This is a genomic window from Phytopseudomonas seleniipraecipitans (genome assembly GCF_900102335.1).
GTDB classification, from domain to species: Bacteria; Pseudomonadota; Gammaproteobacteria; order Pseudomonadales; family Pseudomonadaceae; genus Aquipseudomonas; species Aquipseudomonas seleniipraecipitans.
The window spans coordinates 1-56154 of sequence record NZ_FNBM01000009.1 but is presented as its reverse complement, the minus strand read 5'-3'; the positions used below and the strand labels follow the sequence as shown (position 1 = coordinate 56154).

The 56154-nt window shown below is 62.0% G+C and carries 51 protein-coding genes, 5 tRNA genes and 1 pseudogene (1 of these 57 only partly in view); 38 read left to right on the top strand and 19 right to left on the bottom strand.

Translation table 11 applies throughout. The features are described 5' to 3' along the window. Positions 1–243 carry the start of a hybrid sensor histidine kinase/response regulator gene (locus BLS60_RS17425; RefSeq protein ID WP_092370556.1) on the bottom strand. The gene continues 2067 nt to the left of window position 1, outside the view, so 243 of the gene's 2310 nt are visible here — the first part of the coding sequence; the start codon lies at positions 241–243; the stop codon falls past the left edge of the window. Positions 244–341: 98 nt separating this feature from the next. Between BLS60_RS17425 and BLS60_RS17420 the strand changes: the two genes are divergently transcribed. Both BLS60_RS17420 and BLS60_RS17415 read left to right on the top strand, forming a co-directional pair. Then, complete coding sequence (locus BLS60_RS17420) at positions 342–1232, top strand: ATP-binding protein (protein ID WP_070883649.1); 891 nt, start codon at positions 342–344, stop codon at positions 1230–1232. After that, positions 1229–1726, top strand: a complete 498-nt coding sequence (locus BLS60_RS17415; RefSeq protein WP_092370553.1) for a GAF domain-containing protein — start codon at positions 1229–1231, stop codon at positions 1724–1726. The genes BLS60_RS17420 and BLS60_RS17415 overlap by 4 nt, the downstream gene beginning before the upstream one ends. On the opposite strand, the gene BLS60_RS17410 is transcribed toward BLS60_RS17415, so the two are convergent. Further along, complete coding sequence (locus tag BLS60_RS17410; RefSeq protein ID WP_092370550.1) at positions 1715–2485, bottom strand: hypothetical protein; 771 nt, start codon at positions 2483–2485, stop codon at positions 1715–1717. The two genes, BLS60_RS17415 and BLS60_RS17410, sit on opposite strands and share 12 nt — an antisense overlap. A gap of 309 nt (positions 2486–2794) precedes the next feature. Between BLS60_RS17410 and BLS60_RS17405 the strand changes: the two genes are divergently transcribed. The 4 genes from BLS60_RS17405 to BLS60_RS17390 all read left to right on the top strand — a co-directional run bounded on the left by BLS60_RS17405 (position 2795) and on the right by BLS60_RS17390 (position 3171). Further along, a tRNA-Glu gene (locus tag BLS60_RS17405) sits at positions 2795–2870 on the top strand. A 13-nt stretch (positions 2871–2883) separates the two neighbouring features. Next, positions 2884–2959 (top strand) — tRNA-Gly (locus tag BLS60_RS17400). Positions 2960–3006: 47 nt separating this feature from the next. After that, positions 3007–3082: transfer RNA gene (locus BLS60_RS17395), tRNA-Glu, on the top strand. A gap of 13 nt (positions 3083–3095) precedes the next feature. Further along, positions 3096–3171: transfer RNA gene (locus BLS60_RS17390), tRNA-Gly, on the top strand. Positions 3172–3277: 106 nt separating this feature from the next. Here BLS60_RS17390 and BLS60_RS17385 read toward each other — a convergent pair. Both BLS60_RS17385 and BLS60_RS17380 read right to left on the bottom strand, forming a co-directional pair. Beyond that, positions 3278–3688, bottom strand: coding sequence for a PA2817 family protein (locus tag BLS60_RS17385; RefSeq protein WP_070883652.1), 411 nt, complete (start codon positions 3686–3688; stop codon positions 3278–3280). Positions 3689–3762: 74 nt separating this feature from the next. Further along, positions 3763–6210 carry an acyl-CoA dehydrogenase gene (locus BLS60_RS17380; RefSeq protein ID WP_092370547.1) on the bottom strand — a complete coding sequence of 816 codons (2448 nt, stop codon included), beginning with the start codon at positions 6208–6210 and terminating at the stop codon, positions 3763–3765. A gap of 329 nt (positions 6211–6539) precedes the next feature. On the opposite strand from BLS60_RS17380, the gene BLS60_RS17375 reads away from it, so the two are divergent. From BLS60_RS17375 to BLS60_RS17365, 3 genes are all read left to right on the top strand, one after another. After that, positions 6540–7160: a glutathione S-transferase gene (locus BLS60_RS17375; RefSeq protein ID WP_070883654.1), complete on the top strand. Its 621-nt coding sequence runs from the start codon at positions 6540–6542 to the stop codon at positions 7158–7160. A gap of 72 nt (positions 7161–7232) precedes the next feature. Then, entirely contained in the window at positions 7233–8165 is a 933-nt protein-coding gene (locus BLS60_RS17370) for an ABC transporter ATP-binding protein (protein WP_070883655.1), read from the top strand. After that, positions 8162–8950 carry an ABC transporter permease gene (locus BLS60_RS17365; protein WP_092370544.1) on the top strand — a complete coding sequence of 263 codons (789 nt, stop codon included), beginning with the start codon at positions 8162–8164 and terminating at the stop codon, positions 8948–8950. Before BLS60_RS17370 ends, BLS60_RS17365 begins: the two co-directional genes overlap by 4 nt. Before the next feature lie 155 nt (positions 8951–9105). Here the strand turns inward: BLS60_RS17365 and BLS60_RS17360 are convergent, their stop codons facing one another. The 3 genes from BLS60_RS17360 to BLS60_RS17350 form a co-directional block, all read right to left on the bottom strand. Next, positions 9106–10077, bottom strand: a complete 972-nt coding sequence (locus tag BLS60_RS17360) for a magnesium and cobalt transport protein CorA (protein WP_070883657.1) — start codon at positions 10075–10077, stop codon at positions 9106–9108. A gap of 67 nt (positions 10078–10144) precedes the next feature. Continuing rightward, on the bottom strand, positions 10145–10867 hold the full coding sequence (locus BLS60_RS17355; RefSeq protein WP_092370541.1) for a lysophospholipid acyltransferase family protein: 723 nt from the start codon (positions 10865–10867) through the stop codon (positions 10145–10147). A 107-nt stretch (positions 10868–10974) separates the two neighbouring features. Further along, complete coding sequence (locus tag BLS60_RS17350; RefSeq protein WP_092370538.1) at positions 10975–11664, bottom strand: crotonase/enoyl-CoA hydratase family protein; 690 nt, start codon at positions 11662–11664, stop codon at positions 10975–10977. A 338-nt stretch (positions 11665–12002) separates the two neighbouring features. Here BLS60_RS17350 and BLS60_RS17345 point away from each other — a divergent pair. The 5 genes from BLS60_RS17345 (at position 12003) to efp (ending at position 16721) form a co-directional block, all read left to right on the top strand. After that, positions 12003–12092 (top strand) — tRNA-Ser (locus BLS60_RS17345). Between the two features lie 271 nt (positions 12093–12363). Further along, positions 12364–13059 (top strand): lipopolysaccharide core heptose(II)-phosphate phosphatase PmrG, encoded by a 696-nt coding sequence (gene pmrG / locus BLS60_RS21505; RefSeq protein ID WP_092370535.1) that lies wholly within the window; start codon positions 12364–12366, stop codon positions 13057–13059. A 410-nt stretch (positions 13060–13469) separates the two neighbouring features. Continuing rightward, positions 13470–14819, top strand: a complete 1350-nt coding sequence (locus BLS60_RS17335) for an MFS transporter (RefSeq protein ID WP_092370532.1) — start codon at positions 13470–13472, stop codon at positions 14817–14819. A 158-nt stretch (positions 14820–14977) separates the two neighbouring features. After that, positions 14978–16102 carry an elongation factor P maturation arginine rhamnosyltransferase EarP gene (gene earP / locus BLS60_RS17330; protein WP_092370529.1) on the top strand — a complete coding sequence of 375 codons (1125 nt, stop codon included), beginning with the start codon at positions 14978–14980 and terminating at the stop codon, positions 16100–16102. Between the two features lie 46 nt (positions 16103–16148). Then, complete coding sequence (efp, locus tag BLS60_RS17325) at positions 16149–16721, top strand: elongation factor P (RefSeq protein ID WP_042556123.1); 573 nt, start codon at positions 16149–16151, stop codon at positions 16719–16721. A gap of 112 nt (positions 16722–16833) precedes the next feature. Here efp and BLS60_RS17320 read toward each other — a convergent pair whose 3' ends face one another. The 3 genes from BLS60_RS17320 to BLS60_RS17310 form a co-directional block, all read right to left on the bottom strand. Further along, entirely contained in the window at positions 16834–17391 is a 558-nt protein-coding gene (locus BLS60_RS17320) for a Smr/MutS family protein (protein ID WP_092370526.1), read from the bottom strand. Positions 17392–17438: 47 nt separating this feature from the next. Beyond that, positions 17439–17768 (bottom strand): hypothetical protein, encoded by a 330-nt coding sequence (locus BLS60_RS17315; protein ID WP_070883663.1) that lies wholly within the window; start codon positions 17766–17768, stop codon positions 17439–17441. A 94-nt stretch (positions 17769–17862) separates the two neighbouring features. Then, positions 17863–18462: a cysteine hydrolase family protein gene (locus BLS60_RS17310; RefSeq protein WP_070883664.1), complete on the bottom strand. Its 600-nt coding sequence runs from the start codon at positions 18460–18462 to the stop codon at positions 17863–17865. Positions 18463–18687: 225 nt separating this feature from the next. On the opposite strand from BLS60_RS17310, the gene prmB reads away from it, so the two are divergent. Further along, complete coding sequence (gene prmB, locus BLS60_RS17305) at positions 18688–19614, top strand: 50S ribosomal protein L3 N(5)-glutamine methyltransferase (protein WP_476704147.1); 927 nt, start codon at positions 18688–18690, stop codon at positions 19612–19614. A gap of 185 nt (positions 19615–19799) precedes the next feature. Here prmB and cobF read toward each other — a convergent pair whose 3' ends face one another. The 6 genes from cobF to phhA all read right to left on the bottom strand — a co-directional run bounded on the left by cobF (position 19800) and on the right by phhA (position 27423). After that, complete coding sequence (gene cobF, locus BLS60_RS17300) at positions 19800–20564, bottom strand: precorrin-6A synthase (deacetylating) (RefSeq protein WP_092370523.1); 765 nt, start codon at positions 20562–20564, stop codon at positions 19800–19802. Positions 20565–20721: 157 nt separating this feature from the next. Further along, entirely contained in the window at positions 20722–22983 is a 2262-nt protein-coding gene (gene ggpS / locus BLS60_RS17295) for a glucosylglycerol-phosphate synthase (protein ID WP_092370520.1), read from the bottom strand. A gap of 99 nt (positions 22984–23082) precedes the next feature. Further along, the gene (locus BLS60_RS17290) at positions 23083–24372 is read right to left on the bottom strand and encodes an MFS transporter (RefSeq protein ID WP_092370517.1); all 1290 of its coding nucleotides are present in this window, start codon (positions 24370–24372) and stop codon (positions 23083–23085) included. Between the two features lie 136 nt (positions 24373–24508). Beyond that, positions 24509–25861 carry a DUF2254 domain-containing protein gene (locus BLS60_RS17285; protein WP_092370515.1) on the bottom strand — a complete coding sequence of 451 codons (1353 nt, stop codon included), beginning with the start codon at positions 25859–25861 and terminating at the stop codon, positions 24509–24511. A gap of 213 nt (positions 25862–26074) precedes the next feature. Beyond that, positions 26075–26431 carry a 4a-hydroxytetrahydrobiopterin dehydratase gene (locus BLS60_RS17280; protein WP_070883669.1) on the bottom strand — a complete coding sequence of 119 codons (357 nt, stop codon included), beginning with the start codon at positions 26429–26431 and terminating at the stop codon, positions 26075–26077. Between the two features lie 206 nt (positions 26432–26637). Then, positions 26638–27423: a phenylalanine 4-monooxygenase gene (gene phhA / locus BLS60_RS17275; RefSeq protein WP_092370512.1), complete on the bottom strand. Its 786-nt coding sequence runs from the start codon at positions 27421–27423 to the stop codon at positions 26638–26640. A gap of 206 nt (positions 27424–27629) precedes the next feature. Here phhA and BLS60_RS17270 point away from each other — a divergent pair, with 206 nt between their 5' ends. After that, positions 27630–29183, top strand: coding sequence for a sigma-54-dependent transcriptional regulator (locus BLS60_RS17270; protein WP_092370509.1), 1554 nt, complete (start codon positions 27630–27632; stop codon positions 29181–29183). Positions 29184–29230: 47 nt separating this feature from the next. Here BLS60_RS17270 and BLS60_RS17265 read toward each other — a convergent pair whose 3' ends face one another. Further along, positions 29231–30118: a LysR substrate-binding domain-containing protein gene (locus BLS60_RS17265; protein WP_070883672.1), complete on the bottom strand. Its 888-nt coding sequence runs from the start codon at positions 30116–30118 to the stop codon at positions 29231–29233. Between the two features lie 211 nt (positions 30119–30329). Here BLS60_RS17265 and BLS60_RS17260 point away from each other — a divergent pair, with 211 nt between their 5' ends. From BLS60_RS17260 to BLS60_RS17175, 18 genes are all read left to right on the top strand, one after another. Beyond that, a complete protein-coding gene (locus BLS60_RS17260) occupies positions 30330–31157 on the top strand; it encodes an HTD2 family dehydratase (RefSeq protein ID WP_092370506.1) in 828 nt (275 codons plus the stop codon). A gap of 79 nt (positions 31158–31236) precedes the next feature. Beyond that, positions 31237–32400 carry an acyl-CoA dehydrogenase family protein gene (locus tag BLS60_RS17255; protein ID WP_092370503.1) on the top strand — a complete coding sequence of 388 codons (1164 nt, stop codon included), beginning with the start codon at positions 31237–31239 and terminating at the stop codon, positions 32398–32400. Positions 32401–32410: 10 nt separating this feature from the next. Further along, entirely contained in the window at positions 32411–33760 is a 1350-nt protein-coding gene (locus BLS60_RS17250) for an MmgE/PrpD family protein (protein WP_092370500.1), read from the top strand. A 25-nt stretch (positions 33761–33785) separates the two neighbouring features. After that, positions 33786–34991, top strand: coding sequence for a CaiB/BaiF CoA transferase family protein (locus BLS60_RS17245; protein ID WP_092370497.1), 1206 nt, complete (start codon positions 33786–33788; stop codon positions 34989–34991). 68 nt (positions 34992–35059) lie between these two features. Then, positions 35060–35875, top strand: coding sequence for an HpcH/HpaI aldolase/citrate lyase family protein (locus tag BLS60_RS17240; RefSeq protein ID WP_092370494.1), 816 nt, complete (start codon positions 35060–35062; stop codon positions 35873–35875). A 155-nt stretch (positions 35876–36030) separates the two neighbouring features. After that, entirely contained in the window at positions 36031–37335 is a 1305-nt protein-coding gene (locus BLS60_RS17235) for an ABC transporter substrate-binding protein (RefSeq protein WP_092370491.1), read from the top strand. A gap of 2 nt (positions 37336–37337) precedes the next feature. Beyond that, positions 37338–38234 carry a branched-chain amino acid ABC transporter permease gene (locus BLS60_RS17230; RefSeq protein ID WP_092370488.1) on the top strand — a complete coding sequence of 299 codons (897 nt, stop codon included), beginning with the start codon at positions 37338–37340 and terminating at the stop codon, positions 38232–38234. Beyond that, positions 38234–39178, top strand: a complete 945-nt coding sequence (locus BLS60_RS17225; RefSeq protein WP_092370485.1) for a branched-chain amino acid ABC transporter permease — start codon at positions 38234–38236, stop codon at positions 39176–39178. The genes BLS60_RS17230 and BLS60_RS17225 overlap by 1 nt, the downstream gene beginning before the upstream one ends. Then, positions 39175–39915: an ABC transporter ATP-binding protein gene (locus BLS60_RS17220; protein ID WP_092370482.1), complete on the top strand. Its 741-nt coding sequence runs from the start codon at positions 39175–39177 to the stop codon at positions 39913–39915. The genes BLS60_RS17225 and BLS60_RS17220 overlap by 4 nt, the downstream gene beginning before the upstream one ends. 11 nt (positions 39916–39926) lie before the next feature. After that, the gene (locus BLS60_RS17215) at positions 39927–40646 is read left to right on the top strand and encodes an ABC transporter ATP-binding protein (protein WP_092370479.1); all 720 of its coding nucleotides are present in this window, start codon (positions 39927–39929) and stop codon (positions 40644–40646) included. Next, the gene (locus tag BLS60_RS17210) at positions 40643–42076 is read left to right on the top strand and encodes an aldehyde dehydrogenase family protein (RefSeq protein ID WP_092370476.1); all 1434 of its coding nucleotides are present in this window, start codon (positions 40643–40645) and stop codon (positions 42074–42076) included. Before BLS60_RS17215 ends, BLS60_RS17210 begins: the two co-directional genes overlap by 4 nt. Positions 42077–42112: 36 nt before the next feature. Beyond that, a complete protein-coding gene (locus tag BLS60_RS17205; RefSeq protein ID WP_092370473.1) occupies positions 42113–43237 on the top strand; it encodes a zinc-dependent alcohol dehydrogenase family protein in 1125 nt (374 codons plus the stop codon). A gap of 87 nt (positions 43238–43324) precedes the next feature. Further along, positions 43325–44077, top strand: a complete 753-nt coding sequence (locus BLS60_RS17200) for an SDR family oxidoreductase (protein ID WP_092370470.1) — start codon at positions 43325–43327, stop codon at positions 44075–44077. 163 nt (positions 44078–44240) lie between these two features. Beyond that, positions 44241–45251 carry a TRAP transporter substrate-binding protein gene (locus tag BLS60_RS17195; protein ID WP_092370467.1) on the top strand — a complete coding sequence of 337 codons (1011 nt, stop codon included), beginning with the start codon at positions 44241–44243 and terminating at the stop codon, positions 45249–45251. 510 nt (positions 45252–45761) lie between these two features. Then, positions 45762–46229 (top strand): MarR family winged helix-turn-helix transcriptional regulator, encoded by a 468-nt coding sequence (locus BLS60_RS17190; RefSeq protein WP_092370464.1) that lies wholly within the window; start codon positions 45762–45764, stop codon positions 46227–46229. Beyond that, positions 46229–47674 (top strand): efflux transporter outer membrane subunit, encoded by a 1446-nt coding sequence (locus BLS60_RS17185; protein WP_208597316.1) that lies wholly within the window; start codon positions 46229–46231, stop codon positions 47672–47674. Before BLS60_RS17190 ends, BLS60_RS17185 begins: the two co-directional genes overlap by 1 nt. A gap of 9 nt (positions 47675–47683) precedes the next feature. Next, on the top strand, positions 47684–48880 hold the full coding sequence (locus BLS60_RS17180; RefSeq protein WP_092370461.1) for an HlyD/EmrA/EmrK family protein: 1197 nt from the start codon (positions 47684–47686) through the stop codon (positions 48878–48880). A 1-nt stretch (position 48881) separates the two neighbouring features. Next, positions 48882–50411, top strand: a complete 1530-nt coding sequence (locus BLS60_RS17175) for a DHA2 family efflux MFS transporter permease subunit (protein ID WP_092370458.1) — start codon at positions 48882–48884, stop codon at positions 50409–50411. Between the two features lie 215 nt (positions 50412–50626). Here the strand turns inward: BLS60_RS17175 and BLS60_RS17170 are convergent, their stop codons facing one another. After that, positions 50627–51562 (bottom strand): hydroxymethylglutaryl-CoA lyase, encoded by a 936-nt coding sequence (locus BLS60_RS17170; RefSeq protein WP_092370455.1) that lies wholly within the window; start codon positions 51560–51562, stop codon positions 50627–50629. Between the two features lie 234 nt (positions 51563–51796). Continuing rightward, positions 51797–53002, bottom strand: a complete 1206-nt coding sequence (locus BLS60_RS17165) for a CaiB/BaiF CoA transferase family protein (RefSeq protein WP_244153434.1) — start codon at positions 53000–53002, stop codon at positions 51797–51799. Positions 53003–53180: 178 nt separating this feature from the next. Here BLS60_RS17165 and BLS60_RS17160 point away from each other — a divergent pair, with 178 nt between their 5' ends. From BLS60_RS17160 to BLS60_RS17145, 4 genes and pseudogenes are all read left to right on the top strand, one after another. Next, entirely contained in the window at positions 53181–54098 is a 918-nt protein-coding gene (locus BLS60_RS17160; protein WP_092370913.1) for a LysR family transcriptional regulator, read from the top strand. 90 nt (positions 54099–54188) lie between these two features. Further along, positions 54189–55193: a DctP family TRAP transporter solute-binding subunit gene (locus tag BLS60_RS17155; RefSeq protein WP_092370449.1), complete on the top strand. Its 1005-nt coding sequence runs from the start codon at positions 54189–54191 to the stop codon at positions 55191–55193. A gap of 25 nt (positions 55194–55218) precedes the next feature. Next, complete coding sequence (locus BLS60_RS17150) at positions 55219–55596, top strand: VOC family protein (protein ID WP_092370445.1); 378 nt, start codon at positions 55219–55221, stop codon at positions 55594–55596. A gap of 415 nt (positions 55597–56011) precedes the next feature. Then, positions 56012–56154, top strand: a pseudogene (locus BLS60_RS17145) (C4-dicarboxylate ABC transporter); the annotation flags it as partial.

The window sequence follows — 56154 nt, the reverse complement described above, 5'->3', positions numbered from 1 at the left end:
CGCGCGTCGCAGCCCGGCGACCAGTTCCTGGGCCAGTTCGGCGTCGATGTTGTAGGCAATGCGAGCGGCGGGGTTGTGGCTGATGTCCATCAGCGCGCGAATCTCACGGTTGATGGCGGCGTCTTCGCTGGCATAATCGACGCCTATCTGCACCAGGCTGAGCAGTGCGCCGATGATGAACGCCACCAGAACGGTGAGGCCAGCCTGTTTGAATGACAGCCGCTGTGTCAGTGGAATTTCCATAAGGCGCTGTCTCGTTCCATTCGCTGCCCAAGCATAGTCGATATGGCCTGCTTTTCGGCACTCCCGACTCACTTACTGATCGATTCGAGGACCTGACCGTGGATTCCCGTTTGCTTGATTTTCTGCAGCGCGCCGACAGCGTGCTGACGCGCCTGGAGCCCCTGCTGCCAGCAATGCGCGAGCCGCTCGACTGGGAGCACAGCCTGGCCGCGCGCTGGCAGCGCGAGGGGCGCGGCGGTTATTTGCAGCCATTGAAGGTCAGCCTGGACATGAGCTTGAGCGACCTGATCGGTGTCGACACCCAGTGCGAGCAACTGGCGCGCAACACCCGCCAGTTCGTGCAGGGCATGCCGGCCAACCACGCGCTGCTGTGGGGCGCGCGGGGCACTGGTAAGTCGTCGCTGGTACGCGCCTTGTTGGCTGAGCATGCCGGTGCTGGTTTGCGCCTGATCGAGATCGAACGCGATCACCTGGCGGATTTGCCGCGTGTGGTCGAGCAACTGCTGAATCTGCCGCAACGCTTCATCCTGTTCTGCGATGACTTGTCGTTTGAAGCCGGCGAGGGCGATTACCGGGTGCTCAAGAGTGTGCTCGACGGTTCGCTGGAACGTTCCCCGGAAAACGTGCTGTTGTACGCCACATCGAACCGTCGCCACCTGGTGCCGGAGCGCGAGAGTGACAATGCCAATACCAAGATGGTTGACGGCGAGCTGCACCCCAACGAGGCCGTTGAGGACAAGATTGCGCTCTCGGATCGCTTTGGTTTGTGGTTGTCCTTCTACCCCTTCACCCAGCAGCACTATCTGGATGTAGTGCGCCACTGGATTGAAGTGCAAGCCGCAGAGACTGGCCTGCAATGGCAGTGGAGCGAAGAACTCGAGAAGCTTGCGGTGCGCTGGGCGACCGGCCGTGGCAACCGTAATGGACGTTGTGCCTATCAGTTCGCCCGTCAGTGGGTGGGCCTGCAATTGTTGGAGGTGTCGCGATGATCGACCTGAGTGAAAGCGGTGCCGGCCTGGACGGTTACCCATTGATGGCTGCGCAGCTGGAGGCCCTGTTGTCTGGCGAGCGAGATTTCATCGCCAACGCCGCGCAGTTCAGCGCGTTCGTTTTTCATGAGCTGGAAGGCCTCAACTGGGCCGGGTTCTATCTGGTCAAGGACGGTGAACTGGTGCTGGGGCCGTTCCAGGGCAAGGTCGCCTGTGTGCGCATTCCGTTTGAGCGCGGTGTGTGCGGCGCGGCGGCGGCATCCCGACAGACCCAGCGCGTTGAAGATGTGCACGCGTTTGCCGGGCATATCGCCTGCGACAGTGCGTCCAACAGCGAGCTCGTCATCCCGCTTATCAAGGATGACTGCCTGATCGGTGTGCTGGATTTGGACAGCCCGCACATAGGCCGCTTCACCGAAGCCGATCAGCAAGGCATCGAACGCCTGGCGGCGATTCTGCTGCAGGCCAGTGACTGCCAAGCGTCAGTCGTATAGCGCTTTTTTCTTCCAGTCCCCGTCGTCACTCAGCGACTTCAGTCCCTCATTGAGCTCGCTGGGTTCTTCACCGCTTGGCTTATCCGGATTGACCAGCATGGCGTTGACCTGCGCCAGTTGCTGCTCGAACTGGGCCAGTTGAGCCTGGTAACGCGCGGTGTCGCTCTGTTTCTGCAGAAATTGCACGGCGCGCTCCAGGGCAAGCCGTGCATGGCCGGTTTGCTGTTGCTGCAACGCCTGTCGGGCCTGGTTGCCATACAGCTCTATATAAAGCTGAGCGAGCATGTGACGTATGCTCTGTACCCACTGCTTGGCCTCATCGACCGGCAGCACGCCTGTCTGCGCAGCTTTGGTAATCTGGCCGTGTAGCGCTTCCAGCTGTGCGCGCACCTGCTGAGCCCGTGCGTCATCGGTGACCGGGAAGGGTGCATTGCGAACCGGAATGGCATCACCCAGGGCAATGTTCTTGCGCAATTCTTGGACCATGGCTCCACAGGCAGCGTCGTGCTTATCGGCTTCCAGCATGCGTTCGGCGGCTTGCAGCTGCAGGCTGCTGAGTAGCAGCTTGAGCTGCGGCGTCATCATCTGTCCGGCAAGTTGCTCATTGATGTCGGCTACACGCCGATAGCGTTCGGCGAGATCAGCCTTGAGCCGAGATTTCTTGCGCTTGTTGCGTTCGGCCAGCTGATTCAGATACGCAATGAGCACCAGCAGGGTGATGCCGCCGATTATCGCCATGGTGATCACGAGCGAGGACATCGTTATAAACCTCTATAGCGCTGTTTTCTTACGAGTGTAGTGTTTAGTTGAGTCGGCTCCTAGCGGCGTTTCCATATCATTGTGCCGGCACTGCCTTGGCTGGCCGCTGTTTTGCTCGGGTTGTGACCGCGTGCACTGTTTAGGTGGGTTTTCAGCACTGCTGGCGAGGCGCAGAAATCCTGGTGAAGTCGTTGATTTTAAAAAATTTAATTTGAGAGGTTGACGACTGTTGAAAGGCTCCATAGAATGCGCGCCACTTCCAAGGGAATGCCGAAAGGCACAGCGAGGAAGCCGGAAATTCCGGGCAACGTCCCCTTCGTCTAGTGGCCTAGGACACCGCCCTTTCACGGCGGTAACAGGGGTTCGAGTCCCCTAGGGGACGCCAATTTGTTGTAAATGCGGGAATAGCTCAGTTGGTAGAGCACGACCTTGCCAAGGTCGGGGTCGCGAGTTCGAGTCTCGTTTCCCGCTCCAGATTCTAGATTCAGCTTGGCGGCTGAATCGTTGAAAAAAAGTTCCAGGTCCCCTTCGTCTAGTGGCCTAGGACACCGCCCTTTCACGGCGGTAACAGGGGTTCGAGTCCCCTAGGGGACGCCAATTTGTTGTAAATGCGGGAATAGCTCAGTTGGTAGAGCACGACCTTGCCAAGGTCGGGGTCGCGAGTTCGAGTCTCGTTTCCCGCTCCAAATAAACGAAAACGCCGCTCAATGAGCGGCGTTTTCGTTTCTGCGTTTTGGTGTATCGAGGCCCGCCAGCATCTAACAGTGCTGGTGGGCTTTTTTTGCGCCGGTGTCAGTGGCGGCTACTTGGCGCGGGCATGGCCAGCAGTTGTTTTTCCTGATTCCAGTCGAACGGCTCGTCGTTTTCTTCGGCATAGAAACGGCGTTCGTCGAGTTGCTGGTACAACTCGATTTCTTCATCCGGCATGAAGTGCAGGCAATCGCCGCCGAAGAACCACAGCAGGTCGCGTGGCACCAGATGGGCAATCTGTGGGTAGCGCTGGAAGATCTGGCTGATCAGATCCTGGCCCAGGTACTGGCTGCTCTCAAAGTCGACTGGTAGCTCGGCGAGCAACTCGTCGTAACGCTCGAGAAAGTTGGCATGGCTGTCATCGAGAATCTGCTCGGCTTCGCCCAGGGCGACCAGGATGGTGCGCAGGTGGTTGAGCAGCGCGATGTGGTGATCGAGATGGGTGGTGGCCATGACGGTGATCCTGAAAGTAAAACGGGCGCCGGAGTATAAAGTCCACGGCGCCCGCTGTCGTGCCTGGGGCGCGACTACCTTACTTTGCCCTCGCTGGGCAGCAGCTCTTCCTTGCTGAAGTCGTCGACATCGATCACCACGCGGCGAGCGGTTTCAGCGCGCTGCAATTGCTCGCCTTCGTCGACGGTCAGCACGCCTGCAGCGACAGCCGTTTCGATTTCGCTCTGCCCAGGGGTTTCGCGAACCTGTCCGGCCTTCACTGCTTTATGCAGTTTCTTCTGCAGTGGCTGAACCTCTTGCAGCAAATTGAGGGCATGCTGCAAGGCACCTACCGGATCATCGGTCGAAGTCGGGCGGAAGCAGCCTTCCAGCAGTTCTTCCAGTGCTGGATCGCCGGCATTGCGGCCGATAATCGCAGCCACCTGCGCGTCGAGGTGGTCATCCGTTCCCTGGTGGCGACGGCCGAACGGGAATACTAGGACGCGCAACGCGCTGCCCAAGAAGCGGTTGGGAAAGTTGCTGAGCAGGTTGTCGATGGCCGTCTCGGCTTTGCCCAGGCTTTCTTCCATTGCCCAATGCAGCAGCGGGCGCACGTGCTCGGGATAATCCTGATCGTGGTAACGCTTGAGCGCTGCCGAGGCCAGGTACAAGTGGCTGAGGACATCACCCAGGCGCGCCGACAGGCGCTCGCGACGCTTCAACTCGCCGCCCAGCAGCATCATGCTGAGGTCGGCAAGCATGGCGAACGCCGCACTGAGGCGATTCAGGGCACGGAAGTAGGGGCGGCTGATCCGGTCACCTGGCACCTTGCCGAGCATGCCCAGGCTCAGGCTGAGAATCAGCGTGCTGGCCGCGTTGCTGACGGCGAAGCCTATGTGCTGCATCAGCAGGTCATCGAACTCCAGCAGCGCCTGGTCACGATCCTCACGATTCGCCAGGGCCATTTCCTTGAGTACATAGGGATGGCAGCGGATCGCCCCCTGACCGAAGATCATCAGGTTGCGAGAGAGGATATTGGCGCCTTCGACCGTAATGAAGATCGGCGCGCCTTGCCACGAGCGGCCCAGGTAGTTGCTCGGGCCCATGATGATGCCCTTGCCGCCGTGCACGTCCATGGCGTGAGTGATGCACTCGCGGCCACGCTCGGTGAGGTGGTACTTGAGGATCGCCGAGAGGACAGAAGGCTTCTCGCCCAGATCCACCGCATTCGCGGTGAGAATGCGTGCGCTGTCCATCAGCCAGGCGTTGCCGCCGATGCGTGCCAGTGCTTCCTGAATACCTTCGAAGGCTGACAGTGGCACATTGAACTGCTCGCGTACCTGACTGTACTGGCCGGTGACCAGGCTGGTGTATTTAGCCGCGCCGGTGCCGACGGCAGGCAGGGAGATGGAGCGACCTACCGACAGGCAGTTCATCAGCATCATCCAGCCCTTGCCGAGGTACTCCGGCCCGCCGATCAGGTACTCCAGCGGCACGAAGACATCCTTGCCGGAGTTGGGGCCGTTCATGAACGCGGCGCCCAGCGGAAGGTGGCGACGGCCGATTTCCACCCCTTGGGTGTCGGTGGGGATCAGCGCAAGGCTGATGCCCAATTCTTCCTTGTCACCCAGCAAGTGATCCGGGTCGTAGGCCTTGAAGGCCACGCCCAGCAAGGTCGCCACCGGGCCAAGGGTGATGTAGCGTTTTTCCCAGTTAAGGCGCAGGCCGATGACTTCTTCGCCATTCCACTGGCCCTTGCAGATCACGCCGCTGTCCGGCATGGCACCGGCGTCGGAGCCAGCGAGTGGGCCGGTCAACGCAAAGCAGGGAATGTCATCGCCACGCGCGAGGCGCGGCAGATAGTGGTTGCGCTGCTCTTCGGTGCCGTAATGCAGCAGCAGTTCGGCCGGTCCGAGCGAGTTGGGCACCATCACGGTGGAGGCGAGGTCACCGCTGCGGGTGGCCAGCTTCATCGCCACCTGGGAGTGGGCGTAGGCAGAAAAGCCCTTGCCGCCGTATTCCTTGGGAATGATCAGGGCGAAGAAACCATGTTGCTTGATGTGCGCCCAGGCTTCGGGCGGCAGATCCATACGCTGACCGATCTCCCACTCGCTGACCATTGCGCACAGCTCTTCGGTAGGACCGTCGATGAACGCCTGTTCTTCGGCTGTCAGCTTGGCCTTGGGATAGGCTAGGAGCTTGTCCCAGTCGGGGCGGCCACTGAATAGTTCGCCGTCCCACCATACGGTGCCTGCTTCGATAGCATCCTTCTCAGTGGCCGACATCGGCGGCAGCACTTTCTGGAACCAGGCGAACAGCGGTGCGGTGAAGTGCTTGCGGCGCAATTCTGGCAGCGCAAGTGGCACGGCAACAGCCAGCCAGAGCAGCCAGAAGACCACCATCAGCCAGCCCGGTGCGTGGCTGTAGGCGCCCATGACGAGCAGGTAGACGGCAACGATTGCCAAGGCGGGTAGAGGCGCCGTGCGGCGGTGGGCCAAGTAGGCCGTACCGAGAACCAGAACGAGCAACCAGACAGCGAGCATGCAAAATCCTCCGTGATGGCGATGGCGGAACACCTACCGCCGCCATAATCGTAGTCGGCAACAGCGGAAGCTGCCGACAGGTGCGTAACAGGTCATCTGCAAGGTCACGACCTGCCGCGTTCACGATAGTGACCCTGTGCGAGGCCGCCTAGTTCGGCTAACAAATTGCGTCTGTAGATGACCCGTCAGTCAGTCGGCGAGCGCTATCCGCGGCCCGCCATGAATGGGGTCGATACCGAACATTAACCGCCCCGGCTTCCTTCTTGCCAGCAGAGTGGTAGGGTTGTGCAGCATTTAGGCTGACGGATTTCTGATAAGGACGATTGGCAATGGTGAAAATATGGGGCCGCAAAAACTCCTCGAACGTGCGCAAGGCGTTGTGGTGCGCCGAAGAAGCCGGTGTCGCTTACCATCGGCTTGATGCCGGCGGAGCCTTCGGTCTCGTCGACCAACCGGAGTTTCTGGCGCGCAACCCCAATGGTCTCGTGCCCGTTCTGGAAGATGGCGACCTGTTGCTCTGGGAGTCCAACGCTATTGTCCGTTACCTGGCAGCTGCCTACGCGCCGGGCCAGCTATATCTCGACGATGTTGCGCAGCGAGCAGCAGGGGACAAATGGATGGACTGGACGACGTCCAGCTTTGCTGGCGCTATTCGTGATGTGTTCTGGGGAACCGTGCGTACGCCGGCCGAGCGGCGTGATCCGGCCGTTATCGAAGCATCGCGCCTGCGCTGCATCGAGCTGCTGAAGCTGCCCGAGCGGGCACTGGGCGAGCATGATTATCTGTCCGGCGATGCATTCGCCATGGGCGATATTCCCTTGGGTTGCTTTATCTACGCGTGGTTTGAGATGCCCATCGAGCGCCCGCCGCAGCCTAACCTTGAGGCCTGGTATGCGCGGCTGTGCGAGCGGCCCGCTTACCAGCGTGCAGTGATGACCGAGCTGACCTGACGCGCAATTGCGTTGCAATGTTTGCGCGGCATCCCCCTCTAAACCCTGTCTTTTTATGCGTGTGTATCCTTTATGAGTACTGCTCTGTCGATCCGGCAGCTGACCAAAACCTACGGTAATGGCTTTCAGGCCCTGCACGGCCTCGATCTCGATGTTGCCGAGGGCGATTTCTTCGCCTTGCTCGGCCCTAATGGCGCCGGTAAATCCACCACCATCGGCATCCTCTCTACCCTGGTGAACAAATCCAGCGGCACGGTCAACGTCTTCGGTCATGACCTGGACGCCCAGCCCGCTGCGCTCAAGCGCTGCATTGGCGTGGTGCCGCAGGAATTCAATTTCAACCAGTTCGAGAAGGTCTTCGACATTGTCGTGACCCAGGCTGGCTATTACGGCATCCCGGCGCGCCTGGCCAAAGAGCGTGCCGAGCAATACCTCAACCAGTTGGGCCTGTGGGAGAAGCGCGACGTGGCGTCGCGTGAGCTGTCCGGCGGCATGAAGCGTCGGCTGATGATTGCCCGTGCGCTGGTGCACGAGCCGCGCCTGCTGATTCTCGACGAGCCTACCGCAGGTGTCGATATCGAGCTGCGCCGTTCGATGTGGAGTTTTCTCACCGGCCTCAATGAGCAAGGCATCACCATCATCCTGACCACTCACTACCTTGAGGAGGCCGAGCAGCTGTGCCGCAACATCGGCATCATCGATCACGGGCGGATCGTCGAGAACACCAGCATGAAGTCGCTGCTCGGTAAGTTGCACGTGGAGACGTTCCTGCTCGACCTTAAAGAAAACCTGACGGCGGTGCCTGAACTACCCGGTTATCCAGCCACGCTAGTCGATGCGCACACCCTGGAAGTGCAGGTGGACAAGAGCCTGGGCGTCACCGAGCTGTTCCGGCAGCTGGCGGTGCGCAATATCGAGGTGCTCAGCCTGCGTAACAAGAGCAACCGCCTGGAGGAGCTGTTCGTGTCACTGGTCGAGAAGAATCTGTCGAAGGTAGCCGTATGAGTCACGAGCAATCTGAATTCGGTGCCAATCTGGTGGCACTACGCACCATCGTCTACCGCGAAGTCCGACGCTTCATGCGCATCTGGCCGCAGACATTACTGCCCCCGGCGATCACCATGGTCCTGTACTTCGTGATCTTCGGGAATCTGATCGGCAGGCAGATCGGCGACATGGACGGCTTTACCTACATGGAGTACATCGTGCCGGGGCTGATCATGATGTCGGTGATCACCAACGCCTACGGCAATGTGGTGTCGAGCTTCTTCGGCAGCAAATTCCAACGTTCAGTGGAAGAGCTGATGGTCTCGCCAGTGTCACCGCACACCATCCTCATCGGCTACGTGACGGGCGGCGTGCTACGCGGCTTGGCAGTTGGGGTGATCGTGACGATACTCTCGCTGTTCTTCACCCACCTGCAGGTGCATCACCTGGGGCTGACCGTGCTGGTGGTGTTGCTCACGGCGACGATCTTTTCCCTGGGCGGTTTCGTCAACGCGGTGTTCGCGCGCAATTTTGACGACATCTCGATCATCCCGACCTTCGTGCTGACACCGCTGACCTACCTGGGCGGCGTGTTCTATTCGATCACCCTGCTGCCGCCGTTCTGGCAGGCCGTGTCAATGGCCAATCCGGTGCTGCACATGGTCAATGCCTTCCGTTACGGCATTCTTGGCGTGTCGGACATCCGCATCGGCACGGCCATCGGCTTCATGCTGGTCGCCACGGCGGTGCTGTACGTGCTGTGTGTGCGCTTGTTGGTCAGCGGGCGCGGCATGCGTCAGTGAGTGAGGCGAGGTAGGGGCCTTATGCCCGGCCCCAGACCTGCATGAGCGCGCAATTCTAGGAGCGTCGCTCTCGGCGCGAACTGCTGATGAACGCTCATCGCCGGCAAGCCAGCCCCTACGCTCAGCGGCGGTCTTCGGCAGCAACGGATTGCGGACTACAGCCAACCGTAATGCCGGAAGCTGGCATACAGCCCCACGCAGCCTGCGCCGATGAAGCCCAGTACGGCGAAATACCCGTACTGCCAGGTCAGCTCCGGCATGTTATGGAAGTTCATGCCGTAGATGCCCGCTACTGCGGTGGGAAAGGCCAGGATCGCCGCCCAGGCGGCGAACTTGCGCTGCACCACGCTTTGCCGGGACGACTCCAGCAGCAAGCCGATTTCAATGGCGTGGTCAGCCATTTCGCGCAGGTTGGTGAGGTCTTCAAGCAGGCGGTTGACGTGGATGGCGACGTCGCGAAAGTACGGCCGCATGTGCTTGTCGATGAAGGGAAAATCCAGACGCTGCAGTTCTTGGCAGATCTCGGCCAGCGGGCCGATATTGCGACGTAAGCGCAGCAGGTTGCGCCGCAGCAGCTGAATGCGCACCACCTCGGCGTGGCTCAGCGCGCACTCCAGCACGGTCTGTTCCAATTCCTCGAGCTCGGCGTAATAGGTGTCCATCAGCGGGCGGTAGTTTTCGATGATGAAGCTGAGCAGGGCATAGAGCACAAAATCTTCGCCGTGCTCGAGCAGCAGCGGCCGAGCCTCGCAGCGCTGACGAACCTTGGAATAAGAAGCGGATTCACCGTAACGGGCGCTGATGACATAGCCCGTGCCGGCGAATATCTGGGTTTCCACGAAGGTCAGTTCGTCACCCACCTGTACCGGCGAGTAGAGCACCAGAAACAAGGCATCGCCGAATGTCTCCAGCTTGGGCCGGGTGTGGCGTTGCAGCGCGTCTTCCAGCGCCAATTCATGCAGGCTGAACTGCTGCTGCAGGTTGCCGAGTTCCTCGCTGCCCGGATCATGCAGGCCGATCCACACGAAATGATTCGGCTTGCTGGCCCAGTCACGCCCCTCGTCGAGGTGGATATCACTGACCTTGCGGCCCTTGCTATAGACGGCTGCTGCGACGACTTCGCCCATGATTGGCCTCGTGCTCAAGATGGTGCGGGCAGCTTACCCGCTTCCAGCGTTGGCTGCCCTCGGCCCTTCATGCGCCTGCCAGCTCGGCGTCCATCGAATCGATGCACGCCTGCATGCGCGAACGGCAGTTTTCGATCAATTGCGGCACGTCATCGATGCCGAGGCCCGCGGTGGGAATCGCCGGCAGCGAGCGAATCATGACCTTGCCGCTGCTCCAGCTATTGAGGCGCAGGCTGCGTACATAGCTGCTGACGCACACCGGGATGATCGGCACGCCTGCGGCGATGGCCATCTGGAAGGCGCCTTTCTTGAACGGCAGCATGTCGCCGCCGCCGTTGCGCGTACCTTCGGGAAATACCCAGATCGACGTGTTCTCATGCTGCAGGGTGTGGGTGGTTGCCAGCATCGACTGCTTGGCTTTGCGCGCGTTGCCACGATCAATCAGCACATTGCCGGCCAGCCAGTACAGCTGACCAAACAGCGGTACCCACTTCAGACTTTTCTTGCCGATGCTCACCGTGCGGCGCGGCACCACGCAGCCGATGACATACAGGTCATAGTTGGACTGGTGGTTGGCGATGATCACGCAGGGACGGTCGTGCTCGGCGAGGTTGCGGGTGTCCGTATCGACGTTGAGGCGCAGCATGCGCAGTGCCGGCAATGAATAGAAGCGCGCGCACAGGCGGCTGTTATCGGAGTGAAACGGCCGGCACAGGCCCAACAGCAATCCCAGAATGCCTGCGATGACGAAATGCACGCTCATCATCAGCATGCGCAGTACGAAGAGCATGGTTGCGACCTACTCGAAAAGGTCGCGCAGTGTAGGTGTGGGTCAGGATTTGGGCAATTGCCAGGCCATTACCAGTGATTGCCGAGGCCTGGCAGAGCGGCTGGTGCTTACAGGGCGTGCTGCTTGTCCAGTTCAATGGAGCGGTCGAGGGTTTCCAGCAGCGCGGCGCGCACCTTGAGCTTGGTCTTGCGGTGCGCGTTCATGTTGATCTTCTTGAACTGCGCGGCCACCGCGAGCGCCGTCGTCATCAACTGGTCGACAGGGACCACCTTGTCGAGGAAGCCCGCATCCAAAGCGCCTTGCGGATCGAACATCTCGCCGTTGATCACCGAACGATGGAAGGCGGATTTGCGCAGGCGATCACGGGCCAGTTCGATACCCACGTGGTGCATGGTCATGCCGATCTGCACTTCGTTGAGGCCGATGCTGAACGCCCCCTCGACACCGATTCGGTAGTCGCTCGACAGCAGCAGGAATGCGCCCTTGGCGACTGCATGCCCTGGGCAGGCAGCGATGATCGGATACGGGTGAGCGAGCATGCGCCGCGCCAGCGTCGAACCAGCGGCAACCAGGTCGATAGCGTTCTGTGGGCTGGAGGTCATTACCTTGAGGTCATAACCGCCGGAGAGAATGCCCGGCTGTCCAGTCAGCACGACGATGGCCTTGTCTTGCGTGGCACGATCCAGCGCCGCGTTGAAGGCCTCGATCATGGCCGGCGAGATGGCATTCACCTTGCCATTGTTAAGGGTCAGGGTGGCGATGCCATCGTCGAGTTGGTAGCTGATCAGGTCGCTCATGGTCGACTCCTTGTTCTGGAAATGCGGCTGACGTTACGCATCGCGCAGGGTCAGGTAAAGCACGAAGGGTGACCGACAAGTCATGCCTGCCCGTGCCGCACGTGCAAGCTGGTGGAAACCGGCCATTGTCGTACTGTGATGGATCAGGCTGCCTGCCACTGCCGACATTTGCTTGAATGAATTGGCCGCTCAAGGTGCCTCCAGCTCTTCCATCGACGCTGAGGGGGCGATCCTGGCCGGAACTTAACCGCATGAATCTTCTGAAAAAAGTTTTGCCTTTGGCGATACGTTCGATTACATTAGCGCGCCTCGACAGACAGCAATGCCTGGCGAGATCCGGTGAAGTGTCCGAGCGGTTGAAGGAGCACGCCTGGAAAGTGTGTATACGAGAAATCGTATCAAGGGTTCGAATCCCTTCTTCACCGCCACTTTCGAATCAACGCGAACCCCCGTGAATCCTAGCGATTGCGGGGGTTTTGTGTTTCTGGCTGTCGGAACTTAGGGCTTTATTGGGAGTGCGACGATTTCCGACCAGCATTCGATTAACGCTGGGAGCGAGACGCTCTGGGGCTCAAGTAGGCGCTGACGAGTACTTCAGCTTACAAAACGCTCCGACCCGTTCGCGAACTATGCGTGACAGAGTGGGTCAGTTCAGGTCACGCCTATAAACCGTACCCAGGCGATCTAGCTGGAGTTCTGATGCTGCAATCCCTTGTTCTACGCCCTACTCGGCGTTTGTATAGCAAGCTGAGCGCTCGCCTGCGCCGTGGTGCACTCGCCGCATGCATGGCAGCTTCTTTCGCGACGGCCTTGGGTGCTTTCGTGATGCATCCCCCAGAGATCGAAGATCTTTCTGAGGAGCGCAGTAATGAGCTGCCCAGTCTTCTCGACCAATGGGAGGAGGGCGATGTAATCGTCCTGCTGCGTCATCTGGAGCGCTGCGACAAAGAGGACTATCCGTGCCTGGAGGGAACCGAGGGAATCACCTCCAGATCGGTGCCCGTGGGAAGCTTGTTGGCCGAGGGGTTTGGGCAGTTGGGGCTCTCGAAAACAGATGTCTATAACAGCCCGCTCACGCGCACTGCGCAGACCGAAGAGCTGGTATTCAATGATCTAGGTATCGACGAAGACTGGTTGTACAAGTGCCGAGAAACAATGCTCGAGGATGCGCTTGAGCGTAAGGTGCCAGGCAAGAATATGGTTCTGGTAACGCATAGCAGCTGCATTTCCGCGTTCGAGCAGTCGCTTGGCTATGACACCGAAACGCCCGAATATGGGACCGCATTGTTTTTCACCAAGCCTGCCGATTCTAAATTCCTGAAAGTGGTCGGTTTTCTTGATGCCGATGATTGGAAGCGTGCACTTGAGGATGGCGCTCGGCGCCAGAGAGGCTAAAGCAGGAGAGGCTGCAACTAGCTTCAGGCTGCAGCCTCGCTTCGCTCAGTTCTGTGTAAGCGGCATTCAATTTAAGCGTGCTATCACGGCGATATGAACGAGCGGATTGTCCGTGCTAGCTTGCTGGTGTATCGTCCGCGGCCTTTGATGGGGCGGCCTGCGCCCTTCAGCTTTTATCGTTACAGCTCCCGCTGATTCCGCCACTTTCAACAAAATCAAAAACCAAAAGCCACCGGGCTTTTGGGCTTCGGCGTCCGCTTTTCTACGGCGTCTTTCCCTAAAGCATTCACCACTCGGCCAAGCATCGCTTGTCGTGGGGCGTTCTTGTGTGTGCAGTGTGGGCTGCGCGTAACAACCATTGCATTCTTTTTCCGATGCGTCTCCTGGGCGTCATCGTTCCGAGGTTTTTTATGTCGCAATTGCTTGGCATGGCGCTGGGGCCATTGCTCGGTTTGTTTATTATCAGCATCGGTAATGGCTTCATTTCTTCGCTGACCACGCTGCGTCTCGACGCTGCCGGCGTTTCGGCGACGGTGATTGGCATCGTCTCCGCTTCCTATTTCATCGGCCTGACCCTTGGCGCGTTGTTCAACGACCGACTGATCGTGCGCATCGGCCACATCCGTGCTTACAGCAGCTTCGCGTCGCTGACCGCGGTCTGCGTGCTCTTGCAGGGATTGTTTTTCGATCCCTGGGCCTGGTTCGTTTTCCGCTTGATCAGTGGTTGGGCGATTCTCGGGGTGTTTCTGGTGGTAGAGAGCTGGATGCTCCTGGCGGGCGATGAGAAGGTGCGGGGTCGCTTGCTGGCCCTCTATATGATGGCGCTTTACGGCTCGGGCATGCTGGGGCAATTACAGTTGGGAGCTATCGATGCGTGGGGCGAAACCGCGCCCTTCATGGTCGCCGGGTTGCTGGCGTCATTGTCGGTGCTGCCGATGGGCATCATTCCGCGGGTGACGCCTTTGGTCGAGCGTGTCGAGCCGTTGCTGCCGCATCAGCTGATTCGTATGACGCCCACCGGGGTGATCGGCTGCTTCGGTTCGGGTATCGCCATCGCCGCTGTTTATTCGCTGTTGCCGTTGTACCTGCAGCGCGTGGGGATGAGCGTCAACGAAGTCGGGCAGATGATGGCCAGTGTGATCCTCGGCGCCATGCTGCTGCAGTATCCGGTCGGGCGCTGGTCGGATCAGCATGACCGTCAGGTGGTGTTGATCGCGCTAAGCATCTTCTGCCTGCTGATCTCCGTGGCTATCGTGGTACTGCCATCATCGCCGCTGTTGTTGATGGTGCTGCTGTTCCTGCTTGGCGGCGGGGTGTTCGCGGTGTATCCGGTGGCGGTCAGTCACGCAGCGGATCGGGCGCCGGCTGGCGCGCTGGTGCGCATGGTTCAGGGGCTGCTGCTGATCAACTCGCTGGGCTCGGCAATCAGCCCGCTGATGATTTCGCCGCTGATGGAACGCGATGGCGACGCCGGGCTGTTTCTGGCCTTCAGTCTGCTCAATGGCTGCCTGGTGTTGCTGTTCTGCTGGCGCCGCAAGGTGCGTCCTGCTCCGCAGCCTGTGGCACCCTTCGAACCAGCGACGCCGGCCTCGATGGTCGGTGCGCAGATGCGCGTGACCGAGGACCTGATGCAGGGCGCGCTCGAGCATGAGCGCATGGAGGATCTCTCCGATGTAGTCCCCGGTGTCGAAGTCGCCGAACCCACGCACGATGCGTTGTCGAGCGTGCAGGAACGGCAGGCTCCTGGGTTGCAGGCGTGACGGCTGAATAGTGGATGGATGGGCGAATCTATTTTCCGTAGCTTCTGCTACCGGCTCGCCTGTCTATTCGCGCACTGGCGAGGGTGGCTGGGCTCGCAGTTATCAGCGCGTTGATGGCTGTTCTGGCCAATTAGGCTTGGCATAAGCGGAGTGCCGCGATGAGATGGGACATTTTTTGCCGGGTCGTTGATAACTACGGCGACATCGGCGTGACCTGGCGGCTCGCGCGGCAACTGGTGGCCGAGCAGGGCGCGGCGGTACGGCTGTGGGTCGACGACATGACGGCACTCGCGCGTATCTGTCCGCAGGCTGATCGCGAATTAGCCAGCCAGTGTCTGCATGGGGTCGAAGTGCGCAGCTGGGCGCAGCCGTGGCAAGCGGTCGAGCCGGCGAATGCGGTGATCGAGGCTTTCGCTTGTGAGTTGCCCGCAGACTATGTGTCGGCGATGTTGGCGAGCCCTGCGCGGATTCTCTGGCTGAACCTGGAGTACCTGAGCGCTGAAGATTGGGTAGAAGGCTGTCATGGGCTGCCCTCGCTGCAGGGAAATGGTCTGCAGAAGTTCTTCTTCTTTCCGGGGTTCACCGCCGGTACCGGTGGGCTGCTGCGTGAGCAGGATTTGCTGGTCAGGCGAGATGCCGTGCAGCAGGATCCCGTAGCGCGTGAACGCTTTCTCAAGTCGATGGATGTGCACATTGCGCCTGGCAGCCGTCTGATTTCGCTGTTCGCGTACGAAAATGCTGCGCTGGCCGATTGGCTGGATTGCCTGACGAGTCACGTTACGCCCACGCATCTGTTGGTTCCAGAAGGTCGGATAATGGGTGATCTGCAGCGCTGGCTGGGGCAGCCCAGCGAAATTGGGTCGCCGGTGCATCGCGGATCGTTGACCATTCAGGTTCTGCCCTTTATGCAGCAGGAGCAATACGACGCGCTGCTGTGGTGCTGCGACCTTAATCTGATCCGCGGCGAGGATTCTTTTGTACGGGCGCAGTGGGCAGCACGACCGCTGGTCTGGCATATCTATCCGCAGGAAGAGGGCGCGCACTGGGACAAGTTGGAAGCATTCATGGCGCTTTATTGCCACGGCCTTTCAGCGGCGGCCGCCGCAGCCGTGCAGGGTGTATGGCGCGCCTGGAATGCCGGCGCGCCGCTGGCGCAGCCCTGGAGTGAGTGGCTGCGCTGCGAAGATGAACTGGCTGCGCACGCCAGAGCGTGGGCGAAGCGCCAGGCGGTACCTGCAGATCTTGCCGCGGCGCTGGTGCAGTTTTACCGAAATTGGCTATGATACGCGGCCTCGAATTTTGTAAATCCATTCAGATCCGGATATTCGTATGAAAACCGCACAAGAAATGAAGCCTAACAGCGTGGCCCTGATCGATGGCCAGCCATGGCTGATCCAAAAGGCCGAGTTCACCAAGTCCGGTCGTAACAGCGCCATCGTCAAGATGAAGCTGAAGAACCTGATGAATGGCTCGAAGACTGAAACTGTCTACAAAGCCGACGACAAGATGGAGCCGGTCATCCTTGAGCGCAAGGAAGTGAACCTGTCTTACATCAGCGGTGACGACTACGTATTCATGGATCCGGAATACAACTCCTACGAGCTGCGTGCCGAAGACCTGGAAAGCGTTCTGCCGTTCATTGAAGAAGGCATGAACGACGTCTGCGAAGCCGTGTTCTTTGAAGGCAAAGTAATCTCCGTCGACCTGCCGACCACCATCGTGCGTCAGCTGGCCTACACCGAAGGTTCCGCCCGTGGCGACACCTCCGGCAAGGTGATGAAGCCTGCCAAACTGAACAACGGTACCGAAGTTAAAGTGGCTGATTTCTGCGAAATCGGCGACTGGATCGAGATCGACACCCGCACCGGCGAGTACAAGTCCCGCGCCAAGGCGCCGGTCTGATCGTCAGGCTTGCTGTGTGAAGTAATGAAAAACCCGGCCTTCGCGCCGGGTTTTTTGTGCCTGTAATTCGGTACGTGGCCAAGCGTCTGAGCCATGCGCCAGTGACTGAGGCTTACTCGTCGCGGCCATCCATCATGGTGCGCTTGAGGATCACGTACACCGCGCCGGTGCCACCATGCTTGGCGATGCAGGAGCTGAAGCCGAGGACCTGCGGGTGCTGGCGCAGCCAGGTGTTGACGTGGCTCTTGATCATCGGGCGACGACCGTCGGTGCGAACGGCCTTGCCGTGGGTCACGCGCACGCAGCGAATTTCCAGCTTGGTAGCTTCGGCGAGGAACTCCCAGAGCGTATCGCGGGCTTTTTCGACATTCATCCCGTGCAGATCCAGGCTGCCATCGAAGGGAATCTGGCCCAGTTTGAGTTTACGCATCTGGCCGTCCTGCACACCGTTGCCGGCCCAGTACAACGGGTCTTCGGGGCCCACATCGATCACGAACTGGTCGGAGAGGCCGTCAACCTTAAGGGTATCGGTGCGCAGCGTAGCGGCCTGGCGCAGAGTGGCCAGGCGAGCGCGATCGCTCTTGGGTTTGCCGGTGTCGGCGCGATCATGCTTGATCGGCTTGACGCCATGCAGCTGAGCCTTGAACAGGGAAAAGTCGTCGTCTTGCATCTGAGCCTCCGCAGGAGCACCCAGTTTACCAAGGGCAGGGGGGCGGGTCAGTCGCGTTTCTTCATCAGGTGAGGGGACATGGCCAGATCGGCTTTGCGTTGGCGGATCCGCCGACGGCATTTACGCCAGCCCAGTACGCCGCCCCAGAGCATGATCACGCCGACGACCAGCAGCACGCTGGCATCGGTGGTGGAATCATTGAGCTCGCCCAGCGCAGGCGGGCGGCCCAGAAACGTCGCGGCACCGGCCATCAACAGCAGCACGCCGAATGTCGCGAACAGGGCTGCCAGTGCGGCAGCAACCCGCAAGCGCCAGTTACCTGAGCCGGTTTTTTGCGGACGTAGGCGGCGAGCATCGAAACCGTCTGAAAGCTTCATGGGGCGGCATTTCCTCGCAGGATCATTTCCGCTATGACTGGCCGTAGCGAGTCGGGTTCAAAACAATGCGGCGCCTGGCGCCGCCTGCTGCAGCCTAAACCAGCGCGCTGGCGTTCGGAACCCAGGCCGCAAAGTTGTCGGCGAGCGCGATCATTTCCACACGGTGCATCTCGGCGGCGCTGATCACCTTGCCGTCGGGCGTCGGCAGGTCACGAGTGGCGCAAGCTGCATCCACCACAGTACAGCGGTAGCCGTAATCCTTGGTGGCGCGGATGGTAGTGCTGATGCTGGAGTGCGTCATGAATCCACAGACGATCAGGTCCAGATGGCCCAGCGACTGCAGCTTCTCGTGCAGGTCGGTACCGGAGAAGGCGTTCGGCATGCGTTTCTCGACGACGATCTCGCCCGGCAGCGGCGCGACTTCAGGCAGGTGGTCGCCACGTGGGCCACGCGGGTCGAGCAGGCCACCGGGAATGCCCAGGTGCTTGACGTGGACGATGGCGCCGCCCTGAGCGCGCACGGCATCCAGCAGCTTGGCGATCTCCGCCAGAGCCGCGTCCAGGCCCGGCAGTTGCACCACACCACTGCGGTACTCTTCCTGAGCATCGATGACCAGCAGAGTCGCATTGCTCAGGTGGGCAGGCGCGTGGCCACGACCGGTGAGCTGATAGAACGTTTGCGGGTTGGACGACATGTACGACTCCTTGCTGGCGCGGTTAACGGTGCATATTGTCCGCCTGTATGGCGCCGCTGTGAACCTCTCTGTTGAGGTATTACCGTGCAATGCCACGTGGTTGAGCTGGTGAATCGTTTCAGCTCCTCTATGCACTGGCGGCTTGGCTATTCGTGGCGACAGGTCCCGGCGCTGGAATGCTGGGGCTAGCCTGCTAAACTGTGCACTTTTGCCCGGAGCCATTCTGTGACCGATGCCCACCCAGCCCTGAACACCCGCCTGCGCACCCTGCGCGATTACATTCGCTGGGCCGTGAGCCGTTTTCAGGCAGAGGAGCTGTTCTTCGGTCACGGTACCGACAACGCCTGGGACGAAGCTCGTCAGTTGGTGCTGGGTGCACTGCATCTGCCCTGGGAAATTGCCGACAGCTACCTGGACTGCCGTCTCGAAGAAGACGAACAGCGCCACTTGCATGATCTGTTGCAACGCCGCATCGAAGGCCGCGTGCCGACGGCGTACCTGCTCGGCGAAGCCTGGTTCTGCGGGTTGCCCTTTATCGTTGACGAGCGCGTGCTGGTACCTCGCTCACCCATTGGTGAGCTGATCGAGCAACGGTTCAGCCCCTGGCTGGGCGGCGAGCCGGCGCGGATTCTGGATCTGTGCACCGGTTCGGGTTGTATCGGTATTGCCTGCGCCTACGAGTTCCTCGACGCCGAGGTGGTCTTGGGTGACCTGTCCTTCGAGGCACTGGAAGTGGCCAATCGCAACATTGAGCGCCATGGCCTCGAGGAGCGCGTCTACACCGTGCAGGGCGACGGTTTCGCCGGACTGCCGGGGCAGCGCTTCGACCTGATCGTGTCCAATCCTCCGTATGTAGATGCCGAAGACTTCGCCGACATGCCCGCCGAATACCAGCATGAGCCGGAAATGGGCTTGGCCTGTGGCGATGATGGCCTGGATCTGGTTCGTCGGATGCTCGCAGAGGCCGCCGATCACTTGACCGAGAAAGGTCTGCTGATCGTCGAGGTCGGCAATAGCCAGGTGCATGTCGAGGCGCTATATCCCGAGGTAGATTTCGCCTGGCTGGAGTTCGCTCGAGGCGGCCACGGCGTGTTCATGCTCTCGGCCGAACAGTGCCGCGAGCATCAGGCGCTGTTTCGCGAGCGCCTCTGAGTCGATGTTTACGATCGGTTAGCTTGAGGCATGGGGCACCTCGCAGGCCGCTATGTGGCGCAAGCGGCCTTTCGTAGGGTAGACGACGCCTCACCTACGCGGCCCGACCCGTCCACCGCTCTGCGATTGCAATGGTAGATGGAAAGAGCGTCATCCACCCTACGTCTGCTTGCGCCTTGCTGCGATCAGGCTTCGCGGCCGCCGCGGCGCAGCAGGTAGCTGTCCATGATCCAGCCGTTGGCCTCGCGCGCGGCGGCGCGGGTTTGGGCGATGTGTTCGGCGACATCGGCGAGTTTGCCGGCGATAAGAATCTCGTCCGGCGTGCCGACATAGGCGCCCCAGTAGATATGCAGATCTTCGCTAATCACATGGTGGTAGCTGTCCTGTGCGTCGAGCATCACCACCACGCTGTCCACGCCCTCTGGCCAGCCTTCGCGCAGGCGTCGGCCGGTGGTGATCTGCACGGCACGGCCGATCTGGTTCAGAGGAATGCGGTGGCGCGCGGTCAGCGCCTGAACACTGGTGATGCCGGGGATCACCTCGTAATCGAGGCGCATGCCGCCCGTGATCACGCCATCTAGAATACGGATGGTACTGTCGTAGAGCGACGGGTCGCCCCAGACCAGGAAGGCGCCGGTTTCGCCGTCCTTCAACTGGCCAAGCAACTGTTCGAACACCGCCTGCTTGTCGCGGTTGAGGCTATCGATGCTCGCGTCATAGTTGGCCACATCGCGTTCGCGTTCAGGGTTCGTCGCTTCAAGGATTCGATAGGTGCGACCAGGCTCGATATAGCGATCAAGGATCAGGTGACGCAGGGCGATCAGCTTGTCCTTGGCTTCACCCTTGTCGAGGATGAAGAACACGTCGGCGCGATTGAGCGCCTTGATCGCTTGCGTGGTGAGGTAGTCAGGGTCACCGGCGCCGATGCCGATGATCAGGATGTCTTTCATGCTGCGTGTCTCGTACTTGCAATGGCGCGCAGCATAGCAGTTCGTCACGACAGCTGACCGTAGCCTGCTGCTGAGCGAAGCGATGCGCAGGAGCGAGTTGTCGGCAGGCCGAATGCTCCCCTGAGTATCGCTTCGCTCAACGCCAGGCTACTGGTATTTAACCAGCCGCTAGGCGCAGGACATTTTCCTCTTCTGCCGATGGCTCGGCGACGCCGGCGAGGAACTCGTCACCCCAGCGACGGATATCGTTGAAGTTGACGATATCGAACAACTCGCGCATCCGCGCCCGTGCTTCGGTTTTCGGCATGTTCAGCGCCAGGTAGCAGGTTTGCGCCAGGTCCGCGGTGTCGTGGGGGTTGGTCAGCAATGCGCCCTTGAGCTCCGCTGCGGCACCGGCGAATTCGGACAGTGCGAGCACACCCTGGCCTTCGAGCAGGCCCTGGGTGGCGACGAATTCCTTGGCCACCAGGTTAAGGCCGTCACGCAGCGGGGTAATCCACATGACATCGGCCATGGCGTACCAGGCCACCACTTCGTCGAACGGGAAGGCGCGGAAGAAGAACTGCACAGGCGTCCAGCCGATCCGCGCGAAGCGGCCGTTGATGCGGCCCACGGCCTGTTCGATCTGCGATTGCAGTTCGTCGTAAATGGTCATCTCGCGAGCGGCCGGCACGCAGATGCTGACCAGGGTGATCTTTTTGTGCAGTTCCGGGTTGTCGGCCAGCAGCCGCTCATAGGCTTGCAGTTTTTCGAGGATGCCCTTGGTGTAATCCAGTCGCTCGACCGACAGCACCAGCTTGATGCCGCGCAACTCATCGCGCAGGTTGGCCATCTGTTCGCGGGTCTTGTCCGACGCCAGGGCGTTGCGCACCCGGTCGATGTCCAGGCCAACCGGATGGGCACCCAGCTTGACCACGCGGCTGCCGGTGTCGACGGCGGTGGTCATGCGCTCCAGGCCTACGGCGCAGCCGTAGGTGATGAAGCGCGGTGCGCAATTTTGCCGGCTGACGGTCTGCAACGGCGTAACGCCGCGCGCCACGTCCACGAAGTTCTCCACCTGACGCGGAATGTGGAAACCGATGTAGTCGCACTGCAGCAGGCTGCCGATGATCTGCCGGCGCCATGGCAGCACGTTGAACACGTCGGCCGATGGGAAGTAGGTGTGGTGGAAGAAGGCGATGCGCAGATCCGGGCGCAGCTCGCGCAGGTAGCCCGGCACCATCCACAAGTTGTAGTCATGCAGCCAGACCACGGCACCTTCTGCAGCTTCCTTGGCGGTGCGTTCGGCGAAGGCGCGGTTGACCTTGAGAAATACCTGCCAGTCATCCTCGTCGAAGCGTGCCCGTTCCCAGAAGGTGTGCAGCGTCGGCCAGAAGGCTTCTTTGGAGAAGCGCTTGTAGAAGATGTCGACTTCTTCCTTGCTCAGCGCCACCCGTGCGGCGGTGAGTTTGGGATAGCGCTCGGCGTCTACCGTGGTGTGCGTTTCAAACGGCTCGTCGTCCTCTTTCACCGCCCAGGCGACCCAGGAGCCGGGGCGTGAATCGCCGAAGAAACTCATCAGCGTGGGGATGATGCCGTTGGGCGAAGTGGGGCGGCGGCGCTGCACCTTGCCGTCGACGCGATGCTCTTCGTAGGGCAACCGGTGATAGACCATCACCAGCTCGGCTTGCCCCGGTTTGGTGGCGTTGCGTTTCTCCGCGGCGATGCCATGCTCACCAAGAAAACCGAAGTGCACGAAAGCCTGCAGAATGCCGCCGCAGCCGCTGCGGTCGGCTTGTAGAATCCATGATTGATGCTCGGTGGCCTTGATCAGATCAGGCTCCGACTCGCCGACGCAGACACCTTTGTAGGTGCCGTCGAGCATCTGCAGGTCATTGAGGGTATCGCCGCAGGCCAGCACTTCACCGGCATCGATGCCGAGCCAGTCGACCAGCGCCTGCAGGCTGGTGCCCTTGTTGACGCCCTTGGGCAAAAAGTCGAGGTAGCGATCCGCGGAGTACAGCAGGTCGCAACCTAGGGTTTCTGCCACAGCGGCCAACGCCGGGTCTGCCGCTTGTTCGGGTGTACAGAAATACGAGCAGCGGCGCGCCTGTGGCACATCCTGGCGCTCCAGCCCGAAGCCTTCCAGCGCTTGAGCCACCAGGCTTTCACCTGGCCAGCGGGCATCCACTTGGCCCTGCAGCGGCTGGATCGGTTGCAGGCTGTCGCCATGCACGAACGTGGCGCCGACATCGGCGATGATGAAGTCCGGTTGTGGCAGGGTCGGGTCGGCCAATAGCGGCAGCACTGCCTCAAGGCTGCGACCGGTGACATAGGCCAGCTGAATTTCCGGGTGAGCGGCGATGGTCTGGTAAAGGCTTAGGCGATCTTCGGGATCACCAGCGAGGAAGGTTCCGTCAAGATCGGTTGCAAGTAGCATGCGCTGTCTCCCTGTCCATGAGTGGTGCAGTGACGCGCCGACATCAGCCGACGAGCAAAGCGGGCGCCTTGTTGGCGCCTCTGTTACGTAGGCAATCGCCTACGGTGAAACGGTGACGGGCTCCTGCTCGTCACCTTGGTTATCGTTATCGGGGTCGTTGTCATCTTCAGACGACGGGGCGTCTGGCATCAGCTCCAGCACGGTATGGCTGGTGCGCATCATCGGCACGAAGTGCGCCTGCTCGCCGGCAACCAGGTCGCTGACATGACGCAGACGATAGAAGGTGTAGGCTGCCAGCACGCCCAGCGTGGCGGCGAAATACAGCGGTAGAGCGGCGGCGCCGGTGTATTGCATCAGCAACCCGGCGAGCAGCGGCCCGCATACCGAGCCAACTCCATTGATCATCAGCAGGCTGCTGGAGCCGGACAGAATCTCGTCGCTGTGCAGCTGGTCGATCAACTGCGCGACGGCAATCGGATAGATGGCGAACGACAGCCCGCCAAACACGAACATCAACGCCAGCAACAGGCGACCAGCCGGCAATAGGCTCATCAGCAGGGCGACGATCACGGCCGCGCTGACTACCCAAAACAGCACCCAGCGTCGGTCATGGGTATCGGAGAAGCGGCCGATCGGCCATTGCAGCAGGGCGCCGCCGAGAATGGTCGCGCTCATCATCAGGCCCACGCCTGCAGCATCGAAACCATTGAGGCTGGCATACACCGGCGCCATGCCCCAGAACGCCCCGAGGGCCAGGCCGGAAAGCCCAGCAGCGGCAATCGACAGCGGCGCGATTCCGGCAATTGCGCGCAGGTTGGTATGCAGGGTGTCGGGCACGCTGGGCTGCGGCTGGCGCGTCAGTGTAATGGGCATCAGCGCCGCGCTGATCAGCATCGCGGCCAGGGCGAAGAGCAGGAAGTCAGCCGGGTCGGCCAGGTTCAGCAGTTGCTGCGCCGCCGCCAGGGCGCCGAGGTTGACGGCCATGTACACGGCGAACATCTGCCCGCGCTTGTCATTAGGTACCTGAGCGTTGAGCCAGCTTTCGATCACCATGTACAGGCTGACCAGCGCCAGGCCGTAGAGCACCCGCAAACCGAGCCAGACCCAGGGGTCGACGATCAGCACATGGAGTAGGGCGGTGATCGCCGCTAGGGCGGCACAAAAGGAGAACGCACGGATATGCCCAACGCGACGAACCAGCGGAATAGCCAGCCAGGTGCCGAGGAGAAAACCGACGAAGTACCCGGACATGATCAGTCCGAGCATCCCGGTGGAGTAGCCTTCGGCGACGCCACGCAGAGTCAGTAGAGTGTTGAGCAGACCGTTGCCAAGGAGGAGTAACGCGACCCCACCCAGCAACGAGCTGATAGGGGAAATCAAGGACCACATGGCGAACAACCCTAGGGGACTATGCCGGTGATGGCAAGCACGAAGCGCGCCAGTGATCGTTGCTAGGCTCTCTATTCCATTGATTTAAAAGGAATATTTTAGTTGATAAACGTTTCGCCAATTTTTTCGGGGTTTATCATGCCCCGTCATGGGGCAGCGCTGGTTCCGGCAGGGGCATCAGCGGGCGTTGCTCGGCGCCGAGGGTGCGGTTGAGGCGAGCGATGAAGTCATTGATTTCTTGCCGTTCGCGGCCCTCGTGCAGGCAGCGGTCTGCGGTGTCACGCACGCTGCGTGCATGGCGCAGCAGTTCGCCGCGTTGCGCAGTGCTGCACGGACGATGCAGCAAGTTTTTGAAGGCTTGCAGGAGGCTCACCAGGACGCTGACGTCTGTCGCGCCATAGGCTCGTATAGGGCCTAGCAGTTGCAACAGCAGTTGGTCCAGCGAGAGCTCCTGGTACGACAGGCGAGGGGGTTCGTCGGGCAGGCGGGCGAAGTCTCTGTCGCCCAGCTCAAGACGTTTGCCCAGCAGCACGCTGAGCAGGTCGACGGTCTTGATTGCCGTGCCCGGGTCATTGATGCCGGGGCTGAGCGCCTTCACCGCAATCTCCGACATCTGCCGACAGCCGAAGAAATAATGGTTGCTGGCGTACTCCTCGATGAAGAAGTCAAAGCAGTCGAGCAGTTGTTGGCAGGTGTCCTCGTCCAGTTGCCGCTCCAGGCGGAACAGTGGATGGCCTTCGCTGACGAAGAAGCCACGATGGGCCATCACCGTCATGCGCACCTGATGGCGGCGTAGCAGGGTATTGGCTTCGCTGACGTTGAGCGCCTTGAAGTAACCGTTGCGTTGCGCATTGACCGTTATCCAGTCGCTGTCATCCGGCCAGGACACCTGCTGCTCTCTTGCTGCGAGTTTGCTGCTGCAGGTGTGAAGCTTTGCCAGGCTGGCGAGGTAGAGATTGTTGAGAATGTGTTCGACCTGGATCGACTGCGAAATCGAGCGGATGAAATGCACGAACAGGCCCAGGCAGGTGATGCCCATGGCCAGGGTGATCAGCACGCCGAGGCTCGGCACCCGATCGGTGTCGCCCTGTTCGATGGTGGTAATCAGCAGGAGCGCATAGAGGATGCTGCCAAGGTAGATGCCCAGTGTCTTCTGGTGCCCCTTGCTGCTGATCAACCCCGGGATCACTCGCGGGGAGAGCGAGGCCGCGGCATTGTTGAGCACCACCATGACCATCGAGAAACTGAACACCATCAGCGAGAGGATGCCGGTCACCAAGGTGGCAAGGATAAGCCTGGCGTTCTCCGCGTTGCGTACCATGCCGATGTCGACGTTCTGCTTGAGCGCCAGCATCCAGGGACGGTATTCGAGTGCCATGGTCAGCACGCACAAGAGAAAGAAGCCGATGGCGATCAGCGTTGGGTAGAACGCCAGGCTGTGGGTAATGCGCTGATAGGCGCGAAACAGAAAATTGCTGGGCACGGCCATTGGCGAATCCGTCTTGGATGGCGTTGACCGCGCTATAGCGTTCGGGCATGCATGCGCGGCAGGTCATAATGACCGCCTGGTGCCCACCCAGTTCACCCTCGAATTGGTTTTGGCGCGGCCAGCTGATCCAGGCATGGCGCGCCATCTGGTAGGTTGCAGGGTCTCGCTGTGATCAAGCCGTGCGTCATCCGCACAGCGGGGCGGGGTGGCTGCTCACTTGCGACCCTCGGCAGCGCTGGCGAGCACATCGGTGCGCGCCGCCATGACGAAATCGTTGCGATGCAAACCCTTGATCGAGTGGCTCCACCAGGTCACGGTGACCTTGCCCCATTCGGTGAGCAGCGACGGGTGATGGTTCTCGGTTTCGGCAATTTCGCCTACGGCATTGGTAAAGGCCAGCGCATGCTTGAAGGTGCGAAAGGTGTAGGCCCGTTCGAGCTGCATCACGCCATCGCGGACCTCGATGTTCCAGTCCGGGATTTCCTTGATCAGTTGCGCCAGTTCGGCCTCGCTGACTTTGGGTGCATCGGCGCTGCAGGCTTCGCAGGTGGCTTGGGACAGTGCGGTCATGGGGTTTCCTCTGAACGTTGATCGTTACGGCAAGCTTAGAGCCTGTTCACGATCTCGCGAGCTAGAGCGATCCAAGGCAAAAACTGGCCAGGAAGCGGAGCTGCAAGTAGTAAATGAGCATTTGACGGGGGCGTCTAGCCTGGGCTGGCAATCCAGCTTGTTTTTAACGCAGGAGCGCCGACGCGCAGCAGATCGTGAACAGGTTCTTAGGCCGCCTTGGGTGGAAATTTCGGTGCGTGCAGGCCGAGCGTCATGGCCTGCTGTACCAGGCTCATGATGTCCTGTTGTGCCAGGGCGAACAGCCGTTGTAAATCCGGCAGTACGAAATACAGCGGCTGCAGGATGTCGATGCGATACGGCGTGCGCATGGCCTCCACAGGGTCGAACGGCTGGTGCTCGGGTTCGCCTGACAGACAATACACCGCCTCCTTGGGCGAGGAGAGAATGCCGCCGCCGTAGATGCGCAGGCCGGCAGGCGTGTCTACCAGGCCGAACTCGATGGTCATCCAGTATAAGCGTGCCAGGAACACCCGCTCCTGCGCGCTGGCAGCCAGGCCCAGGCGGCCGTAGGTATGAGTGAATTCGGCGAACCAAGGGTCTGTCAGCAATGGGCAGTGGCCGAAGATCTCGTGGAAGATATCCGGCTCCTGCAGGTAGTCCAGATCCGCTTCGCTGCGGATGAAGGTGGCCACCGGAAACTGCCGGTTGGCGAGCAGCTCGAAGAAGCGCTGGAATGGAATCAGCGCCGGTACCTGGGCGACTTGCCAGCCCGTGGTTGCTCGCAACACGCGGTTGATGTCCGGCAGTTGGGGAATCCGCTCACGGGGCAGGGCGAGCTTGTCGAGGCCGTCCAGATATTCCTGGCAAGCGCGGGCCTCGATCACCTTGAGCTGGCGCTCGATCAGCGTCTGCCAGGTGCGATGCTCGACCTCGCTGTAGTCAATGAAGCCGGTCGCGTCAGGGTGCCGGGCAACGTACTGGCTGACTTTCATCTGGCGATCTCCCTGCACATCCGTTCTGTGGCCTGAGCATGCCGCAGGCAAGCGTGCTTGGCGCGGGCGCGAGCGGCGTGGGGGAGCGGGCAAATGGCGGTTTTCGTAAAGAAAGCATTACGTCTTGCGCGAAGGCCTGTTTCTGGCTTGGCCGCTTCCTCTAGACTGGCAAGAAACCTTGACGAAAATAACAAGAGCGGCCTGTCATGCGTATCAAGATCCACTGCCAGAATCGCGTGGGCATCCTGCGCGACATCCTCGAACTGCTTGTCGGTTACGGTACCAACGTAGCGCGTGGTGAAGTGGGCGGCGAGCAGGGCAACGCCATCTACCTGCACTGCCCCAATCTGATCAATCTGCAATTTCAGGCCCTGCGCCCCAAGCTTGAAGCCATCACCGGGGTATTCGGCGTCAAGCGCGTGGGGTTGATGCCCAGCGAGCGTCGCCATCTGGAACTCAATGCGTTGCTTGGCGCGCTGGAGTTTCCAGTGCTGTCCATCGACATGGCCGGCAGCATCGTCGCGGCCAACCGTGCGGCCGCTCAGTTGCTGGGTGTGCGCGTTGACGAGGTGCCGGGCATTGCGCTGTCGCGCTACACCGAAGATTTCGATTTGCCGGAACTGGTGCGGGCCAACCGCTCGCGGATCAACGGCCTGCGGGTCAAGGTCTGTGGTGACGTGTTTCTTGCCGACATCGCCCCGCTGCAGGCCGAGCAGGAAGACAGCGAAGCCATGGCCGGCGCAGTCCTGACCCTGCACCGCGCCGACCGAGTGGGCGAGCGCATCTACCAGGTGCGCAAGCAGGAGCTGCGCGGTTTCGACAGCATCTTCCAGAGCTCCAAAGTGATGGCTGCGGTAGTGCGTGAAGCACGGCGCATGGCCCCACTGGACGCGCCGCTTCTGATCGAAGGTGAGACCGGCACCGGCAAGGAACTGCTGGCCCGCGCCTGCCATCTGGCCAGCCCCCGAGGTCAGTCGCCGTTCATGGCGCTCAACTGTGCCGGCCTGCCGGAGTCGATGGCCGAGACCGAGCTGTTCGGCTATGGGCCGGGCGCCTTCGAGGGCGCACGCGCTGAAGGCAAGCTGGGCCTGCTGGAACTGACGGCAGGCGGCACGCTCTTTCTCGATGGGGTCGGCGAAATGAGCCCGCGTCTGCAGGCCAAACTGCTGCGCTTTCTGCAGGACGGCTGCTTCCGCCGGGTCGGCAGTGATGAGGAGGTGTACCTGGATGTGCGGGTGACCTGCGCGACTCAGCTGGACCTCTCCGAGCTGTGCGCGCGGGGGGAATTTCGTGAAGACCTTTATCACCGCCTCAATGTGCTCAGCCTGCATATCCCGCCGCTGCGCGAATGCCTCGACGGTCTGCCGCCACTGGTCGAGCACTTTCTCGACCGCGCCAGCCGGCAGATCGGTTGTCCGCTACCAAGCCTTGCGCCCGCTGCGCTGGAAAAAATGAGCCGCTACCATTGGCCAGGCAATGTTCGGCAACTCGAAAACGTACTGTTCCAGGCAGTATCGCTGTGCGAAGGCGGGGTGGTGAAGCCCGACCATATCCGTCTGCCGGGGTACGGCGCGGCGCAGCCCTTGGGCGACTTCTCGCTGGAAGGCGGGCTAGATATGATTGTCGGGCGCTTCGAAAAAGCCGTGCTGGAGCGGCTTGCCGGGGAGTTTCCGAGCAGTCGCCTGCTCGGCAAACGCCTGGGCGTGTCGCATACCACCATCGCCAACAAGTTGCGTGAGCATGGGATTGGCAAGGCGTAGCTGCAGGGCAACGCGAGCAAAGCCCTTTTTACCGATGCCGCCTCAGTTCACGCCTGGGGCAGCAGCGTCGCGATCAACGCCCGCACGCTGCCGGGCAGCGCTTCGAGGTCTCGTACCAGCATGCTGCGTTCGCGCACCGCCCAGGGTTCGTCGAGTTCGATGGTGTGCAGCTTCATGGTGCGGCGATGCCGGCTGGCGGCGGATTCGGGGATGATGCCGATGCCGACGTTGGCTTCCACCATGCGGCAGATGGCCTCGAAGCTGGACATCTGGATACGCAGCGACAGGGTGCCGCCCAGGGTTTCCACGTGTTCACGCAAGAAGGTCAGCAGCGTACTGCCGTCGTGCAGGCCGATGTGCTGGTACTGCAGGGTATCGCGCAGGCTGACCTGCTCGCGGCCCGCCAATGGATGACTGTCCGGCACCACCAGCACCAGGCGGTCGGTGCTGAAATGCAGCACCTGCAGGCCGGCGGCCTCCACCGGGCCGGCGATGATGCCCAGGTCGGCGCCGCCGTCGAGCACGCCGCGCACGATATCGCGGCTCAGGCGTTCCTGCAGATCCACCGTCACGCCGGGGCGTTCGGCAAGGAAGCCAGCCAGTATTTCAGGCAGGAACTCGGTCACTGCCGTGGTGTTGGCGAAAATGCGGATATGCCCGGCCGAATCACTGCCGTATTCGGTGAACTCGCTTTTCAAATAATCGACCTGACGCATGATCAGCCGCGCGTGCTGCAGCAGGCGCTGGCCGGAGGGTGTCAGCTCCACGCCGCGGCTGTCGCGGTACAGCAGGCGGGTGTCGAGTTGACCTTCCAGCGCCTTGATGCGCGCGCTGGCAGCGGCCGGCGACAGCGAGGCGCGGCGCGCTCCTTGAGTCAGGCTCGGTGATTCGGCGATATGGATGAAGAGGCGCAAATCCGGCAGATCGAAGTGCATGGCAAGTATCTCCACTGATGCTAAGTCAACGCATCGCCGGCAAGCCGGCTCCTACACGTTTGCGACCATCCGACAGGTGTGTATCGGATGGCGATGAAGGTTAAAACCGGCGTTCAGCATATCCGAACGCTGGTTTAAATAAATGCGGATTCTCGGAACGTGCAGTGGATTGCATGCTGGCCGCACATAAAAAAGACAGCTGGAACCCACCATGAGCGACTCTGCTTTTTCCGCCTGGATCGGCCGCACCGAAGAATCCCACGATCAACTGAGCCGCAACCTGGTCAAGCGCATCGCCGCGACCCTGGGCGAAGACACGCCCGCTCACGGCGAAGCCCTGCCGCCGCTCTGGCACTGGGCATTCTTTCAAGACCCCATCGCCGAAAGCGGCCTGGGTGGTGACGGTCACCCGGCACGCGGTGGCTTCCTGCCCCCGGCCGACAATCGCAACCGCATGTGGGCGGGCGGTCGCGTCGAGTTCATCGCCGCGCTGCGGGTCGGCGGGGAGGCGACCCGCGTGTCGACCATCAAGCACATCGAAGAAAAGCACGGCCGCACTGGCGCGCTGCTGTTCGTCACTGTGCAGCATGACTACCTGCAGGACGGCGAACTGGCGATCCGCGAGGAGCAGGACATCGTCTACCGCGAACCTAGCCCGCCCAAGAGTGGCGCCGGCGAGGCGCTGCCGAACGGTGACTGGCAAGAAAGCGTGGTGCCCAGCCCGACGCTGCTGTTCCGCTACAGCGCGGTGACCTTCAACGGCCATCGCATTCATTACGACTGGCCCTATGTCACCGACACCGAAGGCTATGCCGGGCTGGTGGTGCATGGCCCACTGATCGCCACGCTGAACCTGCGCGCGTTCTGCCGCGCCAACCCACAGACCCGTCTGCGTCGCTTCGCCTATCGTGGCCTGCGCCCGCTGGTCGCGCCGCAGCCCTTCGAAGTGGCTGGGCGGATCTGCGCGCCAGGCAAGGCGCAGTTGTGGGCTGGCAACGAAGCCGGCATGGCCCAGCAGGCTGACGTGGAATTCGAATGATTGCACCTGCCTAGGGTGGATCGCGCATCACTGATCCAGCGATATCGGCCGCGACAACAACAAGAATCGAGGAATCAAGATGACCCCGGAACAGAACGAAGAACTGAATTTCATCCGCGAAGGCGTATGCGGCCTGTGCGCCGAATTCCCTGCCGAGTACTGGCGCAAGATCGATGAAGAGAAGGGCTTTCCGGAGGCCTTCGTGGCGGCCATGACCGAAGCCGGCTGGCTGTCGGCGATGATTCCGGAAGAATACGGCGGCTCCGGTCTGGGCCTGGCAGAGGCTTCAGTGATCCTCGAGGAAGTGAACCGCTGTGGCGGCAACTCCGGCACCATCCACGGGCAGATGTACAACATGTTCACGCTGCTGCGTAACGGCAGCGACGAGCAGAAAAGCTACTACCTGCCGAAGCTGGCCAGCGGTGAGCTGCGCCTGCAGTCCATGGGCGTGACCGAGCCAACCACCGGTACCGATACCACCAAGATCAAGACCACCGCCGTGCGCCAGGGCGACAAGTACGTGATCAACGGCCAGAAGGTGTGGATCTCGCGCATTCAGCACTCCGACCTGATGATCCTGCTGGCGCGCACCACGCCGCTAGCCGAGGTGAAGAAGAAATCCGAAGGCATGTCGATCTTCCTGGTCGACCTGCGCGAGGCCATCGGCAACGGCCTGACCGTGCAGCCGATCGCCAACATGGTCAACCACGAGACCAACGAGCTGTTCTTCGACAACCTGGAAATTCCTGCCAGCAGTTTGATCGGCGAAGAGGGCAAGGGCTTTCGCTACATTCTCGACGGCCTGAATGCCGAGCGCACGCTGATCGCTGCCGAGTGCATCGGTGATGGTCGCTGGTTCATAGAGAAAGCCAGCGCCTACGCCCGTGATCGCGTGGTGTTCGGCCGCCCGATTGGCCAGAACCAGGGCGTACAGTTTCCCATCGCCAAGGCGCATATCGAAGTCGAAGCCGCCGATCTGATGCGCTGGCGCGCTTGCGAACAGTACGACCGTGGCGAAAACGCCGGGGCCAGCGCCAACATGGCCAAGTACCTGGCGGCGGAAGCGTCCTGGGCGGCGGCCAACGCCTGCCTGCAGACCCACGGCGGTTTCGGCTTCGCCAATGAATACGACGTCGAGCGCAAGTTTCGCGAAACCCGCCTGTATCAAGTGGCGCCGATCTCTACCAACCTGATCATGTCTTACGTGGCCGAGCACTTGCTCGAGCTGCCGCGTAGTTTCTGAGGAGCCTGTCATGAGCCATACCCAAGCCTTGGCAAGTTTCCTCGCCGAGTTGCGTTACGACGATCTGCCTGACTACGTGCTGGATCGTACCGAAGACCTGTTCCTCGACTGGCTCGGTTCGGCGCTGGCCAGTGAAGGCGCGCGGCCGATTCCGCTGTTCGAAGCCTACGCGCAAAAGATGGGCCCGGCCGATGGCCCGGCGCGCATTCTGGTCAACGGCCGCGGGACCTCGGCGTACTTCGCGGCACTGGTCAACGGTGCGTCTTCCCATCTGGTCGAGCAGGATGACCTGCACAACAGTTCGGTGCTGCACCCGGCCACCGTGGTGTTCCCGGCGGCTCTAGCGGCCGCGCAGGATCTGGGCAAGTCCGGCCGCGAGCTGTTGCTGGCCTCGGTGGCCGGCTACGAGGCGGGCATTCGCATCGGTGAATTCCTCGGTCGCTCCCATTACCGCATCTTCCACACCACGGCCACGGTCGGCACCCTGGCCGCTGCCGTGGCGGTGGGCAAGCTGCTGAACTTCGACAAACAGCAGTTCGTCCACCTGCTCGGCAATGCCGGCACCCAGGCCGCCGGGCTCTGGGAGTTCCTGCGCGATGCCGCCGACTCCAAACAGCTGCATACCGCCAAGGCGGCAGCCGATGGCCTGCTGGCCGCGTATTTCACTGAGCAGGGCCTGACCGGCGCACAGAACATTCTCGAAGGCGAGCAGGGCATGGCTGCCGGCATGTCCAGCGATGCCAACCCGAGCAAGCTGTCGGATCGTCTCGGCAGCCGCTGGGCGCTGGCAGAAACCTCGTTCAAATTCCACGCCTCGTGCCGCCACACCCACCCGGCCGCCGATGCGCTACTGGACCTGATGCAGCGCGAAGGCCTGCGTCATGGCGATATCAAACAGGTGATCACCCATGTGCACCAGGGCGCCATCGATGTGCTCGGCCGTGTGGTGGTTCCGCAGACCGTGCACCAGGCCAAGTTTTCCATGGGCACCGTGCTGGGCCTGATCGCCGTGCATGGCAAGGCGCAGCTCACCGAGTTCGAGAACCTGTCGCTCAGCGATGCTGACGTCAGCGGATTCAGGGACAAGGTCAGCATGCGCCTCGATCCCGAGGTGGATGGCGCCTATCCGGCGCGTTGGCTGGGCCGGGTCGAGGTGGTGACTACTGATGGCCGTACGCTGCACGGCGCCATCGACGAGCCCAAAGGCGATCCAGGCAATACCCTCAGCCGCGCCGAGCTGGAAGACAAGTTCCGCCGCCTGCTGGCATTCGCCGGCAAGCGCAGTGACGTTGAGGCGGGCGAGTTGATCGCCCGCGTCTGGCGCCTGCGTGACACCGATGATCTGAGCAACATTGCCTGACTGACGAATGAGACGGGAATCCGCCATGAATAACAACAATATGCAGCCTCGGCCTCTGGACGGCATCACCGTCGTCAGCCTGGAACACGCCATCGCAGCGCCGTTCTGCACGCGCCAGCTGGCCGACATGGGCGCCCGTGTGATCAAGGTCGAGCGCCCTGGTAGCGGCGACTTCGCTCGCGGTTATGACGAGCGCGTCAACGGCCTGGCCTCGCACTTCGTGTGGACCAACCGTTCCAAGGAGAGCCTGACCCTCGACCTCAAGCAGGACGATGCCGGCGAGGTGCTCGACAACCTGCTGGCAAAAGCCGACGTACTGGTGCAGAACCTTGCACCCGGCGCGGCTGCGCGGATGGGGCTGTCGTTCGAGGCGCTGCATGAGCGTTTCCCGAAACTGATCTTCTGCGACATCTCTGGCTACGGCGATGGTGGCAGCTACGAGAAGAAGAAGGCCTACGACTTGTTGATCCAGAGCGAAGGCGGTTTTCTCTCGGTTACCGGCGGCGCGGGTGAAGGTGAGCTGGCCAAAGCCGGTTGCTCGATCGCTGATATCGCTGCCGGCATGTACGCCTATAGCAACATCCTCACGGCGCTGCTGCTACGCGGCAGAACCGGCCTGGGCAGCCGCATCGACGTGAGCATGCTCGAGAGCCTGGTCGAGTGGATGGGCTATCCCCTGTATTACGCGTACGACGGTGCCACGCCGCCGCCGCGTGCTGGGGCCGCCCACTCGACCATCTATCCTTATGGGCCGTTTCCGTCCGGTGATGGCGGCACGGTGATGCTCGGCCTGCAGAACGAGCGCGAATGGCAGGCGTTCTGTGAGCGCGTGCTGCTACAGCCAGCCCTGGCCGGGGATGAACGCTTCTCTGCCAACTCGAAGCGCTCGGCCAATCGCGAAGCACTGCGCGCGATCATCGTCGAAACCTTTGCTGCGCTGACGGCCGAGCAGGTGATCGAGCGGCTGGAGCAGGCGCAGATCGCCAGCGCCCACGTCAACGACATGGCTGGCGTATGGAATCACCCGCAGCTCAAGGCACGTGACCGCTGGCGCCAGGTCGACAGCCCGGCCGGAGCGTTGCCGGCCTTGCTGCCGCCCGGCAGCAACAGCGCCTTCACCCCGCGTATGGACGGCATTCCGGGGCTCGGTGAGCACACCGAGTCGCTGCTTGCCGAGTTGGGCTACAGCGAGGCGGCGATAGCAGGCCTGAAGGCCACCGGCGCGGTCTAAGCCGCGCTACCTCTTTTCTGCTGCTGGGGCCGTTTTGGCGGGCTCAGCCGATTGACCGGGAGCCACACATGACCCAACCCATTCGTACCGCGCTGTTCGTACCAGGCAGCCGCCCCGAGCGCTTTGCCAAGGCACTGGCCAGTGGTGCCGATACCGTGATCGTCGACTTCGAAGATGCCGTCGAGGAGGCGCTCAAGCGTCAGGCTCGCGAACACCTGGGTGCGTTTCTTGGTGAGCATCCCGAGGCGCGCGTTCGGGTGCGGGTCAACGCCCCGGAGCATGCTGAGCACGAGGCTGATCTTGCCTTCTGCAAGGCCCACGCCGGGGTGATCGGCGTGCTGCTGCCCAAGGTCGAAAGTGCCGCGCAGAGCGAGCGTGCCGCGGTAACCGGCAAGCCGGTGTGGCCCATCATCGAAAGCGCCCGAGGCTTGTTGATGCTCAGCGCGATCGCCCAGGTAAAGGGTATCGAGCGCCTGAGTTTCGGGGCGCTGGATCTAGCCCTCGATCTCAATCTGAATATGGATAGCCCTGCAGCGCAGATCATCCTCGATCAGGCGCGTTACAACGTATTGGTGAATTCCGTTGGCTGTGGCCTCGAACCACCGCTGGACAGTGTGTATCCGGCCATCAGCAATACCGACGGCCTGTTTCGTGCGACCCAGCATGCCAGGGACATGGGCTTTGGCGGTGCGCTGTGCATTCACCCTGCCCAGGTCGACACCATTCACCGCGCCCTCGCGCCGGATGAGCAGACCCTCGATTGGGCACGCCGTGTAGTCGCGGCCGACAGCGGTGGGGCTGGCGCTTATCAAGTGGACGGCCAGATGGTCGATGCGCCAGTGCTACTCAGGGCGCAGCGCCTGCTGGCGCTGGCTGGTTCGTGAAATAGGAAGGGGTCGAAACATGCGTTCTGGCGTTCGGTAAAACCGAACGCCGCCTTGAAAAAATGTGAATTCTGAAAACAGGGCGCATTGTGCAACCTGCGCTTAGCTGTAGACGTACGCTTCAAAACAAAAACAACAGCCTCAGAGGCAGAGCCATGTTCAAGCAAACAGTTCTACGAGTAGGTGTACTCGCTGCTTTTTCCCTGGCGGCACTTCACGGTGCCGTGCAGGCCGCTGAAAAGCCCGCCGAACTCAAGGTCGGCATCACGACGTTCCTTTCTGGCTCGGCATCGGTGTTCGGTGTGCCTGCGCGCGACGCGGCGCAGATGTACATTGAGGAGCTGAACGCCAAGGGCGGCATCGATGGCGTCAAGATCAAGCCGATCTACATCGATGAAGGCGTAGGCGGCGACCGCCTGCTTTCCGAGTACCGCCGCGTGGTGCAGGAGGAAAAGGCCGAGCTGATGCTGGCTTCGATCTCCAGCGGCAACTGCAACACCCTGGCGCCGGTAGCCGAAGACCTCAAGGTGGTTAACCTGATGTGGGATTGCGGTACCGAGAAGGCGCTGGAAGGCCACGGCTACCGCTACGTATTTCGCACCCAGGCCAACGCGGTGACCGAGATGGTCGCGGCAGTCGCTTACCTGCTCAAGGTCAATCCGGACTTCAAGACCATTGCGGTGGTCAACCAGGACTATGCCTGGGGCCGCGATTCCTGGGACATCTTCCGCACCGTACTGACCCAGCTGAAGCCTGACGTGAAAGTTGTCGCCGAACTGTTCCCGAAATTCGGTGCGCCGGACTTCTCAGCCGAAGTCAGCCGTTTGCAGGTGCTGCGCCCGGATGTGGTGCTGTCGACCTCCTGGGGTGGTGACCTCGACACCTTCGTGCGTCAGGCCAGCCAACGGGGCTTGCTGCGTACCTCCAGGTTCTACCTGCCGCTGGGCGAGAGCTCGTTGGAGCGCCTCGGCCAGACCCTGCCTGACGGCGTGCTGATAGGCGCGCGTGGCGACCACTACTTTCTCCACCCCAGCTACCTGAACGACGAGAAGCACAAGACCTTCGTTGCCAAGTTCAAGGAGAAGACCGGCAGCTACCCGATCTACTCCGTGTACCACATGGTGCAGGCACTGGACGCCATGGTCGCGGCCTATGACAAGGCGATCAAACAGAACGCTGGCTGGCCGAGCGAGGAGCAATTGGCCGAGGCGTTCCGTGGGCTGGAATTCCGTGGTCTCACCAGCGCGGTCACCATCCGCCCGGAAGACGGGCAGGGCATGGAAGAGCAACTGTTCGGCATTACCACGACCAGCAGCGAGCACTCCTTCAAGGTCTTGAAGGACATCATGATCGTGCCAGCCGAGCCCGTCACCACGCCGGCTGGTCAGCACACGCCTGACTGGCTGAAGACCGTAACGCCGACGATCATCGACGCAGTCAAACCCGCACAGGCGCAGTAACCATGAGCAAGGACATCCTGATTCTGGCGTTGCTGGATGGGGTGTCCTACGCCGGCCTGCTGTTTTTGGTCGCGCTGGGACTTACCTTCATCTTTGGTGTAGTACGCATCCTCAATGTCGCCCATGGCAGCCTATATGCCTGTGGTGGCTATGCCGCCGCCACGCTCGGTCTGTGGCTGGGTGGTGGTTCCCTCGGGGTATCGCTGGCCGCCCTGATCGGCTCCTCGATCGTCGTGGGTATCGTGCTCGGTACTCTGCTGATGCTGTTGCTGCGGCGATTCCAGGATCGTGATCCGATCCTGCAGCTACTGGTTACCTTCGGCGCCTTCATGATCTTCGAAGACCTGCAGCGGATGATCTGGGGCACCCAGCCCTATTTCGTCGCCGACGTGGTCAACCAGATGGGCACCTCCGAAGTGCTGGGCGTCATCTACATGAACTACCAGCTGTTGTTCGTGCCTGGCGCCGCGTTGGGGGTCTATACACTGCTGCAGTGGTTCCTCAATCGCACGTTGATGGGGCGGCAGATCGTTGCGGTTACCCATGATCGCGAAGTGGCCACGGCCATGGGCATCAATGCCAAACGCATCGCTTACCTGACCTTCGTGGTCGGCGCGATGCTCGGTGCTCTTGGTGGCGCGCTTGCCTCGCCGACCACGTCGCTGGTGCCTGGGATCGGTGCCGACATGATCGTGCTGTCTTTCGCGGTGGTGGCCACGGCCGGGCTCGGGCAGATATCCGGTGCGCTGATCACGGCGCTGTTGATCGGCCTGTCGCGCTCGTTCTGCGTCTACCTGTACCCCGAGCTGGAAGTGGTCATGCCCTACGTGATCATGGTGTTGGTACTGCTGGTACGTCCCCAGGGCCTGTTCACCGTGGCTCAGGCAAGGAGAATCTGATGCGCCTTTCAATGATTGTTGCAACCGTGGCCGGGGTCGCGCTGCTGATCACCGGGCTGAGCATGCCCTGGCTGAAGATTCCGCTGATCCTGTCCTTCTGCTACGGCATGGCCGCTCTGGGTATCGGCGTGCTGCTGCGCGCCGGGCAGATCTCGTTCGGGCACGCCATGTATGCCTGCATCTCCGGCTATGTAGTGGCTTACCTGAGTAGCCATTTCCGTGGCCTCGACGGCGCGCTGCTGATCATCCTCGGTACCCTCGCCAGCATCGCCGTGGGCATGTTGGTCGGCGCCTTCGTGGTGCGCTACCGGGAGATTTTCTTCGGCATGCTGAATCTGGCCATTTCCATGGTGCTGTTCACCGTGCTCGGCAAGTTTTACGCCTACACCGGCGGCACCGATGGATTGCGCGTGCAGCGCCCGACGCTGTTCGGCTTCGAGCTGGGCCGTACCGAGTTCGAGAGTGCCCTGCTGGTACTGGCGGTGATCCTTTCGCTGGCAGTGATCTGGGGTGTGCAGCGCTACTTCCGCTCCAGTGCCGGTGAGGCGCTGGCGGCGATCAAGACCAACGAAACGCGCCTCGAATACCTGGGCGTGTCCGCCAAATTGCTGCTCTGGCAAGGCTATGTGCTGTCGGCTGGCCTGTGTGGCCTGGCCGGTTCGCTGTTCGGTCTGTCCCAGGGATTGGTAACGCCCGAAATGGGTTACTGGCTGCGCTCTGGCGAGTTCGTGTTCATCGCCATTCTTGGCGGCTCGGGCCACGCGGTGGGCGCTTTCGTCGGCGCGCTGCTGTACGAGTTCCTCAAGATGTACGCCGCGGCGCTGGTCAGCGGGGCCTGGCAAATGATTCTCGGCGTGACCCTGATCGTGATCATTTATTTCCTGCCCAAGGGCCTGGTCGGGCTGCTGTCGGAACGCCGCAAGGCGCTGCGAGGTGACGCATGAGCGCCTTATTGAAAACCGAAGGGCTGACCCTGGCATTCGGCGGCCTGGTGGTGGCCAACGGTATCGACTTCGAATTGCACGAGGGCGAGCGTCTGGCGGTTATCGGCCAGAACGGTGCCGGCAAGACCACCTTCATCAATATCTGCACCGGCCTGCTGCGTCCCAGCGCGGGGCGCGTCGAGTTCGACGGCGTGGACATTACCGGCAAGTCGCCTCGGCATATCGTGCGCCGTGGCATGGCCCGCTCGTTCCAGTTGCCGCAACTGTTCCTCGATCACAGTGTGCGCCAGTGCCTGGAGCTGGCCGGCATGGCCCGGCAGTCACGCATGCCCTGGTGGCGTTCGCTGGCGTCAAGTGCCGATGCCCGTGAGGTCGACCGCGTACTCGAGTTGGTCAACCTGCGTGCGCGTCAGCATGAGCCGGCTTCGAACCTGCCGGAGGGGCAGCGCAAGCTGCTCGACGTGGCCATGTCGTTGATGCTCGAACCGCGCCTGCTGATCATGGATGAGCCCACCAGCGGCGTATCCAGCGAAGAGAAGCATGGGGTGATGGAGATCGTCATGGGCGCGCTGGAGGAAAAGAAAGTCACCGCGATCTTCGTCGAGCACGACGTCGATATCGTGCGCCGTTACGCCACCCGCGTCGCCGCCTGGATTTCCGGTGGTATCGCTGCCGATGGTTCCCCCGACACCGTACTCGCGGACGCCAATGTGCGCCGTGAAGTCCTGGGCGAGTAGAGGAGGTCGTCATGCTGCATTTCGAAAACATCAGCGCAGACATCCTGCAGGCGCCAGTGCTGCGAGGGATTCAGGCAAGCCTGCCGCAGGGCAGCCTGAGCGCCGTGGTCGGCCGCAACGGGGCCGGCAAGACCACCTTGCTGCGCGCGATCATGGGCTTCGTGCCGTTACGTGGTGGACGCATCCTGCTCGATGACAGCGACCTGGCGAAAGTGCCGGCTCACGGTCGAGCGCGTCTGGGAATTGGTTACGCACCGCAGGAGCGGGTGATGTTCCCGACCCTGACGGTGGAAGAAAACCTGCGTCTGCCTTGCCAGGTCATCGGCATGTCGCGCGCCGAGGTGGACGCCCGCCTGGCGCTGACCCTCGAGGTGGCGCCACAGCTCAAGGAGATGCTGCCGCGCTCCGGTGCGGCGCTGTCCGGCGGGCAGGGCAAGATGGCGGCATTCGGCCGTGCGCTGATGGTCGGCACTCGCCTGATCCTTCTCGACGAACCCTTCCAGGGGCTGGCGCCGGCCCTGGCCGGGCAGTACGGCGAAGCGCTGAAACGCCTGCAACAACGCGCACCCGAACTTTGTGTGGTGATCACCGAATCCAACGGCAGCCTGCTGCGCGATCTGCCCGATCATGTGCTGCACATCGAGCGGGGAGCGCTGCTGCCTGATCAGGCGGCGCTCACGTCTGTGGCGCCCGTCACTTCATCCTCCTTTCCCCTCGAGGCTTACCCATGAGCAAGTTGTTCATCGACGGCGCCTGGTGCGCACCCCTCAGCCAAGAAACCCTGCCGGTCTACTCGCCTGCCGACGGCCAGGTCTATGCCGAAATTGGCCGTGGCCAAGCCGACGATATCGACCTGGCGGTAAAAGCGGCGCGCAAGGCCTTCGACGGCGAATGGGGCCGCTACAGCGCAACCGAGCGCGGCCGGGTGCTGGTGCGTATCGGCAACAAGGTGCTGGAGCACATCGACGAGCTGGCAAAGATCGAGGCGCGTGATACTGGCAAGCCGCTGGCCCTGGCACGCAAGGACATCGAGGCGCTGGCCCGTTACTTTGAGTTCTACGGTGGCGCTGCGGACAAGGTGCACGGTCAGGTGATTCCTTATCTGCCCGGCTATTCGGTGAGCGTGGTGCGCGAAGCCTATGGCGTGGTGGCGCACATCATTCCCTGGAACTACCCGGCGCAGATGCTCGGGCGCACCATCTGCCCGGCGCTGGCCATGGGCAACGCCTCGGTGGTCAAACCGGCGGAAGATGCCTGCATGACCTCGCTGCGAATCGCCGAACTGGCGGTCGAGGCCGGTTTGCCGGCGGGGGCGCTGAATATCGTCACCGGGCTCGGCCGCGAAGCAGGTGCTGCGTTATCGGAGCATTCGGACATCAACCTGATCACCTTCACCGGATCGCCTCAGGTGGGCGTGCAGGTGCAGCAGGCCGCCGCGCAGAACCACGTCAAATGCGTGCTGGAGCTGGGCGGCAAGTCACCACAACTGGTGTTCGCCGATGCCGATCTGGACAAGGCGGTACCGATCATCGTTGGCGCCATCATTCAGAACGCCGGTCAGACCTGTTCGGCCGGCAGCCGCCTGCTGATCCAGCGCGAGGTGTTCGACAGCGTGCTGGAAAAGGTCGCCGCACGCTTCCGAGAAATGCGTGTGGGCGCTCCCGATGCTTCGCCCGATTGCGGCCCGATCATTACCCGTGCGCAGTTCGAGCGGGTCAAGTCATTCATCGCCGATTGCGATGCCAGTGGGCTGCCGCTGGCGGCGGAGGGGCGTAGGGATGAAGGGTTGCCCACCAACGGCTGGTACGTGGCACCCCGGCTCTATGGGCCGGTGCCGCGTGATCACCGGTTGGCCACCGAGGAAGTGTTCGGCCCCGTATTGGCGGCGTTGCCATTCGATGACGAAGACGACGCCGTTGCCCTGGCCAATGGCACCGAATACGGCTTGGTGGCGGCCATCTGGACGGAGAACGGCGCGCGTCAGCAGCGCGTGGCGCGTCGCCTGGTCGGTGGCCAGGTGTTCATCAACTGTTACGGCGCCGGGGGCGGCGTCGAGCTGCCGTTCGGCGGTGTGCGCAAGAGCGGCCACGGGCGTGAGAAGGGGTTTCTCGCACTGGAGGAGTTCAGCGTCACCAAGACGGTGGTCAGCCACCACGGTTGATCGCCGATCCGACAACTTCGCGCTGGAGAAACAACAATGAAAATCCGCTCCGCCGTACTCCGTGAAATGGTCGCCGAAGGCCCTTTCGCGGACAGCAAGCCGCTGGTTATCAGTGAACTCGAACTGGCCCCGCCTGGGCCGGGCGAGGTGCTGGTGAAGATGATTGCCGCCGGCCTCTGCCATTCCGATCTGTCGGTCATCACCGGCGTTCGTCCGCGCCCGCTGCCCATGGCCCTCGGGCATGAAGCCAGCGGCGAGGTGGTCGAAGTCGGTTCCGGCGTCGACAACGTACGCCCCGGGCAGAAAGTCGCGCTGGTCTTCGTGCCCAGCTGTGGCCACTGCTCACCGTGTATGGAGGGCCGCCCAGCACTCTGCGAGCCCGGCAATGGCGCCAATGGCAAGGGTGAGTTGCTGCAGGGTGGGCATCGCCTGAGCCATGCGGGAGCGACGGTCAATCATCATTGTGGCGTCTCGGCATTCTCCGAGTACGCGGTGGTTTCCGCCCGCTCGTGCATCCCGATTGGCGACGATATTGACCCGGTCGAGGCGGCTGTGTTCGGCTGCGCGGTGCTTACCGGCGTCGGTGCCGTGGTCAATACCGGCCAGGTTCGTCCCGGCGCGTCAGCGCTGATCGTCGGTTTGGGGGGCGTAGGCCTCAGCGCCTTGCTCGGTGCGCTGGCGGCCGGCGCCAACCCGATCGTGGCGGTGGACGTGCATGACAGCAAGCTCGACCTGGCTCTGGCGCTGGGCGCGACCCATGTGGTGAATGCGCGGGATGCCGATGCCGTGGCACGCATTCGCGAACTGACCAAGGGCGGTGTCGACTATGCCTTTGAGTTCGCCGGTTCGGTACCGGCGATGCAGCTGGCTTACGCCGCCACCCGCCGTGGTGGCACCACGGTGACTGCCGGGCTGCCGCATCCAAATGATCAATGGCCGTTGCAGCAGCTGTCGCTGACCGCCGAGGAGCGGACGATCAAGGGCAGCTATATCGGCTCCTGCATACCCGCTCGCGATATTCCGCGCTACGTGGGGCTTTACCGGGCCGGCAAGCTGCCGGTGAACCGCTTGATCGGCGAAAAGCTCAAGCTCGACGATATCAATGCCGGCTTCGACCGCCTGGCCAGTGGCAGTGGTCTGCGTGACCTGATCGTTTTTTGAATAACCGGCTCCGGCCAGGTTTCTACCCGTTATCGAGCGCGGCGCCGCTGTGGGCCGCGCCGTTCATGCACTGAGAGGGAAACAAAAATGCCCCAGCTGACTAACAAGATCGCCATCGTCACCGGTGCGGCCAGTGGTTTTGGTGCCGGTATCGCGCGCAGCTATATCGAAGCCGGCGCCAAGGTCGTGCTGGCCGACATCAATGGCGAGGCAGCCCAGCGTCTGGCCGAGGAACTCGGTCCCAACGCGTGCGCGGCGACCTGCGACGTCACCAATGGCGAGCAGGTGCAGGCCGCCGTACAGCTCTGCGTGGACACCTTCGGCATTCCCGATATCGTGGTTAACAACGCTGGCACCACGCACCGCAACCAGCCGCTCATGAATGTCGACGAGAAGACGTTCGACCGGGTATTCGCGGTCAACGTCAAATCGATCTTCCACATGGTCAAGGCCGTGGTGCCGCTGATGCGCGAGCGCAAGAACGGTTCGATCATCAACGTCGGTTCGGTCGCGGGCATCAGGCCACGGCCGGGGCTGACCTGGTACAACGGCTCGAAAGGGGCGGTCAATCTGCTGTCGAAATCCCTTGCCGTGGAACTCGGACCCGATGGCATTCGGGTCAACAATATCTGCCCGGTGATGGGCGAAACAGCCCTGCTGGAAGATTTCATGGGCGTACCGGATACCCCTGAAAACCGTGCTCGCTTCGTCGCCACCATTCCCCTCGGGCGTCTGTCAAAACCCTCGGATATCGCTGCGGTCGCGGTGTTCCTGGCCAGCGATGAAGCTGCATTTCTCAACGGTGTGGAACTGCCCGTGGATGGGGGGCGAGTGGTCTAGGGCCTTCACGAGGGCGTTCGACTCACTCGAACGCCGTCTTCGCTAAAAACGGATTCTCCTCACGCGGCTACGGGGCCACTCTGTTCCTGACGCCGTTCGAGAGGGACGCCACGCTGACGCGAGCGTTCCTGCGCACCATTACAAAAACAATATGAGGTCACCCATGCTCAAGCTTTCCATGAAGGCGCTGGTCTGCGCCGTCTCACTCTCCGTGGCTGGCGTATTGCACGCCGCTGATTCTGAGTCGACCGCCCCGATCAGCATCAAGTTCGCCCATGTGGTGGCGGATAACACGCCCAAAGGGCAGGGCGCGTTGCTGTTCAAGAAGCTCGCCGAGGAACGCCTGCCGGGTCGCGTGAAGGTTGAGGTGTACCCCAACTCGTCGTTGTTCGGTGATGGCAAGGAAATGGAAGCGCTGCTGCTTGGCGACGTGCAGTTGCTGGCGCCCTCGCTGGCCAAGTTCGAGCACTACGCCAAGCCGCTGCAGATCTTCGACTTGCCGTTTCTGTTCGACAACATGGAAGCGGTCGACCGTTTCCAGGGCAGCGAGCAGGGCAAGGCGCTGCTGACCAGCATGGAAGGCAAGGGCATCACCGGCCTGGCCTACTGGCACAACGGCCTGAAGCAGCTGTCTGCCAACAAGGCGATGCGTGAGCCCAAGGACGCTCGCGGCCTGAAGTTCCGGGTGCAGGCATCAGCGGTGCTCGATGAGCAGTTCAAGGTGCTACGCGCTGCGCCGCGCAAAATGAGCTTCGCTGAGGTCTACCAGGGTTTGCAGACCGGTGTGGTCAACGGTACCGAGAACACCTGGTCGAACTATTTCAGCCAGAAAGTGCACGAGGTGCAGCCGTTCTTCACTGCCTCCGATCATGGTCTGATCGACTACATGGTGATCACCAACACCAAGTTCTGGAATGGGCTGCCGGACGACGTGCGCAGCGAGCTGCAGAAAATCATGGTTGAAGTCACCGCCGAGGTGAACCGTCAGGCTGACGACCTCAACAAGGAAGCCCGCGCTTCGATCGTCAAAGCCGGCACCAGCGAAATCATCGAGTTGACTCCGCAAGAGCGTGAGCAATGGCGCGAAGCCATGCGCCCAGTGTGGAAGAAGTTCGAGAAAGATATTGGCGCCGACCTGATCAAGGCTGCCGAGGCATCCAACCAGGCGCAGTGATCGATTGCTGCCTTGCGCTGCACCATGGGCCGCTTCCATCAGGACGCGGCTTTTGTGTTGATGGGGATAGCAACGGGTATCTGCCTCGCCATATGCCGAATTATCAAAAGCTGCATTGCGCCATCGCCCCGGCGCGTCGGTTAACCAACTGAGCAGCAAGCGACTATCCATGGGCGCGTTTCACCCTTCATATGGAATTGAGTTTGTTGCTAGACGCCATTTTCCGGGTATCGCTTCGCTCAACCCAGGCTATCTGCGAGCCTCCGTAGCCTGGGTCGAGCCTGCGACACCCTCGGCTGTCCCCCGCGTTCTCATCGCTCCAATCAGGCTGCGCAGCTGCGCCCGGCACAAATCTCCTGAACCCGCCGGCGCTTCGAGCACTCCCTTTTGAACACTTAGATATTTCAAAGTATGTCTGAAATTGATGTTGAGTATTACCAAATGTAATTGGGCTGATCGCTGCCTGGGCAGTAATCTGCATGGCATTCACTGCCTGAGCAGGTATTTGCGATGCCACATTTCGACCGGGAGCGGTTTTCGCTCCAGCACTCGCCGGGTCATCTGATTGCGCTGATCAACCAGCTCAAGGACCGCTTGCTCGAGCGACACTTGGCTGATCACGACGTGACCGCCGCGCAATTCAAGATCGTGCTGCTGATCAGCCAGGAACGGGCCAGCAACTCGGCTGATCTGGTGCGCCTGCTCAGCCTCGACAGCGGGGCGATGACTCGCATGCTTGACCGCCTTGAGCAAAAGGGCCTGCTGACCCGCGAACGCAGCATTGAGGATCGCCGCCAGGTGCGCCTCACGCTCACCGAGTCGGGCAAGGCCCTGGGGGTACGCGTACCGCAGATCGCGGCAGACGCCACCAACGAACTCACTGGCTGCCTGAGCCGCAGCGAACTCGATGAATTCCAGCGCCTGCTGAAAAAAATGCTGATGGCCGCCGATGCGCTGCCACACATGCCAGGAGAATGATGAAAACCATGCCCTTGCGTACCCCCTTGGCCCTCATCTTCAGCGCCGTGCTGCTGGTCGCGTGCGCCTCGCAGGAGGGTTTGCACACCGAAGGCCGGGCGCTGGACGCCGCCAGCCTGCAAGGCGCCACCTTCACCGCCAATCTGTCGCCAGCGGCCTGGCCGACCACTGACTGGTGGAACCGTCTCGGTGACCCGCAGCTCAATGCGCTGATCGACGAAGCCCTGCGCAGCAGCCCTGATTTACAGGTTGCCGATGCCCGTGCCCGGCAGGCCAGTGCCGCAGCGCTGGCTGCCGACGCGCAGCGCCAGCCGACCCTGGATGCCAATGCCAATGTCACCCGCTCACGCTCCGCCCGGGTCGATGACCCCAGTGGGCAGGGCGGCCGCTACGGCACCTTGCGCACGCTGTCCCTGGACGGCGGTTACCGCTTCGATCTGTGGGGTGGCGAACGCGCGGCGTGGGAAGCGGCCCTGGGCCGTGCCCGTGCCGGTGAAGTAGACCGCCAGGGCGCACGCCTGACCCTGGCCGCCGAGGTGACTCGTGCCTACAACGACCTCGGCCTGGCCTACGCCACCCAGGACCTTGCCCAGCAGGACCTCAAGCGCAGCCGCGACATGCTTGGCCTGGCCCGCAGCCGCGTCGACGCCGGCCTGGACAGCGAATACCAGCTGCAACAGACCCAGAGCCTGGAAGCCGCCGCCGAAGCCAGCTTGACCGCAGCCACCGGACAGGTGGACAGCGCGCGCATTCGCCTGGCGGTGTTGCTCGGCCAGGGGCCGGATCGTGGTGCCACACTGCCGCGGCCACAGTTGATCGCCCCCACGGCGGTCAGCCTGCCGGCCAACGTGCCCGCCGAACTGCTTGGTCGTCGTCCCGATCTGGTCGCTGCGCGCTGGCGCGTCGAAGCGGCTACCCGCGACATCGATGCCAGCAAGGCGGACTTCTATCCCAATCTCAACCTGAGCGTTGCCGCAGGCAGCAAGTCGCTGCTCGGTGATGCCATGTTCGGTGGCGCCAGTCGCTTCTTCAGCGTTGGCCCGGCGCTCAGCCTGCCGATCTTCGACGGTGGCGCCCGGCGCGCCGCCCTGGCCGGTCGCAATGCCGATTACGACGTGGCCGTGGCGCAGTACAACCAGACCCTGGTCGGCGCGCTGGGCGACATCGGCGATGGCATCAGCCGTATCCGCACCCTCGAGCAGCAGATCGAACAGCAACAACGGGCTCGTGACATTGCCCGCAGCTCCTACGACATCGCCATGCAGCGTTACGCCGACGGCATCGGTAATTACCTCGACGCGTTGAGCGTCGAGCAGCAACTGCTGCAGAGCGAACGGCAACTGGCCAATCTGCGTGCCGAGCGTATCGACGCGTCGGTGCTGCTGATGCAGGCCCTGGGCGGTGGCTTCGAGGCTGCCGCTCCATCACCCACTTCCGCACGCTGAGTCCTTGTCATGACCGAAACCAAAGACACTCCCGCTGCGCCCAATTCGGGCAAGCGCAAACGCCTGTTGCTGGGCCTGGGCGTCATCGTCGTGCTGTGCAGCGCGGCAATTTTCGCCTACCACGAGCTGTACGGGCGCTTCTATGAAGAGACCGACGACGCCTATGTCGGCGGCAACCTGGTGCAGATCACCCCGCAGATCACCGGCACGGTGACACGCATCGCGGTGGATGACGGCGACTACGTCGAAGCCGGCCAGCCACTGGTATGGCTGGACCCGGCCGACACTGAAGTGGCCCAGCAGAGCGCCGAGGCCAACCTGGCGCGTACGGTCCGCCAGGTGCGCGGGCTTTACAGCAACGTGGACAGCTACAAAGCCCAGGTGGCCTCGCGCAAGATCGATGTGCAACGCGCCAAGGCCGACTACCAGCGGCGAGTGACCCTGGCCCGCAACGGGGCGATTTCCCGCGAGGAACTGGCCCATGCGCAAGACACCCTGAGCAGTGCCCAGAGCGCACTGACCTCCGCCCAGCAGCAACTGGATACCAACCAGGCGCTGGTCGACGACACCGTGATCGCCTCGCACCCGGACGTGAAAAGTGCCGCCGCGCAGCTGCGTCAGGCCTTTCTCAACAACGCGCGCAGCACCCTGGTGGCGCCGGTCAGCGGCTACGTGGCGCAGCGCTCCGTGCAGGTCGGCAGCCGCATTCAACCGGGTGCCGCGCTGATGGCCGTGGTGCCGTTGCATGAGATCTGGATCGACGCCAACTTCAAGGAAACCCAGCTGCGCGAGATGCGCATCGGCCAACCGGTTACCGTCGAGGCTGATCTGTACGGCGACGAGGTGACCTATCAGGGCCACGTCGAGAGCCTCGGCGTAGGTACTGGCAGTGCGTTTTCGCTGCTGCCGGCGCAGAACGCTAGCGGCAACTGGATCAAGATCGTGCAGCGCCTGCCCGTGCGCATTCGTCTCGACGAAGAAGCGCTGCAGAGCCACCCGCTGCGTATCGGCCTGTCCACCGCGGTGACCGTCGACCTGCACGACCAGAGCGGCGCGCAGTTGTCGACGCAGATGCCGAGCGAGCCGCGCTTCACCACTGCCGTGTACGACGCGCCACTGGTTGAAGCCGATGCGCTGATCGAGCAGATCATCCATGCCAATGGCCCGACTCCGGGCCAGGCCAGCCACGCCACGAAGCAGGGCTGACATGAGCGACGCCAACTTTCGCCCGGCGAGCATGTTGCTGGCCACCATCGGCATCTCCCTGGCGACCTTCATGCAGGTGCTCGACACCACCATCGCCAACGTCGCCCTGCCGACCATTTCCGGCAACCTGGGCGTCAGTTCGGAGCAGGGCACCTGGGTGATCACCTCGTTCGCCGTGTGCAACGCCATCGCCTTGCCGCTGACCGGCTGGCTGGCGCGGCGCTTCGGTGAGGTGAAGCTGTTTCTGGCCGCGGTGGTGCTGTTCGTGATCACCTCGTTTCTCTGCGGCATTGCCCGCTCGATGCCCGAACTGGTGGCATTCCGCGCCCTGCAGGGGCTGGTCGCCGGGCCGCTGTATCCGATGGCGCAGACGCTGCTGCTGGCGATCTTTCCCAGCGCCAAGCGCGGCATGGCCCTGGCGCTGCTGGCAATGGTCACGGTGGTCGCGCCGATCATCGGGCCGATTGCCGGCGGCTGGATCACCGACAGCTACAGCTGGCCGTGGATCTTCTTCATCAACATCCCGATCGGCATTCTGGCCACGTTCGTGGTCTGGGCGCAGCTGCGCAAGCGGCCGGAAACCATCGTTCACCAACCGATCGACTACATCGGCCTGGCCTTGCTGGTATTGGGTGTCGGCATGCTGCAAGTGGTGCTCGACAAGGGCAACGACCTGGACTGGTTCGAGTCGACCTTTATCCAGATCGGCACGGCCGTGTCCGTGGTGTCGCTGATCGTCCTGGTGATCTGGGAGCTGACCGATCAGCACCCGATCATCAACCTGCGCCTGTTCATGTACCGCAACTTCACCTTCGGCACCCTGGCGCTGGTGCTCGGTTACTCCGGGTTCTTTGGCATCAACCTGCTGTTGCCGCAGTGGCTACAGACCCAACTGGGCTACACGCCGATCTGGGCCGGGCTGGCGGCAGCGCCGATCGGCATTCTGCCGCTGTTCCTGTCGCCGCTGGTGGGCAAGTACGCGCACAAGTTCGACCTGCGCCTGTTGGCCGGTGGCTCGTTCCTGGTGATTGGTGCGTCGTGTTTCATGCGTGCCTCATTCAACACGGAAGTCGACTATCGGCACATTGCCGAGGTGCAGGTGTTCATGGGGCTGGGTATCGCGCTGTTTTTCATGCCGACCACCAGCATCCTGCTCTCCAGCCTGCCGCCGAAGGACATCGCCGACGGCTCCGGCCTGGCGACCTTCTTGCGCGTACTGGGCGGCAGCTTCGCCTCGTCGCTGACCACCTGGATCTGGCATCGCCGGGAGATCTACCATCACGCGCAACTGACCGAGCACGTGAACCCCTACGGCCCGGCGACTCAGCAGTATCTGGAACACCTCGGCGGCGCTTCGCAAACCGCTTATGCGCAGATCGACCGGGTGGTGGAGAGCCAGGCCTACATGCTCTCGACGGTGGATTACTTCACCCTGATGGGCTGGCTGTTCTTCGGCCTGATCCTGATCATCTGGCTGGCCAAGCCACCGTTCTCGGCCAAGGGCGCGGCGGACTCGGGCGGCGGGCATTGAACGCTGCGTAGCGAAGGCGATCGCAGCCACCCCTTAGCTGTCCCGCGCTGCCACCATTCGCCGCGGGGTCGCGGCTCCTACATCCGGCATGCGACCCGGCTTTGAGCGTAGCGATACCGGGGGATGGCGGCCAGGTAGCCTGGGTCGAGCGCAGCGACACCCGGGTAGGGCTTCCTGGGTATCGCTGCGCTCAACCGCAGGCTACGGTCGCCAGTTCAGGCGCTCGCTTCGCTCATCCATTTCGGTTTCGGATAACGGCGTTCTGAAGTACCGGCCTTGAGGATCGCGCCGGGCACATCATGGCCGATCAGGTCGGGCAGGGTGGCCGCCGCCGCCATTAGCGCATCGAGGTCGACGCCGGTATCCAGGCCCATGCGCTGGAACATGTGCACCAGATCTTCCGTGCAGATATTGCCGCTGGCGCCTGGCGCGTAAGGGCAGCCACCGAGGCCGCCGAGGGATGCATCGAAGCGGTCGATGCCGGCATTCAGCGCCGCCAGCGCGTTGGCCAGGCCCATGCCGCGGGTGTTATGGAAGTGCGCGGTGAACACCGCCTCGGGCCAGCGTTGCAGCGACTCGCGGCAGATGCGTTCGACCTGCGCCGGATCGGCCATGCCGGTGGTGTCGCAGAGCGTAATGCCTTGCACGCCGAGGTCGAGCAGGCGCTGGGTCAGCTCATGCACACGCGCTTCAGGCACTGCGCCCTCGAACGGGCAGCCGAAGGTTGTCGATAGCGATGCATTGATGAACACGCCGCTGCCACGGCTGACCTCGATGATTTCGGCGAACTGCTCGAGCGATTGCTCCGGCGTCATGCGCAGGTTGGCCAAGCCGTGGGTGTCGCTGGCCGACATCACCAGGTTGATCTCGTCCACCTGGCATGACAACGCCCGCTCGCAGCCGCGCACGTTGGGCACCAGTACGGTGTATTCCACGCCCGGTACGCGCTTGATGCCGCGCATCACTTCTTCGGCGTCGCGCAGGTTGGGAATCGCCTTAGGCGAGGTGAACGAAGTGACTTCGATCTTTGCCAGGCCGGTCTGCGAGAGCGTGTCGATCAGCGCAATCTTGTCTTCGGTCGGCACGAAGGCCGCTTCGATCTGGAAGCCGTCACGGGTGGCGACGTCCTGGATATAAAGGCGTTTGGTCATGGTTGGATTCCGTTTGAGCGCCAGTCTGGATAGCGCTCTGAGGGTTGTCGTTGCTCTTGCGCCTTGGTGGACAAGCTTCGCGTTGTCCGCCCTACGGCCCTGACAGCTGGGTAGGGTGGATGACGCTCTTTTCATCCACCACTGGTTTGCAAAACGGTGGATGGGTGAAGCGTCATCCACCCTACGAATCTGATTTCCCACGCTGGAGCGTGGGAGCTATCTGCAATAGCTGCCTCAAATAATTCCGCGTTCGCGCAAGCCACGAACCTGCTCGTCGCTCAGGCCCAAGCCGGCCAAGACGTCATCGGTGTGTTCACCGAGCTGGGGGCCACCTTCGCCGATGCGGCCCGGGGTGCGGCTGAGTTTAGGCAGCACGCCGGGAACCTTCAACGGGCCGGCACTGGTCTGTACCGTCTCGATCATCTGCCGCGCCAGGTAATGCGGGTCACTGACGATGTCGGCGGCGGTGTAGGGATAACCGGCGGGCACGCGGGCGCCCTTGAGCGCCTCGATCACCTCGTCGCGGCCGCGTTGCGCGGTCCATTCACCGATGGCGGCATCGATCATCTCGGCGTGCTGGCTGCGGCCATCGTTCTGCGCCAGGCGCGGGTCGTCGGCCAGCTCGATGCGGCCGATCAGGGTCATAAGGCGCTTGTAGATGCTGTCGCCATTGCCGGCGATCAACACGTAGCTGCCGTCATTGCACGGGTAGGAATTGGACGGCGTGATGCCGGGCAGGGCGCTGCCGGCTGGTTCACGAACGTAGCCGAAGGCGTCGTATTCGGGCACCAGGCTTTCCATCATGGCGAACACCGACTCGTACAGGGCGACGTCGATCTGCTGGCCCTGGCCACTGCGGTTGCGCTCCTGCAGGGCGAGCAGTACGCCGATCACCCCATACAGCGACGACAGCGAATCGCCGATGCTCACGCCGACCCGTACTGGCGCCTGGCCAGGGTAGCCAGAGAGGTGGCGCAGGCCACCCATGGCTTCACCGATCACGCCGAAGCCCGGCAGGTCGCGGTAGGGGCCGGTCTGCCCGTAGCCGGAAATGCGCAGCATGATCAGTCGCGGGTTGATGCGGGACAGTTCATCCCAACCCAGGCCCCATTCTTCCAGGGTGCCGGGGCGGAAGTTCTCCACCAGAATGTCTGCTTCGGCGACCAGGCGGCGGACGATGTCCTGGCCTTCGGCTTCCTTGAGGTTGAGGGTCAGCGACTGCTTGTTGCGTGACTGAACGTGCCACCAGAGTGACGTGCCGTCCTTGATCTTGCGCCATTTGCGCAGCGGGTCACCGATACCCGGCGGCTCGATCTTGATCACCTCGGCACCGAACTCGCCAAGCATCTTGCTGGCGAACGGGCCGGCAATCAGCTGGCCCATTTCGATGACCTTGAGCCCTGCCAGGGCCATGGGCGGGATGGAATGTGCAGATGACATGAGCGAGCTCCCGGTGACTTGGGTCGATGGCGGCGAGCATCCCCCATGGCGGGCCTGGCGGCAATCAGTCAATCGTCAAGTCTGGCTTCGCGCCACACGAAGGCTTATGGTGAGGCCGCCCGCCGAAGGCCTGTGCCGCGGCAGCGAGCCTTTCGCCAATCACGAAGCGGAGCCTGTCATGCGCGTGGATTTCCTGACCCTCAAGTTGTTTGTCGCCATTGCCGATGAGCGCAGCCTGACCCGAGCCGCCGAGCGCGAGCACCTGGCGCTGGCGGCGGTCAGCAAACGCATCAGTGATCTCGAAGCGCATCTGCGCACGCCGTTGCTGTATCGCCAGCCCAAGGGCGTGGCGCTGACGCCGGCCGGCGATGCGCTGCTGCACCATGCGCGCAACCTGCTCGACAATATTCAGCAGATGCAGGCCGACCTCAGCGAGTTCAGTGAAGGCATCAATGGTCATGTGCGCATCCACGCCAATACTTCGGCGGTGATCGCCTTTCTGCCCGAGGACCTGAGCGCCTTCACGGCCCTGCATCCGCAGATTCGCATCGACCTGGAAGAACGGGTCAGCAGCGACATCATCCATGCGGTGCGCGAGGGGCTGACCGACATCGGCATCTTCGCCGGCCACGTGCAGGCTGACGGCGTGCAGGTGTTCCCCTACCGCAGCGACCGCCTGGTGCTGGTGGTGCCGAGCGAGCACCCGCTGGCGACGCGCGAGCGGGTGACGCTGCTGGATACCATCGGCTACGACTTCATCGGCCTGCAGAAGGAAGCCTCGCTGCATGCGCTGATCAGTGAGGCAGCGCAGCAGGCCGGCGCGCATTTGCGGGTGCGCATCCAGGTGCGCAGCTTCGAGGCTATCTGCCGGATGATTCATACCGGCATGGGCATCGGCATCCTGCCCGAGCAGGCGGTGCGCACGTACCTGCCGAGCATGGCGGTGCGTGCCGTGGAGATCGAGGACGCCTGGGCGACCCGGCAGCTGAACATCTGCGTGCGCCACTACGACAACCTGTCGTTGATCGCCCGGCAGATGGTCGATCACCTTGCCTTCGGCAACTGCGAAGGCAGGCTTGGTCAATCAAGAATTTAGTCGCCATCGGCGCTGCAGTAGAGTTCGTGGTGAGCAAAGGCATCCGGACGGCGTTGGCCGTCCGTACTAACAACAACAGGAGATCGCCTCATGTCCCGCGTCCTTCGCCGCAGTCTGTCCTGCGTGCTGCTGTCCACCGCCATGGCATTCGGTGCTGCCGTGCACGCCGAAGAAATCGTCATCAAGTTCTCCCACGTCGCCTCTGATCAAACCCCCAAGGGGCAGGGCGCGTTGATGTTGCAAAAACTGGTCAAGGAACGCCTGGCCGGCAAGGCGCGGGTCGAGGTCTATCCGAACTCCTCGCTGTTTGGCGATGGCAAGGAGATGGAAGCCCTGCTGCTCGGTGACGTGCAGCTGCTGGCGCCGGCGCCGGTAAAACTGGAGAAGTACCAGCCGCGGGTACAGATCTTCGACCTGATGTTCCTGTTCGATAACGCGGCTGCGTCACAGCGTTTCGAACAATCGCCCAAGGGTCAGGAGCTGCTGCACAGTTTCGAGAACAACGGCATCCTGGGCCTGGCCTATTGGCTCAACGGCATGCGTCAGTTCACCGCGAACAAGCCGCTGCATGTACCGAGCGACGCGCGCGGCATGAAATTCCGCGTGCAGCCATCGGACCTGCAGGCCGCACAGATCAGCGCGCTGCGTGCGGTGCCGCGCAAGATGGCGTTTGCCGAGATCTATCAGGGGCTGCAGACGGGCGTTATCAATGCCTCTGACAACCCCTGGTCGAATATCTACAGCCAGCGTCACTATGAAGTGCAGCAGTACATGGTCGAGTCCAACCATGCCGTCGGCAACTACATGCTGATCACCAATGCGAAGTTCTGGAACGGTTTGCCAGACGACATTCGCGGTGAGCTCAAAGGCATCATCGACGAAGTCACCGCTGAGGTGAACAAGCAGGCGCTGGCGCTGAACGAGCGGGACAAACAGCAGATCCTTGCCGATGGCAAGCGTGAGCTGATCGTGCTCACCGACGCAGAGCGTCAGCAATGGCGCGAGGTGATGCGCCCGGTGTGGAAAGAATACGAAGGCAAGATCGGCAGCGACCTGATCGAGGCTGCCCAGGCGGCCAACGCCGCCGGGCAGTAGTCACATCACCGAATAGGAGGCTGGCATGCTCGACCACCTGGATCATCTGGTACTGACCGCGACCGACGCTGACGCGACCACGCATTTCTATACCGAGGTGCTGGGCATGCGCCTGGAAACCTTCGGCAATGGTCGCAAGGCGTTCTGTTTCGGTAGTCAGAAGATCAACCTGCATGTGCGTGGCCAGGAGTTCGAGCCCAAGGCTCATCTGCCGGTACCGGGGGCGCTGGACCTATGCTTCATCGCCAGCCAACCTCTGGACGAGGTGATCGCACACCTGCAGCGTGTTGGCTGGCCAATCATCGAAGGGCCGGTGATGCGCACCGGCGCCACCGGCCCGATCCGTTCGGTGTACCTGCGTGATCCCGACCTGAACCTGATCGAAATCTCCGAGCAGGTGTGAGTTTTGCGATGTTTGAAGAGCAACAAGCAACAAGCAGCCGGTCGGTGAACCATCGAACACGGCCTTCGGCCCCGGATTACGCCTGCGGCTAATCAAGGCTGCGCTCTACGGTCTTAAAGGCGCAAACGGCCTTTCGTAGGGTGGACGACGCATCACCTGCGCGGCCCGACCCGTCCACCGCTCTGCGATCGCAATGGTGGATGAAAAGAGCGTCATCCACCCTACGGAGTGAGCGTCTGCTCCCGCCTTGATCTTGCCGATCCTGGCGCTTCGACAGCACTGAGCGCCGTCCGGCGCGAGCTATTCGCCAAGACCGAAGGGCGCGTTTATCAATCGTGAATATCTGCCCGTTAGACGACGGGGTTAGAGTCGGCTTGCCAAAACAATTACAACAACCCTATCTGGGAGACCGCTGATGACAGCTTTGCAGCGCCTGTGGAATCGTCTCGAAGAAGTCGCCATCGCCTTTCTTCTCGCCGCGATGACCCTGGTGACCTTCTCGTACGTGGTTTTCAACAACCTCTACGGTGTTTTCTATTCCCTGGGTGATTCGCTGCC

What these genes read in the sequence shown, in the direction of transcription:
- BLS60_RS17415 (WP_092370553.1), top strand. Translation starts at nt 1,229, where the DNA reads ATGATCGACCTGAGTGAAAGCGGTGCCGGCCTGGACGGTTACCCATTG.
- BLS60_RS17410 (WP_092370550.1), bottom strand. Translation starts at nt 2,485, where the DNA reads ATGTCCTCGCTCGTGATCACCATGGCGATAATCGGCGGCATCACCCTG.
- BLS60_RS17385 (WP_070883652.1), bottom strand. Translation starts at nt 3,688, where the DNA reads ATGGCCACCACCCATCTCGATCACCACATCGCGCTGCTCAACCACCTG.
- BLS60_RS17380 (WP_092370547.1), bottom strand. Translation starts at nt 6,210, where the DNA reads ATGCTCGCTGTCTGGTTGCTCGTTCTGGTTCTCGGTACGGCCTACTTG.
- BLS60_RS17375 (WP_070883654.1), top strand. Translation starts at nt 6,540, where the DNA reads ATGGTGAAAATATGGGGCCGCAAAAACTCCTCGAACGTGCGCAAGGCG.
- BLS60_RS17370 (WP_070883655.1), top strand. Translation starts at nt 7,233, where the DNA reads ATGAGTACTGCTCTGTCGATCCGGCAGCTGACCAAAACCTACGGTAAT.
- BLS60_RS17365 (WP_092370544.1), top strand. Translation starts at nt 8,162, where the DNA reads ATGAGTCACGAGCAATCTGAATTCGGTGCCAATCTGGTGGCACTACGC.
- BLS60_RS17360 (WP_070883657.1), bottom strand. Translation starts at nt 10,077, where the DNA reads ATGGGCGAAGTCGTCGCAGCAGCCGTCTATAGCAAGGGCCGCAAGGTC.
- BLS60_RS17355 (WP_092370541.1), bottom strand. Translation starts at nt 10,867, where the DNA reads ATGCTCTTCGTACTGCGCATGCTGATGATGAGCGTGCATTTCGTCATC.
- BLS60_RS17350 (WP_092370538.1), bottom strand. Translation starts at nt 11,664, where the DNA reads ATGAGCGACCTGATCAGCTACCAACTCGACGATGGCATCGCCACCCTG.
- pmrG (WP_092370535.1), top strand. Translation starts at nt 12,364, where the DNA reads ATGCTGCAATCCCTTGTTCTACGCCCTACTCGGCGTTTGTATAGCAAG.
- BLS60_RS17335 (WP_092370532.1), top strand. Translation starts at nt 13,470, where the DNA reads ATGTCGCAATTGCTTGGCATGGCGCTGGGGCCATTGCTCGGTTTGTTT.
- earP (WP_092370529.1), top strand. Translation starts at nt 14,978, where the DNA reads ATGAGATGGGACATTTTTTGCCGGGTCGTTGATAACTACGGCGACATC.
- efp (WP_042556123.1), top strand. Translation starts at nt 16,149, where the DNA reads ATGAAAACCGCACAAGAAATGAAGCCTAACAGCGTGGCCCTGATCGAT.
- BLS60_RS17320 (WP_092370526.1), bottom strand. Translation starts at nt 17,391, where the DNA reads ATGCAAGACGACGACTTTTCCCTGTTCAAGGCTCAGCTGCATGGCGTC.
- BLS60_RS17315 (WP_070883663.1), bottom strand. Translation starts at nt 17,768, where the DNA reads ATGAAGCTTTCAGACGGTTTCGATGCTCGCCGCCTACGTCCGCAAAAA.
- BLS60_RS17310 (WP_070883664.1), bottom strand. Translation starts at nt 18,462, where the DNA reads ATGTCGTCCAACCCGCAAACGTTCTATCAGCTCACCGGTCGTGGCCAC.
- cobF (WP_092370523.1), bottom strand. Translation starts at nt 20,564, where the DNA reads ATGAAAGACATCCTGATCATCGGCATCGGCGCCGGTGACCCTGACTAC.
- ggpS (WP_092370520.1), bottom strand. Translation starts at nt 22,983, where the DNA reads ATGCTACTTGCAACCGATCTTGACGGAACCTTCCTCGCTGGTGATCCC.
- BLS60_RS17290 (WP_092370517.1), bottom strand. Translation starts at nt 24,372, where the DNA reads ATGTGGTCCTTGATTTCCCCTATCAGCTCGTTGCTGGGTGGGGTCGCG.
- BLS60_RS17285 (WP_092370515.1), bottom strand. Translation starts at nt 25,861, where the DNA reads ATGGCCGTGCCCAGCAATTTTCTGTTTCGCGCCTATCAGCGCATTACC.
- BLS60_RS17280 (WP_070883669.1), bottom strand. Translation starts at nt 26,431, where the DNA reads ATGACCGCACTGTCCCAAGCCACCTGCGAAGCCTGCAGCGCCGATGCA.
- phhA (WP_092370512.1), bottom strand. Translation starts at nt 27,423, where the DNA reads ATGAAAGTCAGCCAGTACGTTGCCCGGCACCCTGACGCGACCGGCTTC.
- BLS60_RS17270 (WP_092370509.1), top strand. Translation starts at nt 27,630, where the DNA reads ATGCGTATCAAGATCCACTGCCAGAATCGCGTGGGCATCCTGCGCGAC.
- BLS60_RS17265 (WP_070883672.1), bottom strand. Translation starts at nt 30,118, where the DNA reads ATGCACTTCGATCTGCCGGATTTGCGCCTCTTCATCCATATCGCCGAA.
- BLS60_RS17260 (WP_092370506.1), top strand. Translation starts at nt 30,330, where the DNA reads ATGAGCGACTCTGCTTTTTCCGCCTGGATCGGCCGCACCGAAGAATCC.
- BLS60_RS17255 (WP_092370503.1), top strand. Translation starts at nt 31,237, where the DNA reads ATGACCCCGGAACAGAACGAAGAACTGAATTTCATCCGCGAAGGCGTA.
- BLS60_RS17250 (WP_092370500.1), top strand. Translation starts at nt 32,411, where the DNA reads ATGAGCCATACCCAAGCCTTGGCAAGTTTCCTCGCCGAGTTGCGTTAC.
- BLS60_RS17245 (WP_092370497.1), top strand. Translation starts at nt 33,786, where the DNA reads ATGAATAACAACAATATGCAGCCTCGGCCTCTGGACGGCATCACCGTC.
- BLS60_RS17240 (WP_092370494.1), top strand. Translation starts at nt 35,060, where the DNA reads ATGACCCAACCCATTCGTACCGCGCTGTTCGTACCAGGCAGCCGCCCC.
- BLS60_RS17235 (WP_092370491.1), top strand. Translation starts at nt 36,031, where the DNA reads ATGTTCAAGCAAACAGTTCTACGAGTAGGTGTACTCGCTGCTTTTTCC.
- BLS60_RS17230 (WP_092370488.1), top strand. Translation starts at nt 37,338, where the DNA reads ATGAGCAAGGACATCCTGATTCTGGCGTTGCTGGATGGGGTGTCCTAC.
- BLS60_RS17225 (WP_092370485.1), top strand. Translation starts at nt 38,234, where the DNA reads ATGCGCCTTTCAATGATTGTTGCAACCGTGGCCGGGGTCGCGCTGCTG.
- BLS60_RS17220 (WP_092370482.1), top strand. Translation starts at nt 39,175, where the DNA reads ATGAGCGCCTTATTGAAAACCGAAGGGCTGACCCTGGCATTCGGCGGC.
- BLS60_RS17215 (WP_092370479.1), top strand. Translation starts at nt 39,927, where the DNA reads ATGCTGCATTTCGAAAACATCAGCGCAGACATCCTGCAGGCGCCAGTG.
- BLS60_RS17210 (WP_092370476.1), top strand. Translation starts at nt 40,643, where the DNA reads ATGAGCAAGTTGTTCATCGACGGCGCCTGGTGCGCACCCCTCAGCCAA.
- BLS60_RS17205 (WP_092370473.1), top strand. Translation starts at nt 42,113, where the DNA reads ATGAAAATCCGCTCCGCCGTACTCCGTGAAATGGTCGCCGAAGGCCCT.
- BLS60_RS17200 (WP_092370470.1), top strand. Translation starts at nt 43,325, where the DNA reads ATGCCCCAGCTGACTAACAAGATCGCCATCGTCACCGGTGCGGCCAGT.
- BLS60_RS17195 (WP_092370467.1), top strand. Translation starts at nt 44,241, where the DNA reads ATGCTCAAGCTTTCCATGAAGGCGCTGGTCTGCGCCGTCTCACTCTCC.
- BLS60_RS17190 (WP_092370464.1), top strand. Translation starts at nt 45,762, where the DNA reads ATGCCACATTTCGACCGGGAGCGGTTTTCGCTCCAGCACTCGCCGGGT.
- BLS60_RS17185 (WP_208597316.1), top strand. Translation starts at nt 46,229, where the DNA reads ATGAAAACCATGCCCTTGCGTACCCCCTTGGCCCTCATCTTCAGCGCC.
- BLS60_RS17180 (WP_092370461.1), top strand. Translation starts at nt 47,684, where the DNA reads ATGACCGAAACCAAAGACACTCCCGCTGCGCCCAATTCGGGCAAGCGC.
- BLS60_RS17175 (WP_092370458.1), top strand. Translation starts at nt 48,882, where the DNA reads ATGAGCGACGCCAACTTTCGCCCGGCGAGCATGTTGCTGGCCACCATC.
- BLS60_RS17170 (WP_092370455.1), bottom strand. Translation starts at nt 51,562, where the DNA reads ATGACCAAACGCCTTTATATCCAGGACGTCGCCACCCGTGACGGCTTC.
- BLS60_RS17165 (WP_244153434.1), bottom strand. Translation starts at nt 53,002, where the DNA reads ATGTCATCTGCACATTCCATCCCGCCCATGGCCCTGGCAGGGCTCAAG.
- BLS60_RS17160 (WP_092370913.1), top strand. Translation starts at nt 53,181, where the DNA reads ATGCGCGTGGATTTCCTGACCCTCAAGTTGTTTGTCGCCATTGCCGAT.
- BLS60_RS17155 (WP_092370449.1), top strand. Translation starts at nt 54,189, where the DNA reads ATGTCCCGCGTCCTTCGCCGCAGTCTGTCCTGCGTGCTGCTGTCCACC.
- BLS60_RS17150 (WP_092370445.1), top strand. Translation starts at nt 55,219, where the DNA reads ATGCTCGACCACCTGGATCATCTGGTACTGACCGCGACCGACGCTGAC.